The sequence below is a fragment of the Novosphingobium sp. FW305-C-111 genome (assembly GCF_058783565.1).
The window spans coordinates 169,913-226,769 of record NZ_JBYSYP010000005.1; the positions used below are offsets into that span (position 1 = coordinate 169,913).

Sequence of the window (56,857 nt, forward strand, 5' to 3'; positions counted from 1 at the left end):
GGGTACAGCCGCGGGACGGTTTCGAGGTTGTGATTATAGACGTCCGGCCCGGCCGCGACGATCGCCTCGACCGCCGCGCGCATCTTTCCGCGGAAGTCCGGGGTGAGAATCTCGATGGTGGTCTGGGGGGTATTGCGCCGCAGCTCCTCGATCACCTTGACGAATTGGCCGGCCCCGCCGTCCGGCAGGTCGTCACGGTCGACCGAGGTGATGACGATGTGTTCCAGGCCCAGCTTGGCGGCAGCTTCGGCGACGTGCGCCGGCTCGTCCGCATCGACCTTGCGCGGCATCCCGGTCTTGACGTTGCAGAACGCGCAGGCGCGAGTGCAGACGTCGCCGAGGATCATCACGGTGGCGTGCTTCTTGGTCCAGCATTCGCCGATGTTCGGACAGGCCGCTTCCTCGCAGACGGTGTTGAGGCCCAGCCCGCGCATCAGGTCACGCGTCTCACCATAACCCTTGGTGGTGGGCGCGCGGACACGGATCCAGTCGGGCTTGCGCTGGCGTTCGGGACGAAGGACGGGAGCAGGATCGTTCATTGCGCCCAGATAGGCGGAACTTGACCGCCTTGCCACCCCTAACGCGCTCGGCCAAGAGGCTCCCCCATGAGCGACTCGCAAAGCCCCGAACTGGATCATCTTGTCGCCGGTTACCGGCGTTTCCGAGAGCAGGGCTGGACGCCCAAGCTCGAACGCTGGAAGCATCTGCGCGAGGGCCAGCAGCCCGAAGTGATGATCATCGCCTGTTCGGACAGCCGGGTCGATCCCGCGCAGATCTTCGACAGCGATCCGGGCGAGATGTTCGTCGTCCGCAACGTCGCGGCGATGGTGCCGCCGTTCGAGCAGACGCCCGGCCACCACGGCGTCTCCGCCGCACTCGAATTCGCGGTGCAGGTGCTCAAGGTGAAGGAAATCGTGGTGATGGGCCACGGCATGTGCGGCGGCTGCCGCGCGGCGCTGACCCAGGAGCTGCACGGTGCCGAACCCGGCGAAGGCGGCTTCATCGCCGACTGGATCAAGATGCTGGACGGCGTGCGCGAACCGATCGCGCGTGAACTCGGGACGACCGGCCGGGTGGCGGAGCGGGCGATGGAACAGGCCGGCGTCAAGGTCAGCCTTCAGAACCTGCGCACCTTTCCGTGCATCCGTCGCAAGGAACGGGACGGCGAGCTCAAGCTACGCGGCGCGTTCTTCGCGATTTCGGACGGAGTGCTTCACCTGCTCGACGAGCAGACCGGCGATTTCGCCCCGGTCGATTGAGCGCTGCGCTTCGCAATCCAAAAAAAGGGCGGCCCGGGAGCCGCCCTTTTCGTTTGTCAGTCGAAGCGACGGCTCAGTTGCCGGCGGCCTTCGCATCGGCAAGCGCTGCGAACAGCTTGCCGAGGTCCGTGCGCATGCCGCCCACCTGGGCAAACGTCGCCTTCGCGTCGGCATATTTGCCCTGGTCGAGCTGGGCGATGCCAAGCCGGGTCATGACGCGGTCCTTGTCGATCCCGCCCTTCTCGACGGCCAGCTTGAACAGTTCTTCGGCCTTCGCGGCGTCGCCGAACGACAGGTACGAGTCGCCCGTCGAAGCAGCCCGCTTCCCGTCGGGAGCGGTGCGTGCGGTCTTCTCGTCGTTGGCGAGCGCGGCCTTGTCCTTGGCGGCGGCAGCCGTGCCTTCGCGCAGCGCGTCGTTCACGAACGGATCGGACTTCTGCAGCACGCCGGCCGTGAGGCCCGCTTGCGCCATCGTCGCGACCTCGTTGGAAATGCCGGTCTTGCTCGCCGCCTCGATGTACTCGACGTACTCGCGCGCGGTGAACTTGGGATCGGCATTGAAGGCGCCCGAGCGGGCCATGAACCGGCCGAGATCGAGCGATTCCTGGTTGGTGAACTGGCTGGCCTCGCGGGTCAACTGTGCCGCGGCGAGCCAGTTCATCGCAGTCGGATACGCCAGGGCGGCCTCACGTGACCACGAAGTCGCCTCGGCGCCGAGCTTGGCGTTGTAGGCGATCGAACTGGCGCGGCTGTACCAGTCCTGCGGAACGGTACCGTTCGCCGCCTTGCGCGCCGCGATCGCCGACTGCAGAGCGGCGAGGCCCTGCTGCGGCTGGCCCGTCTTGTTGTAAGCCTCGGCCAGCTGCTCCGCCGCGATGTCGTCGGGGTAATTGGCCGCGATCACATCGGGCATCACCTTCACCGTCGTGGCGTAGTCGTTGTTGTTGTAGGCCAGGTTCCCGAGGAAGAACTTGTAGTCGTTGAGGCTGGCGGCGGGGATCTGCCCGCTGTCGAGCATGCTCTGAATGCCGCGCTGCTGCATCTTGCTGTCGCCAACGGCCGAACCGATCGAAAGCGCCCAGTTGCCGATGGTGAACTTGTCCTGTGGCGTGGTGGCGGCCGCTTCGGCAGCCGCGACCTGGGGAACGGCGGCCGCCGCGGCGGCCTTCAGCTGCGCCTGCGCCGCCTTCTTGGCTTCGCCGGTCGATTCCTTCGCGGCCTTCTGCAACGGCTCGAGCGAAGTCAGGGTCGTCTGGAGCGGCATCGCCGCGGTCTTGAACCCGGCCGAATACTCGCCCGCCTTGGGCGCCTTTTCCTTCTTGTCCTTGGCGACGGCGGCGGTGGCGCCGAGCGTCATCGAACCGGCGGCAACGCCGGTGGCAAGCGCAACGGCAAGCGCGCCGCGAGCAATCGCCGACCCGGCGAAGGAACCGAAAATACCCCGCATCTGCATAATCTCCTGTTCGACCCAATGGCCCGGCGTCACGCTCACAAGTCTTGCGTTCGCCAGCAGTCCTCTCAGCCCCGGGCGCTCCCGCAAATGCAGCGAAAATGCCCCTTTGGCAACTGTCAGGCGCATCTATGGGCCGGCGGGTGAACCGCGTTTGAATGCGTTTCGTCGCATTCGTTCAGCATTGCCGGGCCAGGCGCGGCGCAAGTGTGGAAAACTGCCGGGTTTGCTGGCCTTTGTGGCCCTCATCGCCTAGGGCCGAAGCCATTCCCGACAACAGAGCGAAGCAGCCAGCGCAGTGAGTGACGAAACCGACAACCTCGATCCGGTGAACCCTTCCGGCGAACCGGAATTCCAGCGGGTCGACATCGTCGACGAGATGAAGACCAGCTACCTCGATTACGCGATGAGCGTGATCGTCAGCCGCGCGCTGCCCGACGTGCGCGACGGCCTGAAGCCGGTCCACCGCCGCATCCTCTTTGCCAGCCAGGAAGGCGGATTCGTCGCCGGCCGGCCCTATCGCAAGTCGGCCAAGATCGTCGGCGACACGATGGGCAACTATCACCCGCACGGCGACAGCTCGATCTACGACGCGCTGGCCCGGATGACCCAGCCCTGGTCGATGCGCGTGCCGCTGATCGACGGCCAGGGCAACTTCGGCTCGATGGACCCCGATCCGCCGGCGTCGATGCGCTATACCGAAGCGCGCCTCGCCCGGGTCGCCAACTTCCTGCTTGATGATCTCGACAAGGACACGGTCGACTTCACCGACAACTACGACGGGTCGCGGCAGGAGCCGACCGTGCTGCCCGCGCGCTTCCCCAACCTGCTCGTCAACGGCGCCGGCGGCATCGCCGTTGGCATGGCGACCAACATCCCGCCGCACAACCTTGGCGAAGTGATCGACGGCTGCCTTGCTTGGATCGAGAACCCGCTGATCAGCCTCGAAGAGCTGATGGAGATCATCCCCGGGCCGGACTTTCCCACCGGGCCGCTGATCCTCGGCCAGTCGGGTGCGCGCAAGGCCTATGCCGAAGGGCGCGGCTCGATCATCATGCGCGCGCGGCACGAGGTCGAGGAAGGCCGCGGCGATCGGCGTTCGATCGTGCTCACCAGCATTCCCTACCAGGTCGGCAAGTCGGGCCTCGTCGAAAAGATCGCCGAGGCCGCAAAGGACAAGCGGATCGAGGGCATCTCCGACATCCGCGACGAATCGAACCGCGAAGGCGTGCGCGTGGTCATCGACCTCAAGCGCGACGCGACGCCGGACGTCGTCCTCAACCAGCTGTGGCGCAACACCCCGGCGCAGTCGAACTTCCCCGCCAACATGCTGGCCATCCGCGGCGGGCGGCCGGAGACCCTCGCCCTCAAGGACATCATCGAAAGCTTTGTCCGCTTCCGCGAGGAGGTGATTACCCGGCGGACCAAGTTCGAGCTGAACAAGGCGCGTGACCGCGCCCACATCCTGCTCGGGCTCGTTGTGGCAGTGACCAACCTCGACGAGGTCGTGGTGATCATCCGCGGCTCGGCCAACCCCGCCATCGCGCGCGAAAAGCTGCTCGCCCGCGAATGGCCGATCGGCGACATCGCGCCATACATCCGCCTGGTCGAGGCGATCGAACCGAACGCGGAGCAGGAAGGCGGCACGTATCGCCTCTCCGAAGTCCAGGTCCGCGCGATCCTCGACCTGCGCCTCCACCGCCTGACCGCGCTGGGCCGCGACGAGATCGGCGACGAGCTCAAGGAACTGGCGGCGGCGATCGAGGAATACCTCGCGATCCTCGCCGACCGGCAGAAGCTTTACGAAGTGCTCAAGGGCGAACTGGCCGAAGTCCGCGCCGCCTATGCCACCCCGCGCATGTCGCCCATCGCGCCCGCTGCCGACGGGATCGAGGACGAGGACCTGATCGAGCGCGAGGACATGGTCGTGACCGTGACGCTCGACGGCTACATCAAGCGCACCACGCTCTCCACCTTCCGCGCCCAGGGGCGCGGCGGCAAGGGCCGCGCCGGGATGGCGACCAAGGACGAGGATGCGGTCGCGACCATGTTCGTCGCCAGCACCCACACCCCGGTGCTGTTCTTCTCGACCGCCGGCAAGGTCTACCGCCTCAAGGTCTGGCGCCTGCCCGAAGGCGGCGCGGCGACCCGCGGGCGCCCGGTGGTCAACATGCTGCCCGCGCTCGACAAGGACGAGACCATCGCCGCGGTGCTCCCCCTGCCGGAGGACGAGGCCGAGTGGGGCAAGCTCCATGTCGTGTTCGCGACCGCCAAGGGCAACATTCGCCGCAACTCGATGGACCTGTTCACCAACGTGCCGTCGAACGGCAAGTTCGCGATGCGCTTCGAGGAAGGCTCGGAAGACCGCCTGATCGGCGTCGCGCTGCTCGAGCCGACCGACGACGTCCTGCTTGCCTCGAAGTGCGGCAAGGCGATCCGCTTTGCCGGCGACGACGTCCGTGAATTCCAGAGCCGCACGTCGACCGGCGTGCGCGGGATGATGCTCAAGGGCGACGACGAGGTGATCTCGCTGTCGATCCTCCACCGGGTTGGCACGACCAGCGAGGAGCGCGAGGAATACGTCCGCTTTGCGCCGTGGAAGGGCGAGAAGGACGGCGAACCGGCGATGAGCGCCGACCGCTATGCCGAACTCCAGGCGCGCGAGCAGTTCATCCTCACCGTCTGCGCCAACGGCTATGGCAAGCTGTCCTCGGCCTACGAGTATCGCCGTACCGGGCGCGGCGGCCAGGGCATCACCAACATCGACAACATCGGCCGCAACGGCCCGGTGGTGGCGAGCTTCCCGGCGTCGCAGGCCGACCAGCTCATGCTCGTCACCGACCAGGCCAAGCTGATCCGCCTGCCGCTCGAATCGCTGCGGGTGATCGGCCGCGGGTCCGCCGGCGTGCGCCTCTTCAACGTCGCCGATGAGGAACACGTGGTCAGTGCGGTGCGTTTGGCCGAAAGCGAAGGCGAGGAAGAAGCGAGCGAGGCGTGAGCGAGAACCCGACGACGGCGTACAAGGTCCTGACCGGTCCTCAGATGGCCGCGCTGGAACGCGACGGGACCTTCGCCGGGGCACCGGTGGATCTCGCAGATGGTTACATTCACCTGTCGACCGAGGCGCAGCTGACCGAGACGGTCGACAAGCACTTTGCAGGGCAGGATGACCTTCACGTCGCGGCGGTCGACCTCGCCGCGTTGGGCGATGCGGTGAAGTGGGAACCCTCGCGCGGCGGGCAGCTGTTCCCCCACCTCTACGCGCCGCTGCCGCTCTCGGCAGTGTTCGCCTATAGCCCGCTCGGGCGCTGCGCTGATGGCCGCGTGGCGCTGCCGGTGGCGGGGTAGCTCGTTAGAGGTCCCGCTCGCGGAGCGTCCCCAGCACGCCGACGCAGATCAGGAACTGGCCAAAGTAGTACGTGGGCCAGACAAGCCAGTGCGCCACCTCGTTGCCCGCCAGCGGCCCCATCCGGGCAAAGATGAGCAGGTCCGAAAGCATGAACAGCAGGGCCCCCGTGCCCACGCGGAAGCGCGGAAAGCTGCTGATCCACGCCATCCCTGCCATCGACCCAAGACCCAGCGCATAGAGCGCGATGCCCGGCGCGGCCGAGCGGTCGTCGGGCAGGGTCCACGCGATCAGCGGGACCAACACCGCGAGTGCTATGCCGAGCAGCCGCTGGCTGGCGGCCGCGTCCTTGCGCCGATGCTGCCAGTAGAGGACGATCGCGACCACATGCCCGGTCAGGAACGCCAGCGCGCCCCAGATCAGCTCCACCTCCAGCAGCACGTCCCCCAGCGCGCCAAGCCCGAGAACGACCGCCAGCAGCTTTGCATCGCGCGAGCCATGGCGCAGCGCGGCGTAGACCGCGAGCAGGCCCACCGCCGCGCCCTTCCAGGCGATCTGGTACAGCTCCGGCATCCGCCCGCCATGGATCGCCATGTAGCCGATCCCGACGACGAGGCTCGCCAGCAGCCACGGCCGCTTCTCCACCAGTGCGCGTTCCGGCATGCGTCCCCCTGTCTTTCGCAGCACCTTGGGGTTGTGCGCGGGCCCATGCAATCCCTATGGCGCGCTGCATGACATACGATGTCCACATCATCGGCGGCGGCATGGCCGGGAGCGAGGCGGCGTGGCAACTCGCCCGGCGCGGGCTGAAGGTGCGCCTGTCGGAGATGCGCGGCGGCGGTGATACCACGCCGGCGCATCAGGGCACCGGGCTCGCCGAGCTGGTCTGCTCGAATTCGTTCCGCTCCGACGACCACGAGAAGAACGCGGTCGGCCTCCTCCACCACGAGATGCGCGGGATGGGCTCGCTGCTGATGGCGGCGGCGGAGAAGGCGCGGGTGCCGGCGGGATCGGCGCTGGCCGTGGACCGCGATGTGTTCTCGGCAGAGGTCGAGGCGCAGCTTTCTGCCCTCCCCAACCTCGAGATCGTCCGTGAGCGGATCGACGTGCTGCCTTCCGCCGGACTGACCATCGTCGCCACCGGCCCGCTGACGGCCGAGGCGCTGGCGAAGAGCATCGGCGCGGCGACCGGCGCCGACAGCCTCGCCTTCTTCGATGCGATCGCCCCGATCGTCTACCGCGACAGCATCGACATGTCGGTCGCGTGGATGGCGAGCCGGTGGGACAAGGGCGCGGAGGCCAGCCTCGCCTTGGGCGGCGACGGGCGCGACTACATCAACTGCCCGATGAACAAGGAGCAGTACCTCGCCTTCCGCCAGGGCCTCCTCGACGGGGACAAGACCGAATTCCGCGAGTGGGAGGCGAACACCCCCTATTTCGACGGCTGCATGCCGATCGAGGTCATGGCCGAGCGCGGGGTGGAGACGCTGCGCTTCGGACCGATGAAGCCGGTCGGGCTCGACAACCCGCACTGGGCGACGCCGGAGCATCCCAACGGGCGCTGGCCCTATGCCGTGGTCCAGCTTCGCCAGGACAACAAGCTCGGCACGCTGTGGAACATGGTCGGCTTCCAGACCAAGCTCAAGCACGCCGAACAGGTGCGCCTGTTCCGGACGATCCCGGGGCTGGAGAAAGCCGAGTTCGCGCGGCTCGGCGGCCTGCACCGCAACACCTTCCTCAATTCCCCGCGCCTGCTCGACCGGCAGCTCCGGCTGAAAAGCGCGCCGCATGTGCGCTTCGCGGGGCAGATCACCGGCTGCGAAGGCTATGTCGAAAGCGCCGCGGTGGGACTGCTCGCCGGGCTGATGACCGCCTGCGAGATGGCCGGGCGCTACTATGCCCCGCCCCCGCGCACGACGGCGCTGGGCGCGCTGCTGAGCCACATCACCGGCGATGCCGAGGCGGACAGCTACCAGCCGATGAACGTCAACTTCGGGCTGTTCCCGCCGGTGGACGAGAGCGTGAAGAAGAAGCAGCGCAAGGAAGCCTATACCGAGCGGGCAAAGGCGGATTTTGCACCGTGGGCGGCTGCATTCAGCTGATTTAGCTGATTGCTTCCCCGCGCAGGCGGGGACGCGGCCGGGATTTAGACTAACACCGGCACTTCTGCTTCTTCTCCTGCTTCGGCTTGGTCGTCGCGAACTCGGCCGGGGTGAGGAACAGGTTGCCGTCCCTGTCCGCCGCACGGAATCGGTTGCCGGTGGCGACGGCCCATTCCTCGAAAGTCAGCAGGTTGTTGTGGTCGGTGTCGAGCTTGCGGAAATCGCGGGTGCGCGAGGACAGTAATTCGTTGCGACTGATCAGGCGGTCGCCATCGCGGTCGAAGCGGGCGAAGCGGCGTTGCTCGCGGGTGGCCTCGCTGGCTTCGGGCGGCGCGGGGCCGATCAGGCCGTCGATATCGCCGCTGGGCAGGTCATCGGGATCGACCTCTTCGCTGGGCGCCATCTCCGGCGGCGGCGCGCCGCGCTCCACCGCCGCGCGGCCCTGCCACCAGAACACCCCCGCCGCGGCGAGCAGCAGCGCGGCCAGTGCCCCGACAACCATCCGGTTCATGCCCGCAACTCTCCCGCCGATAGGGGTTTTCCCTTAGCGGACGCGGCGCTGCGGCCTAAGCCGAACTGCCTCCATTTCCGTGAGGTCAGCGCCCGACCAGACCGATCCTGATCGCCGAGAGCAGGCGCGGCAGCGGGGCCGCGTCCTCTCCCTTGAGCGACAGGCCGCGCAGCACGGCCAGCGGGCGCATCGCGCGCGTCAGCCGCGGCGCCGCTCCTCCCGCTTCACCGTCGAGCCAGTCGAGCGTCGCCCGGCGGACCGCCTCCGGCTCATCGCGGCCACCCGCCAGCCGGGCCAGCGCCAGCATCGCCTCGACCCGCGCGGCGCGCAGGCGCACGCCTTCGTCCTCGCCGACGGCATCGGCCTCCCAGCCGTCGACCAGCTCGACCAGCACGCCGCGTTCCCCGTCCCAGTCGCCCAAGGCCGCGAGCAACGGTTCACGCGCGCTGTCCCGCCCCTCCCCGCCGAGCTGCTCGCGCCACCAGGCGAGCTTGATCTGCGCCAGCACCGGCTCCGCCCCCACCCGCGCGGCCCGCGCCAGCCGCGATTCGAGCGCAAAGTAGCCACGCCACAGCGGGCGAATCCTTGCCGGCGCGTAAACCAGCGCCAGCCGCTCCACCGGAGACAGCAATTCACCAAGACTTTCCGCCATTTGGGCGACCATCGGCAAATCCTCGGAAAATCGGGAGCGTAACGGCTCGTTAACCACACTCGTCGAGGGAGTGCTTACCACGCGTCGCTAATGCGAGGTGGACTGCATTCGTCAATGCCGCAAACGGGGTCTCGCATAATGCTGAAAGGGCTGCAAAGGCTCCTCTCGAGCCTCCGCAAGAACACGAGCGGAAACGCGACGCTCCTGATGGCGCTCGGCATGCCCGTGCTCGTCGGCGGTTCGGGCCTCGCTGTCGATACGGCCATGTGGTACATGTGGAAGCGCGAACTCCAGTTCGCGACCGACCAGGCGGCTCTCGCCGGCGCATGGGCCCGCACCCAGACCGCGACCAAGGACAATTACTCGACCCGCGCCCAGCAGGAGTTCACCTCCTCGCTGCAGACCACCGACGACATCCAGGTCGGGCCGCTGGTCGTGCAACTTGCGAACTATGCCGGCGGCACCAACAACTCGGTGCGGACCGAAGCGACCGTCAGCAAGGAACTGCCCTTCTCCGGCTTCATCACCGGGCAGGGCGTGACGATCACCGTCTATTCGCAGGCGGCATTCACGCAGGGCGCGAGCTTCACCAGCTGCATCGTCGCGCTCGACGAGGACGAGAGCGGCGCGGTCACCATCGGCGGTACTTCTGTGCTGACCGCGAAGTGCGGGATCGCTTCGCTCTCGACCTCGGCGCAATCGATCATCGTCAACGGCACGCCCGAGATCGACGCCGGTTACGTGCTCGCCCGCGGCGGCATCGACGACTGGTTCAACGTCTACACCGACGACGAGGTGCACGAGTACATGGAGGGGCTCTATGACCCCTTCGCCAGCCTCAGCCCGCCGAACCCCACCGAAAGCCAGGTCGCGCGCAGCTATTACTGCGTGAAGGGGCAGACCACGACCCGCGCCAACAAGAGCACCAAGACGACCGTCACCTATACGTACTGGAAGGGCAGCAGCCCGACTTCGACCCTGACCCAGGTGACCAACCAGAAGAACGCGGCGAAGAATTACGAGCTGAACACTGCGGAAACCTACGTGATCGTGGAAAACACGGTGGTTGCCGGCACGACCTATCAGACGACTGTGACCTGGACCCAGACCAACAACGGTTCCGGCAGCAATACGGTCTGGCAGAAGGAAGAGAAGGTCGTCGCCCTGACCTACTCCGATATCCAGGCCAACACCTCGCCCGACCTCGCCTCGCCCACACCCGGCACCTATACCGGCGGGATCAAGGTGAGCTGCACGACCAACTTCGCCAAGGGCGTTTACATCATCGATGGCGGCGGGCTGGAGATCGACGGGCAGTACACCACGGTCGGCAACGGCGTCATGTTCATCCTCAAGAACGGCGCCTACGTGAAAATCAATGGCGGGTCGAATATCAACCTGACCGCGATGGAAGCGTCCGACCTGATCTCCAAGGGCATATCCACCACCGAGGCCAACAAACTCGCCGGCATGTTGGTGTTCGAGGACCGTGCATCGGCCGGTACGCTCAAGAACAACATCAACGGCAATGCGTCGACGATCCTCAACGGCACGATCTACCTGCCCAAGAGCGGGCTCGATTTCACCGGAACCGCCACCGTCACCAGCCAGTGCCTGATGATTGCGGCCAACACGATCAAGATCAGCGGCAGCGCCAACATGAAGACGTTCTGTCCCGCGAACATGAGCGAGGACACCGTAGTCGCCACCGAGATCAGCAAGGTGAAGCTCGTGGTATGACCGCCCTTGCGCGCCTTTTCCGCGGCCTGGCCGCCGATACGACCGGCGGAATGCTGATCGAAACGGCGATCGTCGCCCCGGTGCTCATCCTGATGAGCCTGGGCGCGTTCCAGGTCAGCGAGCTGGTCGCGCGCCAGAACGAACTGCAGAGCGCGATGTCGGTCGCCCAGTCGATCGCGCTGGTTTCGGATCCCGACGATTCGACCAAGCGCACGCAGCTCCAGCAGATCATTACCGCGACCACCGGGCTGACCTCGGACAAGGTGATCATCAGCGCAGCCTACAAGTGCTCGACCGGCGGCAGCACCTATCTCACCTCGAACAGCACCTGCACGACGGGGCAGCCCTATTCGAGCTACGTCAAGATCGAGCTGAAGGACACCTACACCCCGGTGTGGAACGACTACGGCATCGGCAAGCCGATCGCGCTCGATCTCGTCCGCTACGTCATGTACCGCCAGAAGACGAAATCATGATCCGCAACCTCGCTCACCGCCTGTTTAGCCAGACCGACGGTTCGGTCGCCATCGAGTTCGCGCTGATCGGCCCCGCCCTGATCGGGATGATGTTCGCCGTGCTCCAGGTCGGCGTCGGCATGCAGAACTACAACGCGCTGCGTTCGGTCGCGACCGATGTCGCGCGGTACACGGTGGTCAACTACCAGTCGGACAACAAGGTCACCGCCGACACCATCAAGACCTTTGGCCGCGCCCTGGCGATCAAGGCGCCATATGGCCTCGATTCCGACCGTCTGGCGATCAACGTCGTCACCCAGACGACCTCGCGGGTCACCGGGACCAAGGAAATGACCCTGACGCTGTCCTATTCGGTGCCGACGTTCCTTTCGGTCATCGGCGTCGGCGAGATTCCGATCAGCTACAGCCAGCCGGTCTTCGTCAGCGCCACCTGAGAGCGCGCGGAGTCGGTCCGCTCCGGACTGGTATCCGGCGCGTTAACCCTGTTCGCAAACCATCCTGCTACGCAGTTTCCCGTAGGACGCCTCTACACGGAGACGTCCTGCCTTGTTCTTTCGCCGCGCCCATCACCATGCCACGCGCCCCGCAGCGCCGGGCTTTCTGGCGCGCCTGCTCCGCGACCCCGGCGGCAACACCCTGATGATGGTCGCCGCGGCGATCGTCCCGATCATGGCGATGATCGGCGGCGGGGTCGACATGGGCCGCAACTACCTGGCCGAAAGCCGCCTCCAGCAGGCCTGCGACGCCGGCGTCCTCGCCGCCCGCAAGGCGCTGGGCAGCGCGACGACGGTGGATACGGCGACCGAGGCCAAGGTCTCGAGCGCCGGCTCCCGGTTCTTCAACGTGAACTTCTCTGAAGGTGCCTATGGCAGCGAGAACCGCCACTTCGCGATGGTCCTCAACAACGACCTGACCATCGACGGCACCGCGACGGCGGACATGCCGACGACGATCATGCAGATGTTCGGCTATGACAACACGCCGCTCGAAGCGCATTGCACCGCCAAGCTTTCGGTCGCCAACACCGACGTGATGATGGCGCTCGACGTGACGGGTTCGATGAACGAGACCCCGTCGGGCGACAGCCAGTCGAAGATCGTCACGCTCAAGCAGGTGGTGAAGTCGTTCTACACCCAGCTCGAGGCGAACAAGGTAGTCGGTTCGCGCACCCGGTATGGGTTCGTGCCCTATTCGACCAACGTCAATGTCGGCCACCTGCTCGACGACGACTGGGTCGTCTCGGAATGGACTTACCAGTCGCGCGAGGTCCAGGGCTCGCTGACCGCATCGGGCGTCTATGGCTATTACACCGGGGCCTCGCCGGTTTCGGGCACCTACGTCACGACGACCAGTTCGACCTATGCCGCGACGGCCGGCGGGGGCGGGACCTACAGCTGTCCGACCAAGCCCGCCAATACCGTCACCCAATCGGCAACGCTGACCGGGACCAGCAGCCAGACCGTGACAGACCCCCTGCCCGGCACCCGCACGATAAAGACCTATGACCGCACGACCAACGGCGACCGCTATGCGGTGACGCTCAGCGGCACGACCTGCACGGTCACCAAGACGACCTACACCAGCTATGTCGATCGCTATGCCTACATCACCGAGCCGGCGCTCGCCTCGGGCAACAAGTGGCAATACAAGCCGATCACCCGGGACGTTTCGAACTGGCGCGACGAAAGCAACGGCTGCATCGAGGAACGCGCGACGTACGATATTGCCGACTATGACGACGTCGACCTGACCAGGGCGCTCGACCTCGATCTCGATTTCGTGCCGGTTGCCGGCGACGAGGACACGCAGTGGCGCCCGCAATACCCGTCGATCATCTATGACCGCGCGATCCCGTGGAGCGGCAGCGGCAGCTGGACCCTCGGTCATGTGACGACCTCGACCGAATACGTCGCACCCTGGATCGGTGGCTTCGCCGCTTGTCCGGCCAAGGCGCAGAAGCTCAAGGCGATGACGGTCGACGAGATCGACGCCTATATCGGCGGGCTTTCCGCAGCGGGCAGCACCTATCACGACATCGGGATGATCTGGGCGGGACGGCTGATCTCGCCGACCGGCTTGTTCTCCGGCGAAAACGCCGACGTCGGGGGCCTGCCGACCAGCCGCAACCTGATCTTCCTCACCGATGGCCAGACCTCGTCGCTCGACCTGTCCTATGGCGCCTATGGCGTCGAGCCGCTCGACAAGCGGCGCTGGAACCCGAGCAGCTCGAGCCTGACCCTCACCCAGACAGTGGAGAAGCGCTTCTCCTTCGCCTGCGAGGAGGTGAAGAAGAAGAACGTGACGGTGTGGTTCATCGCGTTCGGCACCGATCTCAACCCGATCATGACCGAATGCGCGGGACCGGGGCACTACTTTTCCGCCTCCAATGCCGAGGAACTGGACGAGGTCTTCTCCAAGATCGCCAAGTCGATCGGCCAGCTGAGGTTGTCGCTGTGAGCCCGCGGCCTAAGCATTTGTCCGTATATCCTCGCCGATCGAAGGTTGACCGCGCGCGGTCTAACCGGTTGCAATGGTTTGCATCCGTGAGTTCCTGTGCCGGCTTGTCCGCGACCGCGGGGGCAACACGCTTGTCCTCGTCGCCGCAGCGATGGTCCCGTTGCTCGGCATCATCGGCGGGGGCGTCGACATGAGCCGGAACTACCTGACGTCGTCTCGCCTCCAGCAGGCCTGCGACGCGGGCGTCCTCGCGGCCCGCAAAGCCTTGGGTTCGGTGCAGTCGGTCGACTCCACGACAGCCGACCGGATGAAAGCAAGTGCAACCCGCTTCTTCGACGTCAACTTTGGCGACGGTGCCTATGGCAGCCGCGACCGGCACTTCGCGGTGACGCTGAACAGCGACCTGTCGATCGACGCCAAGGCTACGGCCACCGTGCCGACGACGCTGATGGGCCTGTTCGGGATCGATCAGACCCTGATCGAGGTCGACTGTTCGGCACGGCTCAACGTGACCAACACCGACGTGGTCATGGCGCTCGACGTGACAGGATCGATGAACGAAAACACGCCGGGTGACAGCGTTGCCAAGATCGACGCGCTGAAGTTGGTGGTAAAGCAGTTTCACGCCCAGCTCGAGGCCGGCAAGGTCGCGGGCAGCCGCATCCGCTATGGCTTCGTGCCCTACTCGACCAACGTGAACGTCGGGCACCTGCTCAAGGACGAGTGGGTCGTGCCGGAGTGGACCTACCAGTCAAGGGTCGTGAAGGGCACGCTCTCGGCGCTGGGCTCTTACAGCTATTACACCGGGACAAGCACCGTCTCGGGATACGTCACCACATCGCAGAGCACTTATGCGGCAAGCTACAACAGCCTGACCAGGACCTACTCTTGCCCCACGAAGCCCAGCGATACGGCGACGCAGACGACGACGCTCAAGTCGACGGTGACCGAAACCATCACCTCGCCGCTTCCTGGAACGAGGACCACCAAGACCTACAACCGCGCCACCAACGGCAACACCTTTGCCGTCGCCTTGTCCGGTACGACCTGCACAGTGACCAAGACAAGCTATGTGGCCTATGTCGATACCTACGCCCTCATCACCGAGCCTGCGCTGACACTGCTCAGCAAATGGGAGTACCGCCCGGTCAAGGTCTCGACATCGGGATGGCGAACCAAATCGAACGGCTGCATCGAAGAGCGCGCAACCTATGCGATCGACGATTACACCGCGGTGGACCTGGCCCGGGCGCTCGATCTCGATATCGACCTGGTTCCGGATAGCACCAACCCGAGCACGCAGTGGCGCCCCCAGCTTTCCAGCATGATCTACGACCGGGCGATCAAGTGGGACGGGACAGGCGCATTCAACAGCAACACAGTCACCACCAACACCGAGTACATCGCGCCGTGGATCGGCGGATTCGCCGCCTGCCCCGCCAAGGCAAGCAAGCTGGCTGCCATGACCACCGACGAGGTCGCGACTTATGTCAACGGATTGAAGGCAGGCGGTAGCACCTATCACGACATCGGGATGATCTGGGCCGGGCGGTTGCTCTCCCCGACCGGCCCGTTTGCCGAGGACACCGGCGACGTGCTCGGCCACAAGATCAGCCGTCACCTCATCTTCCTGACCGACGGCCAGACTTCGGCGCTGGACCTTTCCTACGGTGCATACGGCGTGGAGCCGCTCGACAAGCGACGGTGGGATCCGTCCTCGAAGCTTACGCTGAACCAGACGGTCGAGAAGCGGTTCACCATCGCCTGCGAAGAGGTGAAGAAGAAGAATATCACCGTGTGGTTCATCGCGTTCGGCACCGGCCTCAACTCGGTCATGACCGAGTGCGCTGGCGAAGGCCATTATTTCGCGGCCGCCAACTCGGATGAACTCGACGCGGCATTCGCCAAGATCGCCCGCTCGATCGGCGAGTTGAGGCTGACCCATTGACCCGCCTGCTCGCCTCGATCCTCCGCGACGAACGCGGCGTGACCATCGTCGAGTTCGCGCTGATCTCGCCGGCGTTGCTGCTCACGGTGATGGGCATCTTCGAGCTCGGCTACGAGATCTATGCCCAGACCATGCTCCAGGGCTCGATCCAGCAGGCCGCGCGCAATTCGACGATCGAGGGTGCGAGCAGCTCCGTCTCCAGCATCGACGCGCTGGTAACCACCGCGGTCCACAAGATCGTCCCCGACGCGACGATCACCTTCGAGCGCAAGGCCTATTCCAACTTCGGCGACGTCGGCCAGCCCGAAGACTACACCGACAGCAACAAGAACGGCGCCTGCGACAACGGCGAACCGTTCGAGGACGCCAACGGCAACGACAGCTGGGATACCGACCGCGGCCTTGCCGGAATGGGCGGCGCGCGGGATGCGGTGCTCTACACCGTCACCGTCCGCTATGACCGCCCGTTTCCGCTGGCGCGGATGGTCCCGGGCATGTCGGAAGAGCTGACCACGGTCGCCAAGACCGTCCTGCGCAACCAGCCATACGACGAGCAGCACAGCGTCGCCAAGGTGGGGTACTGCACATGACCGGCCTGCTTCGCCGCCTCTGCCGCCACACCTCTGGCGTCGCCGCGACCGAGTTCGCGCTGGCCTTGCCCCTGCTGATGATCGCGGGGACCTGGGGGATCGAGACGGCCAATCTGGCAATCACCAACATGCGGGTGAGCCAGCTCGCCATGCAGATCGCCGACAACGCCTCGCGGATCGGCGACACCTCGACGCTGACCGACCACAAGATCTACGAAAGCGACGTCAACGACCTGCTGCTGGGCGCCAATGTGATGGGCGGCGACAGCATCGACCTGTTCGAGCATGGCCGGGTGGTCATCTCCAGCCTCGAGGTCGTCCCCGGCACCGACGACCAGCAATACATCCACTGGCAGCGCTGCAAGGGAAAGAAGTCGTTCTCCTCGACCTATGGCGCCGAGGGCAAGGGGCTCGACGGTTCACTGGTCGGGATGGGTCCGGCGGGCGAGGAAATCACCGCGATGCAGGACGACGCGGTGATCTTCGTCGAGGTCAGCTATGATTACCAGCCGCTGATCGCCAGCGCCTTCGCGAGCAACCGCGTCATCACCGCCACCGCCGCCTTCAACGTCCGCGACGACCGCGACCTGACCGAAATCTACCAGCGCGACACGGGCAAGCCGGATGCGGTGGCCGGGTGTTCGACGTTTGACGGGTACAGCTGACACACTCGCATCCCCGCGCAGGCGGGGACCTCGTGCCGATGGCGGACCGCTCGATGAACGGAGGTCCCGCCCTCGCGGGGACTCGCTTACCGATAACAGACCTTCTTCGCCGCCGCGACGATGCGCGGGGCGTCGATGATTGCGGCCTTTTCGAGGTTTGCCGCATAAGGCAGCGGCACGTCTTCGTCGCACACGCGCAGGACCGGGGCGTCAAGGTGGTCGAAGCCTTCCTCCATGCAGATCGCGCTGATTTCCGAGGCGATCGAGCAGGTCGGCCAGCCTTCTTCCGCCACGATCAGGCGGTTGGTCTTGGCGAGGCTCTTGAGCACTGTCTCCTTGTCAAGCGGGCGCAGGGTGCGCAGGTCGATGACCTCGGCGCTGATCCCCTCGCCCGCCAGCGTCTCCGCCGCGTCGAGCGCGAGGCCGACGCCGATCGAGTAGGTGACGATGGTCACGTCGCTGCCCTCGCGCACGATCCGCGCCTTGCCGATCGGCAGGACGTGGTCGGGACCGAGGTCGGGCACGTCGAAGGTGCGGCCATAGACCAGCTCGTTCTCGAGGAACACGACCGGATCCTCGCTGCGGATTGCCGCCTTGAGCAGGCCCTTGGCGTCGGCGCTGTCGTATGGCGCGATCACGATCAGGCCGGGGACGCTGGCGTACCACGGGCCATAGTTCTGGCTGTGCTGCGCGCCGACCCGGCTCGCTGCGCCGTTGGGGCCGCGGAACACGATCGGGCAGCGCATCTGCCCGCCCGACATGTAGTTGGTCTTGGCCGCCGAGTTGATGATGTGGTCGATCGCCTGCATGGCGAAGTTGAACGTCATGAATTCGATGACCGGGCGCAGGCCGCCCATCGCCGCACCGGTGCCGATGCCGGCAAAGCCGTATTCGGTGATCGGCGTGTCGATCACCCGGCGCGCGCCGAATTCGTCGAGCAGGCCCTGGGTCACCTTGTAGGCGCCCTGGTACTCGGCCACTTCCTCGCCCATCACGAAAATGCGGTCGTCGCGGCGCATTTCCTCGGCCATCGCGTCGCGCAGCGCTTCGCGGACCGTGGTCGGGACCATCGCGGTCCCGGCCGGAACGTCGGGATCGGCCGGGCGGGCTGAAGCTGCGGGCTGAGCCGCCGCGGCGGCGGGCGCCGGTTTGGGAGCCTCGGACTCGGCGGCCTTTTGTTCCACTGCCGGGGCAGACGCGGCAGCGGCAGGAGCGGCATCGCCGCCCTCACCGGCCATGGTCGCGATGACTGTGCCGACCTTGACCCCTTCGGTGCCTTCGGCGACCAGCAGCTTGCCGACGGTGCCTTCGTCGACCGCCTCGAACTCCATTGTCGCCTTGTCGGTCTCGATCTCGGCGAGGATGTCGCCGCTCTTCACTTCGTCGCCTTCCTTGACCAGCCACTTGGCCAGGGTCCCCTCCTCCATCGTCGGGGAGAGCGCGGGCATCTTGATCTCGATCGCCATCAGTACTTCTCCACCAGCACGTCGGTATAAAGCTCTGCCATGTCAGGCTCGGGCGAGCTTTCCGCGAAGTCGGCGGACTGGGTGACGATCGTGCGGATCTTCTTGTCGATTTCCTTGATCCGGTCTTCGCTGACGCCGCGCTTGAGCAGCTCGGCCTTGGCGCCGTCGATCGGATCGTGCTTCTCGCGCATTTCCTGCACTTCCTCGCGGGTGCGGTACTTGGCCGGGTCCGACATCGAGTGGCCGCGGTAGCGGTAAGTGCGGACCTCCATCAGCACCGGACCGTTGCCGGCGCGGACATAATCGAGCGCGACGTTTGCAGCCTGGCGGACTTCGAGAACGTCCATCCCGTTGACGTCCATGCCGGGGATGCGGAACGCGGTGCCGCGGCGGTAGAAATGGGTCTCGGCCGAACCGCGCTTGACAGCGGTGCCCATCGCATAGCCGTTGTTCTCGATCACGAAGATGATCGGCAGCTTCCACAGCGAGGCCATGTTCATTGCCTCGTAGACCTGGCCCTGGTTGGAGGCGCCGTCCCCGAAGTACGCGAGGCATACGCCGCCGTCGTTCGAATACTTGTGGCCGAACGCCAGACCCGCGCCCAGCGAGACCTGCGCGCCGACGATGCCGTGGCCGCCGTAGAACTTGTGCTCGGTGCTGAACATGTGCATCGAACCGCCCTTGCCGCGGCTGATGCCGGCGCCGCGCCCGGTCAGCTCGGCCATGATCACGTTCGGATCGATGCCGTACGCGAGCATGTGGCCATGGTCGCGGTAGCCGGTGATGACGCTGTCCTTGCCCTCGGTCAGGGCGGACTGCAGACCGACCGCGACCGCCTCCTGGCCGATATAGAGGTGACAGAACCCGCCGATCAGGCCGAGGCCATACAGCTGGCCGGCCTTTTCCTCGAAGCGCCGGATGAGGAGCATCTGCTCGTAGAAGTCGAGCAGTTCCTCGTCGCTCGCGTCGTAGCGCTTGTTGTTCGCGTGGGTCTGCTGGAGGCTGCGCAGGGCAAAGGTTTCCTCGTCCTCCGCCGAAGCGGCGGGCGCGCTCGCTTTAGCAGCGGCCGGCGCGGCCTTCTTCCTGGGAGCGGATTTCGCGGGCGATGGCTTGCTCGTGCGAGCCCCGGCTGGTCTGGCCAAACGACTATCCTCTTGACTGGTGCCCCTGCCGCCCTGGTGCGGCAATGGGCGCGACTATAGCCGCCCTTCGCAAAGGTGCAACGCTACGGAATCAGCCGATCCGGATCGTGCAAACGAATGTGGAGCCTTGACGCGTCAAGAACCCGCCGATGCGGTTACTTGCGCGGCACAACCAGTTCGTCGGGATGCGCGACGTTGAGGTTCTCGCGCAGCAGTTCGCCGACAAGGTCGGGATCGGCATTGGCCGGGTCGAGCAGGTCGACGCGGTTCCTGAGCTTGTCACGGTCGGCGGTGAGCTGGGCGACTTCCTGGTTCCGCTCGTCGAGCAGGCGGGCGTTCTCGCTCCACGCGAGGATTCCGCTGGGACCGGCAATGGCGAGGCCGCCGATCACCAGCAGCGCCGCGAGCGCGGCCGTCTGCGCCAGGCTTTCGCGCTGCATCATCGGCAAGGAACGGCGTTTCACCATGGTCCGTACAGAATCACAGTTACTCCGCCGATTCAAGCTGCAATGCGCCAATATTGCAAAACGATGGCGAATTAGCTCAGGCGAGCATTCCGGCGAGGCGATTGCGGATGATCGCTTCGGCATCGGAGACGATCCGGTCGATCAGCACCTGGCAGGTCGGGATGTCGTGAATCAGGCCCTGGATCATGCCTGCGGTCCAGATCCCGTGGTTGGGATTGCCGTTGTCGAGCCCTTCCTTGCCGCGCGCGCCCTTGACGAGATGGGCGATGGCCTCGAACGGCTTGCCCTCGGCCTCGGCGGCGATGACCTCTTCGGTAATCGCGTTTTTCGCGACGCGGGCAGTGTTACGATAGCTGCGGAAGATCAGCGCGGTCGAACGCTCGTCGTTGTCGACCATGGCCTGCTTGATGTTCTGGTGCATCGGCGCCTCGACCGTGGCGCAGAAGCGGGTGCCCATGTTGATGCCCTCGGCACCCAGCGCGAGCGCCGCGGCAAGCCCGCGTCCGTCACCGAAGCCGCCGCTCGCGAGAAGCGGGATCTTCACCTTGTCGGCGGCGGCCGGGATCAGGATCAGGCCGGGGATGTCGTCCTCGCCCGGGTGACCCGCGCATTCGAAGCCGTCGATCGAGATCACGTCCGCGCCGTTGCGCTCGGCCGAAAGGGCATGGCGCACCGCGGTGCACTTGTGGAGGATGGTCACGCCGTGCGGCTTCACCATCTCCCAGATCTCGCGCACCGCCGGACTCCCCGCGGTCTCGAGGATCTTCACGCCCCCGTCTAGCATCGCCTGGGCATAGGCCTTGTAATCGGGTGCGTTGAGCGATGGCAGGATCGTCATGTTCACGCCGAAGGGCTTGTCGGTCATGCCCTTGCAACGCTCGATCTCATCCCGCAGCGCCTGCGGGCTCGGCTGGGTCAGCGCAGTGATGATACCCAGGCCGCCCGCATTCGAAACGGCCGAAGCCATTTCCGCCGTGCCGACCCACATCATCCCGCCCTGGACGATCGGATGCTCGATTCCCAGCATCTCCGTAATCTTCGTCTTGATCGCCATAACCCTCTCCTGATTCGCCCTAACTGCTAAACGCCATTCAGTAGCTACGTGGCAGACCGAGCACGTGTTCAGCAAGATAGGACAGGATCAGGTTCGTGCTGATGGGCGCGACGGTGTAGAGCCGGGCCTCGCGGAACTTGCGCTCGACGTCATACTCTTCGGCGAACCCGAAGCCGCCATGAGTCTGGACGCACATGTCGGCGGCGGCCCAGCTTGCTTCGGAGGCGAGCAGCTTGGCCATGTTGGCCTCCTCGCCGGGGTTGCCGCCTTCGTCATAGACCGCCGCCGCATGGTGGACCATCAGTTCGGCCGCGCGCATCTGGGCATAGCAGCGCGCGATCGGGAACTGGACGCCCTGGTTCTGTCCGATCGGGCGAGCGAACACGTTGCGGTCGCTGGCATAGGCCTTGGCCTTGTCGATGAACCACTTGGCGTCGCCGATGCACTCGGCGGCGATGAGGATGCGCTCGGCGTTCATGCCGGACAGGATGTAGCGGAACCCCTTCCCCTCCTCGCCGATCAGGGCGGAAGCGGGGATGCGCATGTCATCGAAGAACACCTCGGTGGTCGAGTGGTTCATCATCGTGCGGATCGGCTTGATCGTCATGCCGGTCCCCACGACCTTGCGCATGTCGACGAGGAAGATCGAGAGCCCCTCGGTCTTGCTTTTCACCTGTTCGCGCGGGGTGGTGCGGGCGAGCAGGAGCATCAGGTCGGAATATTCGGCGCGGCTCGTCCAGATCTTCTGGCCGTTGACGACATATTCGTCGCCGTCCCGCACCGCGACCGTCCGCAGCGACAGGGTGTCAGTACCGCTCGTCGGCTCGGACACGCCGAACGCCTGGAGGCGCAGTTCGCCACTGGCGATCTTGGGAAGGTATTCGCTCTTCTGTTCCTCGCTGCCGTACTTGAGCAGCGTGTTCATGATGTACATCTGCGCGTGGCAGGACGCGCCGTTCGCGCCGGAGGACTGGATTTCCTCCATGATCACCGCCGCCGCGTTGAGGCCGAGGCCCGACCCGCCGTAGCTTTCGGGGATCAGCGCAGCGAGGAACCCGGCGCTTGTCAGGGCGTCGACGAACTCGGTCGGGTACGCCCGGTCGCGATCCTTTTCGCGCCAGTACTCGCCGGGAAATTCGGCGCATAGCGCCTGCACGGCGCGGCGGATTTCGACGATGTCTTCGCTTTCGGCGGGCAAGGCTGCCTCCCTCTCGATTTGCCACGTCCGCTAGGAAGCCGCCGGGACCTAGGCAATGGCCGCGTGTTCAGCATTGTGTGATTTCTTGCATACCTGTGAAAACTCGCGATGCGGGATCTGACGGCGGCGGCTGGCGGCGATGCCGGTCAGCGAAGCGCAGGCGAGCTGGCGAATCCTTGGGCCTCTGCCGCGGCGCACTCGGTGGCGCGGGCCGCCTTGAACTGGCGGCGCTCGGTCAGCCGCGCGAGATAGGCGGCGGCGTTCGGGGTCAACCGGTCCGACAATCCGATCCGCGTCGACAGGTACAGCGCATAGCCGATCGCGACGTCGGCCATGGTCATGCGCTCCTCGCAGAGAAATGCGCGGCCATCGAGCCGTTGCTCGACCTTGACCAGCCGCTTCCCGAACCAGTCGGCATAGGCCAGGCCCGCCTCCTCCAGCCTCCGTTCCTTTTCGAACAGGGCGAAGCGCATGAAGACCGTCTGCGGGAAGGTCAGCGTCGCGTCGGCGTGGTGCAGGAAATCGAGATACGCGCCGTAGTCCGCTTCGCGGTGGGTAACGGCGAGCGGGCTGCCCTGCACTTTCGACACGAGGTAATGCGCGATCGCGCTCGACTCGGTCATCCGGACTTCGCCGTCGACCAGCATTGGCACGGTGCCGAGCGGGTTGTCGTCGAGATACTCGCGCGCCAACGCCCGCGGCGGAAACGGCAGCATCCGGTGTTCGAGCGGCAGGTCCAGTTCAGCGGCGGCCCAGCTGGCGCGCAGTCCGCGCGAATCGGTGCAGGTGTACAGAATCACGGTGCCGGAAATCCTCTCGATGTCCGTTTCGGACTAACGGGACACCCACCCGACGGGAAACCATTTCGCCCTCCGCGCGTAATCAGGCTCAGGGAAGGCATGGTTCGCCCCTGGAGTTTGAAATGGCCTGGACTTACCGCATCGTCGATCATGGGCAGCATTATGCCCTCCACAGCGTGGAGGTGGACGAAGGCGGTCGCCCCAAGAGCTGGGTACAGAAGGCTATCGATTTCGCCGTGGATCTCGAACGCGGTCCGGCCGGCGTCGTCGCCGAACTGGAACAGGCACTGAAGGAAGCCCGCGGCCACCCGGTGCTTCGCGCCAACAAGGATCGCCTCGAACTCGCCAGCTAATTGGTGCGCCCGACAGGATTCGAACCTGTGGCCCCCAGATTAGGAATCTGGTGCTCTATCCTGCTGAGCTACGGGCGCACTCGGTGAGCCTTTAGGGGGCGCCAGCGGCAACCGCAAGCCGACAGGATTGTCCTCCGCTTCGCACCGGACGTCTCCGCCACTGCGTGGCTCCGACTCCGAACCTGTGGCCCCCAGATTAGGGAAGCGCAGCTGATCGGAGGTCAATCTGGTGCTCTATCCTGCTGAGCTACGGGCGCACTCCGTGAGCCTTCAGGGGGGCAAGCGGCAACCGCAACCGTGCGCTCAGTTCGCCTGCTCGGGCGGGACGACCGGAATCAGCAGCGGCGCGACCGCGATGCCTTCCTCCAGCAGTTCCATCGCCTCGTCCGGCGTCGCCTGGCCGTGGATCAGGGCCTGGTCCTTCTCGCCGTAGTGCATCGCCCGCGCATCATCGGCGAACTTGTCGCCGACCCAGGTCGAGTTCTTGATCGCCTCCGCCTGCATGGTGGCGATCGTCTTGAGCACCGCGACCGCTTCGGCCGGGAGGCCTGCGGCCATCGGCCGCTTCTCCGCCGGCGCGGCGACGGGGGCGGGCATCTGGTTGCCCTTGCGCCCCACCGCCGGCGCCATGACCGCCTTGCCGACATCGGCCGAACCGCAGGTCGGGCACGACACCAGTCCGCGCTCCTGCTGGCGCGCATAGTCGTCCGAGGAGCCAAACCAGCCCTCGAAACGGTGGCCGGCGGCGCGGCATTCCAGGTCGAACACGATCATCGTGCCGCCGATCTAGGAATTTCCCGCTTGTTGGCAAGGCTTGGCAGCTGGGCGCGCACTTCCGCCGTGCGCGCCGGATCGATCGTGGCGATCCCGAAGCCTGGCTCCGGACCAAGGTCGAGCACCACCCCCCCCCACGGATCGACGACCAGCGAATGGCCGAAGGTCTCCCGTCCGTCCTCGTGTCGCCCGGCCTGCGCCGCGGCGATGACCCACGCGCTCTCCTCGACCGCACGGGCGCGCTGGAGCAGGTGCCAGTGCGCCTTGCCGGTCGGCACGGTGAACGCCGCAGGAATGGCGATGGCGTCGCACCGGCGCTGGCCCAGTTCCTCGTACAGCGCGGGAAAGCGGATGTCATAGCACACGGTCAGGCCAAGCCGGCCGACCGGCGTGTCCGCCGTCACCACCGCCTCGCCCGGCGCGTAGGCGTTCGATTCGCGCCACGACTCCCCGGTGGCGAGGTCGACGTCGAACATGTGGATCTTGTCGTAGCGGGCGACGACCGCGCCCGCCGGATTAACCAGCAGGGACCGGTTCGCCCAGCGCCCGTCTTCGCGCAGGACGGCGAGGGAACCGAGCGCGCACCACACCGCATGCCGCGCGCAAGCCTCCTGCACCGCGCCGAGGACCGGATTCGCCGCCTCCGCCACGATGTGCGCCGCGGCGCGCTGGCGGTTCCGGTCGAGCAGTCCGGTCATTTCGGGCGTGAACAGCATCGCCGCGCCCTCCCCCGCCGCCCGTTCGAGCGCGGCGACGACGGTGGCGGCATTGGCGGCAGGATCGATCCCGCTCGCCATCTGCAGCACGGCGATGCGGGTCACTTCGCTCACAGTCCGAGCAGCGCGTCCAGCTTGCCGGCGGCCTCCAGCGCGTGGAGATCGTCCGACCCGCCGATGTGCCGTCCGTCGATGAAGATCTGCGGCACTGTCGTCCGGCCGGGTGCCCGGTCGACCATTTCCGCTTTCTTCGGACCGCCCATGGTCACATCGTATTCGGTAAAATCGACGTGCTTGGCGCCCAGCAGGCCCTTGGCGCGGGTGCAGTAGGGGCAGCCCCACTTGGTATAGATTTCGACGAACGGCGCGGACTTTTCGGTCATTCGGGGTCCCTGGGATCGAGCGTGAACGAGAAGGTCTTGATTTGCGGCGAAGCTATCACACATCATGCATCGTGTCATGCGCCGGGGGTTTCCGGGCGTGACCACCCTCCCCCCGCCGGGGCGCCGGATTGCCGGGCCGTGGCGAGAGGATGCAACATTGCTCACAAGAGGATATTGCCATGAACCGTTTCGATTTTGCCCCCTATCGCCGCACCACTGTCGGGTTCGACCGGCTGTTCGACCTGCTCGAGCGCCAGGCCCGCGCCAACGGCGGCGACAACTACCCACCCTTCAACATCGAGCGCCGCGGTGAAGATGCCTATCGCATCACCCTGGCCGTCGCCGGATTCAAGCCGGCCGACCTCGACATTACCGCGCAGCAGAACCTGCTGGTGGTCAAGGGCCAGAAGCCGGAGACCGAGGAATCGCAGTTCCTCCACGTCGGCATCGCCAACCGCGGGTTCGAGCGCCGCTTCGAGCTGGCCGACTTCGTCCGCGTCGACGCCGCCGACCTCGCCGACGGCCTGCTGACCATCGACCTGGTCCGCGAAGTGCCCGAGGCGATGAAGCCGAAGAAGGTGCTGATCGGCGACCAGAAGGCGCTCTCGGTCGTCGAGAGTGGCGATAGCGCGGCGGCCTGATCCGCCAACGCTGCACGAGGTCTCCGCATCAGCGGAGGCTCAGGCCGGGCGGGGCTCTCCAGAGGCCCCGCCCGTACTGTTTTCAGGCCGCGAGGCTGACCTTTTCCCGCCCCACCAGCGGCGCAAACACGAACTCGCCCTCGACCCCGGCAAGCGCGGCCAGCGTCGGCGCAACGGCGCGGAGCGAAACGCGATCGGTCAGCCGCTGCGGAGCGATGCCCGGTCCGTGGACCCAGAACACGCCGTCGGGATGGTGCTTGCCGCTTCGCAGCGCCTCGAGCGGGTAGAACAGCTCGAAGAATCCGCGGGCTGCGTTCGATGCGGTGGAGAGCACCTGCGTCTCTTCCGCCGGGATCTGTTCGATCATGCAACCGGCGTCGAGCGTCACCCCGGTGCGCCGCGCCCACATCGGCCGGCGGCCGTCCGACAGGCGCAGCCCCTCGATCTTCGCCGCCGCCGCCTCCGCCGCGTCCTCGCTCGCGAAATGGAGCAGGAACTGCTGCGACATGATCGGCGCATACTCCCAGCCCGGCTCGACCCCGGCAAAGGCGAGCAGCCCGCCGATCTCGCGGTGGCGGAAGATCTGGCGTCCGCCGTCGTCCTCGTGCGTCAGCATCGGCTGCTGGCTCAGCGCGGTGAGCAGAACGAGATTGTGGCTCTTGCCCGCCAGCGCCATCGCCTGCCCGACGATCCGGTCCATGTTGCGATAGCCCTCGCGCACGGTTTCGGCGAAGGCCTTCTGGTCTTCGTCGGACGAGCGCACCTTGAACAGCTTCGGCTCGAACTCGCGCCAGTGGAAGTGCTGGAAGTGCGCGGTGCTGTTGAGGAAGAAGGTCGCAAAATCAGGCTTTTCGCGCTTCCACAGCGAAGCGAACACGTCCCACTGCAGCCGGTCGAGGATCATTGCCCGGCGCCATTTGACGTTGGCCGCGCGTTCCTCCGCCAGCTGCTTGAGGGCGGCAAGGACCGAGCCTGCGGACAGCCCGTGGCGGACCATGAACGCCCCGAACCGGGCGAAGTCCCCCGCCGACACGTCGGGCCGGGCACTGTGTTCCTGCACATAGGCGCGCACGAGGTTGGCGAAGCCGTCGAAATAGCCGGCCGGCAGTGCCGGGCTCTCCGTCGCCCACGGATCGGGCAGATAGTGCCCCTTGAACCCCGGCTGCACCCCGCCGTTCATGCTGCCGCAGATCCAGTTGGATTGCCCGGCCGCGCTGGTCAGGTCCCAGATCCGCGGGGCATCGAGCGCCGCGCCTTCGTTGAGGTTGAAGCAGCCGTGCTCGTTGAAGGACATGCCGGTGTGAACCGTGACCCACTGGATCCACGGTTCTAGGTTAGGTGCCTCTTCCTCGGCATCGGTGACCGCCGAAAACCCGCCGTCCCGCATCCGCGCCATGTTGGGCAGCTCGCCCTCGGCAATGAAGCGGTCGATCAGCGCGGGCGAAAGCTCGTTGAATTCCAGCACGATCGTGGACATCGCGGCCCCCTTGGCGGTCGATTCCTGCTGCATAGCACAATAAATCCGGTCCGGAATGCCGAGTTGCATCCGCTTTGCGCCCAGAGATGAGACACCCTGCCGCGACGAAAATAGAGGGCGGAGCCTTTCAGCCCCGCCCTCACGCCGTTGCCGGCGTCTTGTCCGGAGGAGTGACCGACCGGGTCGCAGAAGCCGGTCACCCCTTCGGCACAAGCCCCTGTTGCCCGTCTATTCGCTACCATGCCTCCGCGATGTCCATCAGCGACTCGCGGTCCAGAACCGTCACCCTTCCGCTCTTGAGCGCGACGATGCCCCCATCGGCCCAAGCTGAAAGCTGGCGGTTGATCTGCTCCCGGCTCATGCCCGCAAAGTTGCCGAGCTCGCCCTGGCTGAGCGGAATCTTCAGTTTGCTGCCGCCGTCGAGGCCATCCTCGTTCATCGTCAGGCGGAGCAGGAAACGGGCAAGGCGCGGGCCGGAGGTATAGGCGCGGTCCGCCTCGATCACCGTGTTGTTCTGGCGCAGGCGGCGGGCCATCGCCTTGAGCAGGCGCATGGCGAGACCCTGGTGCCGGGCGACCACCTCACGGAAGGCTGCGCGGCTGAGGCACAGCGCCTCGACCGGCTCGATCGCATGGACGCTGGCGGTGCGCTCCCCTCCGTCGAGGAACGCGATCTCGCCGAGCACCGCGCCGGGTTCGGCATAGTCGAGGATGATTTCGCGGCCGTTGGCGGCGACCATGCTGACCCGGGCCAGGCCCGACAGGACGATGAACAGGGTGTCGCCCTCGTCCCCCTGCGCCATCAGTTCCTGGTCGCGCTTGAAGGTGCGGAGGTGGCCGCGCAGGATGATGTCCGACAGCTCGTCGGGTTCGCAATCGGCAAACAGGCTCTGGCTGGTAAGCGTCTCGGCGAGTTGCGCGGCATGCATTTCGACTTTTCCCCTGTCGGCGGGGAGGAATATCGAATTATTCAGCGCTGCCAACAGGAATCGCGTTGCTGTGCGGATGTTTGGTTCGAGATGAACTCCCGGCCCGACACCCCCCGTCATCCAGAACTCGTTTCAGGATCCCGCCCGGTTACGCATCGGAGGTTTCGTGGATGAGCAACCTCCCAGCTTGCGCGCGTCACAACCTTTCAGGAGCTGACGAAAGTGGACCCTGGAGCCGAAGGCGTGCGGAGCACAAACAAGTTCAGGGTGACGAAGCACGAGATTTGCCCTGCTTCGTCAGAAAAGCCGCGCCTGCTTGACCGCCGCGGCGATGAACCCGGCGAACAGCGGATGCGGTTCGAACGGGCGGCTCTTGAGCTCGGGGTGGAACTGCACGCCGATGAACCACGGATGGTCGGGCCGCTCGACGATTTCCGGGAGCAGGCCGTCGGGCGACATGCCGGAGAACACCAGCCCGCCCTGCTCCAGCCGGTCCTTGTAGGCGACGTTGACCTCGTAGCGGTGGCGGTGGCGTTCGCTGATCTGCGTGCCGCCATAGATGCCGGAAACGTGGCTGTTGCCCGCCAGCACCGCGTCATAGGCACCGAGCCGCATGGTCCCGCCCAGATCGCCGCCGGCTTCGCGCTTTTCCAGGCCCTCGGCGGTCATCCATTCGGTGATGATGCCGACCACCGGCTCGTCGGTCGCGCCGAATTCGGTGGAGCTGGCACCCGCGATCCCGGCGGTGTTGCGCGCACCCTCGATGCAGGCCATCTGCATGCCGAGGCAGATCCCGAAGAACGGCACCCCGCGCTCGCGGGCGAAACGGACCGAGGCGATCTTGCCCTCCGTCCCGCGCTCGCCGAAGCCGCCAGGCACGAGGATGCCGTGCATCGGTTCGAGGTGGGCGATGATCTCGTCGTCGCCCTTCTCGAACAGCTCGGCGTCGATCCAGTTGATCTTGACCCGCACCCGGTTGGCCATGCCACCGTGGACCAGCGCCTCGTTGAGCGACTTGTAGGCGTCCTGCAGGCCGACATACTTGCCGACCACGCCGATCGTAACTTCGCCTTCGGGGTTCTGGTAGCGATCCACCACGTCGGCCCAGCGCGACAGGTTCGGCTCCGGCGCGGTCAGGCCGAAGTGGCGCAGGACTTCGCGGTCGAGCCCTTCGGCATGGTACTGGAGCGGGACCGAATAGATGCTGCTGGCGTCGAGCGCCGGGATGACCGCCGATTTGCGCACGTTGCAGAACTGCGCGATCTTCGCGCGCTCGCCCTCGGGCAGCGGCTTTTCACAGCGGCAGAGCAGGATGTCGGGCTGTATGCCGAGCCCGGTCAGCTCGCGGACCGAGTGCTGGGTGGGCTTCGTCTTCAGCTCGCCCGCGGCGGCGATATAGGGCACCAGCGTAACGTGGACGAAGCAGGTCTGGTCGCGGTCGAGCTCGTTGTGGAGCTGGCGCAGCGCCTCGATGAACGGCAGGCCCTCGATGTCGCCGACAGTGCCGCCGATCTCGCACAGCACGAAATCGAGGTCGTCGGTCTCCGTCTGGGCGAAGTCCTTGATCGCGTCGGTCACGTGCGGGATCACCTGCACGGTCGCGCCGAGGTAGTCGCCGCGGCGCTCCTTGGCGATGATGTCGCGGTAGATGCGGCCCGAGGTGATGTTGTCCGCCTGGCGCGCGGAGACGCCGGTGAAGCGCTCGTAATGGCCGAGGTCGAGGTCGGTCTCCGCGCCGTCGTCGGTGACGTAGACCTCGCCGTGCTGGTAGGGGCTCATCGTCCCCGGATCAACGTTCAGATAGGGGTCGAACTTGCGGATGCGGACCTTGAACCCGCGCGCCTGAAGCAGCGCCGCGAGGCTCGCCGCCATGAGACCCTTGCCGAGCGAGGAAACCACGCCGCCGGTGATGAAAATATACCGCGCCATGGGAGTTGCGCCCTATCCTTATCGGTATGCCATGGGCAAGCGGCAACACGGCGAAGGGCCGCGCTGTCCACAAGCAAATCTGGTTTCACTCAAAATGCAAACGCGCCCCCGCGCAGGCGGGGGCCTCCATCAATCCGACGGACCGTTTGCGGCACGAGGTCCCCGCCTGCGCGGGGACGCCGTGGGTCGACTAGTTCGCCGCGCCCTTCAGCGGGTCGTTCGCGGGCGCCTGTTGAGCCGGTGCCTGCTGCGCCGGGGCTGCCTGACCGCCCGCCGGAGCCGCCAGCGGATCGGCGGCCGGCTGCTGCTGTTGCTGCTGGTCGACAAGCCCTGCGCCGCTGCTGCGCTCGAGCGAGGTGTCGATCTCGCGGCCCGAGCTGGTCTCGACCGCCAGGGCCGCCAGCGCGATGCTCAGCACTACGAACAGCGTTGCGAGGATCGTGGTCGTGCGGGTCAGGAAGTCGGCCGCGCCGCGCGCACTCATCAGCCCCGACGGGCTGCCGCCGACGCCGAGGCCGCCGCCTTCGGACTTCTGGATGAGAATCACACCGACGAGGGCCGCGGCGACGATCGCCTGGACCACGGTGAGGAAGATGAAGAGGTTCATGGATCTCTGCCTGAAACGATTGCCGGCGCATGTAGGCGGGGATGCGCCGGGGTGCAAGCTTGGTGGCTGCCCTGCCCGCGCTGCTGGAATGGATCGAAGGGCCGCGCTGCTTGCCCACCCCTAACCCCTCCCGCATGCGGGAGGGGGACTACAAAGGCAGCTCTTCTCTCCCCTCCCGCATGCGGGAGGGGTCGGGGGTGGGCCTCTATCTGGCGCTTAGCCCTCCTCGCTGCCCGCCGCGGCTACGATCGGCAGGAACGCGTCCGCGGTCAGGCTCGCGCCGCCGACCAGCGCACCGCCGACGCCCTCGGCGGCCAGCAGGTCCGCCGCGTTGCCGGCGTTGACCGAGCCGCCATAGAGGATGCGCACCTTCCCGCCCGCCTCGCCATAGAGCGACACCAGCACCTCGCGCACCGCACGGTGCATGGCGACGACGTCCTCGACCGCGGCGACGCGGCCGGTGCCGATCGCCCAGACCGGTTCATAAGCGACCGCGATCCGGCCCGGCAGCGCATCGCCGGCCACCTCGGCCGAGGGCATCGAGCCCTTGACCTGCCGGGCGACGACGCCTTCCGCCTTGCCCGCGTCGCGCTCTTCCAGCGTCTCGCCCACACAGACGATCACGCCCAGGCCCGAGCCGACCGCCGCCTCGGCCTTCGCCTTGACGACCGCACTGCTCTCGCCGTGGTCCTTGCGCCGTTCGGAGTGGCCGACGATCACGAAGTCCGCGCCGGCATCGGCCAGCATCGTCGCTGAAACGTCACCGGTGTGCGCGCCCTTGGCCTCGGTGTGGCAGTCCTGCCCGCCGACGCCCATGGCGGAGACTTCCTCGCGCAGCAGCCCGATCAGGGTGAACGGCGGGGCCAGCGCGACCTGGACGCCGGGATAGCGGGCGGCACCGCGTTCGATCGCACGGGCCTCGGCCAGCATGGCGCGGGTCCCGTTCATCTTCCAGTTGCCGACGATGTAGGGGCGATTCGGCATGTGCCGTGATTCCTCGGTATGATTTCAACGGATTCGGTTGGGCCGCTATCAAACCCTGCCCGCTATTGCAAAAGCGCAACGCGTCCCTGTGGATGCAGTTATCCACCGTTGGGCGTTGCGCTTGAAGCCGCGCCCCCGCCGCTCTAAAGGCCCCGTTCACATCAGCGAGAGAAAAACCCCGCCCATGCTCGGCTTCTTCCGTTCGTTCTTCCAGTCGCGCCTGGGCGTGATCTTCACCCTCGGCTTCCTCGCCCTGATCGCGCTCGCCTTCGCCAGCGCCGACGTCACCGGCAACATGTTCGGCGGCGTCACCGGCAGCGACCGGGTGGCGACCGTCGGCAAGGCGCGGATCAACGCCGCCGATCTCAAGCTGACCACGACCAACGCCTTCGAGCAGCAGCGCCAGCAGAACCCGACGCTGACGATGAAGCAGTTCCTCGCCGGCGAAATGCTCGACAGCCTGCTCGACGACATGATCGCGCGCGAAGCGGTGATGCAGTTCGGCAAGGCGCACGGCATGCTGGTGTCGGACCGCCTGGTCGACAGCGAGCTGGTCAAGATCGACGCCTTCTTCGGCCCCGACGGAAAGTTCAGCGAGAAGCAGTACCGTTCGCTGATCGCCCAGCGCGGGCTGACCGACGCCGCCGTGCGCGCCGACCTCGCCAACGGCCTGATGGCGCAGCAGCTGCTGGTGCCCGCCAGCTACGGCGCGGTCATGCCGCAGACCGCGGTCAACCAGTACGTCTCGCTGCTGAAGGAGCGCCGCCAGGGCGCCATCGCGCTCATCCCCTCCGCAGCGTTCGCGCCCAAAAAGGCGCCAAGCGACGCCGTCCTGCAGGGCTTCTACAAGCAGAACCAGAAGCGCTACATGCAGCCCGAACGCCGCACGATCCGCTACATCGTGTTCGACGAGTCTGCGCTGAAGAACGTCCCCGCCCCGACCGAGGCCGAGATCCAGAACGCCTACAAGGCGAACGCCGCGCAGTTCTCCGCGTCGGAAACCCGCACCCTGACCCAGGTGATCGTCCCGACCGAAGCCGCCGCCAAGGCGCTCGCCGGCGAAGTCGCGGGTGGCAAGGCGCTCGAAGCCGCCGCCACTTCGAAAGGCCTCGCCCCGACCAAGCTCGACAAGCTGACGAAGAACGCGCTCGCCTCGCAGGCCTCGCAGCCCATCGCCGACGCGGTGTTCGCCGCCGCGCAGGGCGCGCTCGCCGCACCCGGCCGCTCGCCGCTGGGCTGGCACGTGATCCGCGTCGACGCCATCGAGAAGAACACCGGCAAGACCCTCGACCAGGCCCGCCCGGAACTCGTCACCCAGCTCACCGAAGCGAAGCGCAAGGCCGCATTGTCCGACACGTCCGCGAAGATCGAGGAGCAGATCGACAAGGGGGCCAGCCTCGCCGACGTCGCCAAGCAGCTCGGCCTGACCGTCGCCACGACGGTTCCGGTCACGCAGAGCGGCCAGATTTTCGGCAAGCCGCAGGAAAAGGCACCCGACGCGGTTCTGCCGGTCGTCAACGCCGCGTTCGGGATGGAACGCGAGGGCGAGCCGCAGCTCGCCGAAGTCGTCGCTGGCAAGACCTTCACCGTCTATGAGGTCGGCCAGATCACCCAGGCCGCCCCTGCCCCGCTCGGCGAAATCCGCGAGGTCGTTGCCCGCGACTATGCCCTCCAGCAGGGTTCGGTCCAGGCCAAGGCGGCAGCCGACAAGGTGCTTGCCCAGCTCGCCAAGGGCGTGCCGCTGAATGCCGCGCTGGCCTCGGTCGGCGTCGCCCTGCCCCCGGTCCAGAACGTCGACATGACCCGCGAGCAGATCAGCCAGTCGCGCGAACGCGTGCCGCCGCCGCTGGCGTTGCTCTTCGCGATGGCCAAGAAGAGCAGCAAGCAGCTCGAAGGTCCGAACAAGATGGGCTTCTACATCGTCACGGTCTCGGACATCATCCCCGGCCAGGTCGACAAGAACGACCCGCTGCTGGCGCAGGCCGCGGCGCAGCTCGGCCAGATCACCGGCCAGGAGTACGCCCGCCAGTTCCGCGCCGCGATCCGCGCCGAAGTCGGCTCGGAAAAGAACCCGACCGGGATCGGCAAGGTTCGCAGCGAACTGGTCGGTTCGGGCCAGTAAGCTGGTGAACGGGGGGTCGATCGCGGGCGCAGGCGCGCCGGAAAACGCCGCGGCTGCGGCCAAGGCCCTCGCCTCCGGCCGCCCGGCGCTGGTCTGGCGAAAGATCGTCGCCGATACCGAAACCCCGGTCGGCGCGGCGCTCAAGCTGTTCGAGCAAGGACGCGGCGACTACCTGCTCGAATCGGTCGAAGGCGGCGAGGTGCGCGGCCGCTACAGCCTGCTCGGCATCGACCCCGACCTTGTCTTCCGCGCAACCGGCGCGGCGGCGGAGGTCAACCGTGCTTGGCAGCACAATCCCGCTGCGTTCGCGCCGCTGCCCGGCAATGCGCTCGCCGAACTGCGCGCGCTCGTCCAGTCCTGCCGGATCGACGTGCCGGCAGAGCTGCCCTCGGCGCTCGCCTGCCTCGTCGGCTACTTCGGCTACGAGACGATCGGCCTCGTCGAGAAGCTTCCCCGCGCCCCGCAGAGCGCGCTGGAACTGCCCGACATGCTGTTCGTGCGCCCCACGCTGGTGCTGGTGTTCGACCGCCTCGGTGACGAACTCTACGTCGTCGCGCCGCTATGGGCCGGCGGCGGCGATCCGGCCGCCCAGATCGAGCGTGCCGGTGAGCGGATCGATGAAGCACTGCGCCGCCTTGCGCTGCCCGCGCCCGCCGACCCGCGCCTGGCCGACGACGGCGAGATCGCTCGCAGCCCGGTGCTCGATGCGGCGCGCTACGCGGAAATGGTCGGCAATGCGAAGGACTACATCGAGGCCGGCGACATCTTCCAGGTCGTGCTCGCCCAGCGCTTCACCGCGCCGTTCCCGCTGCCGCCGATGGCCCTGTACCGGGCGCTGCGCCGGGTGAACCCCTCGCCGTTCCTCTATTTCCTCGACCTCCCCGGCTTCGCGCTGGTCGGATCGAGCCCGGAAATCCTCGTCCGGGTCCGCGACGGCGAAGTCACGATCCGCCCGATCGCCGGAACCCGCCCGCGCGGCAAGTCGCCCGAGGAAGACAAGGCCAACGAGGCCAGCCTGCTAGCCGACCCCAAGGAGCGCGCCGAACACCTCATGTTGCTCGACTTGGGCCGCAACGACGTCGGCCGGGTGGCGAAGGCCGGGACGGTCAAGGTCACCGAGAGCTACACGATCGAGCGCTACAGCCACGTCATGCACATCGTCTCGAACGTGACCGGCGAGCTGGACACGGCCCGCGCCGATGCCGTCGACGCGCTGTTCGCGGGCTTCCCCGCCGGGACGGTCAGCGGCGCGCCGAAGGTCCGCGCGTGCGAGATCATCGCCGAACTCGAACCTGAAACCCGCGGCGCCTATGCCGGCGCGGTCGGCTATTTCGCCCCCGACGGCTCGATCGACAGCTGCATCGTCCTGCGCACCGGGGTGATCAAGGACGGGGTCCTCCACGTCCAGGCCGGCGCCGGCATCGTCGCCGACAGCGTGGCCGAATACGAACAGCGCGAATGCGAAGCCAAGAGCGGCGCACTCTTCGCGGCGGCCCGGGAAGCGCTGCGGGTCGCCGCAGAGCCGGGTTTCGGGCAGTAGCGCCAACCCGCTTGCGGTAAGCCGTGGGTCCGCGCACACTCCCGCCAAACAGGACGGGAGAGAGACAATGGCAAAGCCGATAGCCCTGGTAACCGGCTGCTCAACGGGCGTCGGGCTGCACACGGCGGTGCGGCTCGCGCAGGCCGGGCATCACGTCGTCGCCACGATGCGCGACAACGGCAAGCAGCAGCCCTTGCTCGATGAAGCGGCCAAGGCCGGCGTCTCCTTCGAAGTACGCACTTTGGACGTGACCGAGCAGGCGTCCATCGATGCCTGCGTGGCCGGAATCATCGCCGATCACGGACGGATCGACGTGCTGGTCAACAACGCCGGGGCGGGCTTCCTCGGTTCGCTCGAGCAGACCTCGGACGCCGATCTGCGGCGAACGATGGAGGTGAACTTCTTCGGGGTGTGGAACACGACGAAGGCGGTCGTCCCGCACATGCGGGCGGCGGGAGAGGGCCGGATCATCAGCGTGACCAGCGTCGGCGGGCTGCTCGGCCAGCCTTTCAACGAGGCGTACTGCGCGGCCAAGTTCGCGGTGGAGGGCATGATGGAAGGCTTCGCGCCGCTCGCGCAGGCGATGGGGATCAAGGTCAGCCTGGTCGAGCCCGGGCCGATCAACACCGAATTCGTCGCCTCGGTCCGCAGCAGTTCGGCCAGCGCAATCGCGGGGATGACCGCGCCGTATGACAAAATGGCCGGCAACTACCTTGGCGCAACGTCCGACGTTTTCGCGACCCACGGCCAGACCGGCGACGAGGTCGCGGAGATCATCGTCGCGGTCGCCACCGCCGAGAAGCCTGACTTCCGCAACATCACCTCGCCCTTCGCCAAGACCGCCGTCGCGTCCAAGGTGGTCGACGAGACCGGCAACTCGGTGGTCGAAATCTTCGCCAGGCGTATCGCCGGATAGCGACGCCGCGCTGGAAATGCACCGCGTTCCCGCTTAAGGCGCGCGACCATGATCCTCGTCATCGACAACTACGACAGCTTCACCTGGAACCTCGTCCACTACCTGATGGAGATGGGTGCAGAGGTCGAAGTCGTGCGCAACGACGCGATGAGCGCAGCGCAGGCGGTGTCGAGCGGGGCAAAAGGCTTCCTGCTCTCGCCGGGTCCGTGCACACCCAACGAAGCCGGGATCAGCCTCGACCTCGTCGGCGCGGCGGCGGATGCGGGGGTGCCGCTGCTCGGCGTGTGCCTCGGCCACCAGTCGATCGGGCAGTATTTCGGCGGCAAGGTGGTGCGCGGCGGGCTGATGCACGGCAAGGTCTCGCCGGTCAGCCACGACGGAACCGGGCTGTTCGCAGGGCTGCCCTCCCCGTTCATCGCCACCCGCTATCACTCGCTGATCGTTACCGACATTCCGGAGTGCCTGGTCGTCAACGCCACCAGCGATGACGAGCACACGATGGGCTTCCGCCACGCCGCCTTGCCGATCCACGGCGTCCAGTTCCACCCGGAGAGCATCGCCACCGAGCACGGCCACGCCATGCTCGCCAACTGGCTGCGGCTGTGCGGTATCGACGCCAAGGTGCCCGAGGACATCGCCGCGTGAGCCTTCCTCCTGTCGAACACCCCCTCGCCGAGGACGAGGCTGAGGACGCGTTCGGCCGCATTCTCGATGGCACGGTACCCGACGACGAAATCGTCCGCTTCCTCGTCGCGCTGTCAGACCGTGGCGAGACCGCGAGCGAAATCGCAGGCGCGGCGCGGGCGATGCGGGCGCGGATGATCCCGGTCGAAGCGCCGGCGAATGCCATCGACGTCTGCGGAACTGGCGGCGACGGCCATCACACGCTCAACGTCTCGACCGCGGTGAGCCTCGTCGTCGCGGCCTGCGGGGTGCCCGTCGCCAAGCACGGCAACCGAGCCGCCAGTTCCAAGGCCGGTGCGGCGGATACGCTCGAGGCGCTGGGCCTGAACCTCGACCGCGCGGTGGCGACGGCCGAGGCGACGCTCGCCGACATCGGCATCTGCTTCCTCTTCGCCGGCAAGCACCACCCGGCGATGGGCCGGATAATGCCGATCCGCAAAAGCATCGGTCGTCGGACTATCTTCAACCTGATGGGCCCGCTCGCCAACCCGGCGCGGGTCCGCCGCCAGCTCGTCGGCATCGCCCGCCCGGCCTATGTGCCGATCTATGCCGATGCGCTGGCCCGGCTCGGCACCGACCACGCGATGGTCATCTCGGGCGACGAAGGTCTCGACGAACTGAGCCTCGCCGGCGGCAACGAATTGGCCGAAGTGGTAGGGAGCGAAGTGCTGATGCGGCGCACCGATCCCGCCGACGCGGGCATCCCGCATGCCCCGGTCAGCGCGATCCGGGGCGGCGATCCGGCTTTCAACGCCGAGGCGCTGCGCCGCCTCCTGCTCGGAGAACCCGGCCCCTACCGCGACGCCGTCCTCTACAACGCCGCCGCCGCGCTGATGGTCGCAGGCGAAGCGCAAGGCTGGCGCGAGGGCGTGGAGGAAGCCGCCGAAGCGCTCGATAAGGGACTGGCGAAGGCGCTGCTGGATTGCTGGATTTCGGCGCTGAAGTAGTGAGTTCGCGCAAAGGCGCGAAGGTTGGCAAAGGCGCAAAGAGGTCGCGCATCCGGCGAAGCCGGTTTCCTGTTCATACAGTCCGTTTTCCCGAACGACAAAATCGGCAAGGGCCTTGCGGCCCAGCGCACCATCTTTGCGCCTTCGTTCTTCTTTGCGCCTTTGCGCGAACCACTTCTCCCCCTCGACTCAACCCACCGCCACGGGCAAAGGGCGAACCCGATGACCGACAAGCTCACCGAAATCTGCGACACCAAGCGCGGCGAAGTCGCGCAGCGCAAGGCGGCGACCTCCCTCGCCGATCTCGCTGCCCGCGCTGCCACGCAGACCGCCCCGCGCGGGTTCGAGGCCGCGCTGCGGGCGAAAGCCGCGACCGGCTTTGCCCTGATCGCCGAGATCAAGAAGGCCAGCCCCTCGAAGGGCCTGATCCGCGCCGACTTCGATCCGCCCGCCCACGCCCGCGCCTATCAGGCCGGCGGCGCGGCGTGCCTTTCGGTGCTGACCGACGCGCCCTATTTCCAGGGGCACGAGGACTTCCTGATCGCCGCCCGCGCCGCCTGCGACCTGGCGGTGATCCGCAAGGACTTCATGGTCGATCCCTGGCAATGCGCCGAGGCCCGCGCCATCGGCGCCGACGCGATCCTGATCATCGTCGCCGCGCTGTCAGACGCGCAGATGGCGGAGATCGAGGCCGCCGCCCGCGAGCAGGGCATGGACGTGCTGGTCGAGGTCCACGACGAAGCCGAGATGGAGCGCGCCGCCCGGCTCGCCACCCGCCTGATCGGGGTCAACAACCGCGATCTCAAGCGCTTCGTCACCGACCTCGCCACCACCGAACGCCTCGCCCCGCTGGCGCCGGAAGGCACGTTGCTGGTCGCGGAAAGCGGCATCAACAGCCACGCCGACCTGCTGCGCCTCGAAAAGTGCGGCGCGCGAACGTTCCTGGTCGGCGAAAGCCTGATGCGCGAGGCGGACGTCGCGGAGGCCACCCGCCGCCTGCTGAATGGCTAGGTGCGCCATCATCCTTGTGAATTGATGCCCGCCAGCGCGCCGTATCGGCCCGCCACGCCCCCAATTCCCGCAATTGCAGTGGTCCTCCAACCCGGCGCGCGATAATCCTTCGTGCAGAAAGGCTGGCGACACCTCCGGCCGGACGAGAGGATTTGCCGGATGGCCAGTGTAATCGAGAGGCCCACCGTCCCACGGCCGGAGCACGTGCCGGCCGAGCTTGCGTTCGACTTCGACCTTTACGCCGGCCCCGGTCCCGGCGGCAACAACTCGCCGGATATCCACAGGCTGTGGAAGGCGTTCCAGGACAGCCATCCGCCGGTCTTCTGGACACCCTACAACGGCGGCCACTGGGTGGTCACGCGCGCCGAGCAGATGCGCCAGGCGGCGCTCAACCCCGCCGCGTTCTCGAGCCGCGACATCTTCGTCCCCCAGGGGACGTCGCCTTTCCTGATCCCGACCAACGCCGATGCCCCGCTGCACAGCAAGTACCGCCGCCTGATGGAGCCGTTCTTCGCCCCGGCCGCTCTCCGCCGGGTCACCGACGAGGCGCGCCAGGTCGCGATCGACATGATCGAGGCGATCAAGCCGCACGGGCGCTGCGAATTCATGAGCGAGTTCGCCACGATCATGCCGGTCGTGGCGTTCATGGTGCTGATCAACCTGCCGCGTGAAGACCTGCGCTACCTGCTGTCGGTGGGCCACCGGCTGTCCTCGGTGCATCCCGAGCACGAGGGCGCGTGGGAGGAACTCGGCGCCTATGTCATGCGCCAGCTCGACCTGCGGCGCGCAAACCCGCAGGACGACTTCATGTCGCGCATGCTGGTCGCCGAAGTCGATGGCCGCAAGCTGACCGACGACGAAATCTTCAGCATGTCGCTGCTGGTGGTCTCCGGCGGGCTCGACACGGTGGCCATCTCGATCGGGTTCGCGGCCGCGTTCCTCGCCCAGAACCCCGCGCACCGCCGCGAGCTGATCGAGCACCCCGACCGGATCGACAACGCCGTGAACGAAATGCTCCGCCGCTTTGGCGTCAGCCACATCGCGCGGGTCGCCACCGAGGACGTCGAGTTCGCCGGGGTTCCGATCAAGCGCGGCGAATCCCTGCTGCTGATGTATCCGCTGGCCGGGCTCGACGAGAGCGTCGTCGATGACCCGCTGACGGTCGATTACCAGCGCCGGTACCCGCCGCACATGGTGTTCGGAACCGGCCCGCACACCTGCATCGGCAACCGGCTCGGCAAGCGGGAAATCCGCCTGTTTCTCGAGGAATGGCTCCAGCGGATCCCCGATTTCCGCATCGCAGCGGGAACCGAGCCCAAGGCCGGCTCGGGGGTCACCAACCGGTTGCTGGAGCTGCACCTGGAATGGGACGTGGGCTAGGCCGGGTGGTCCGGTCCTGCGATGCTGAGCGGCGGCTCATCACGCTTCACCCACCCCCGTCCAATATCGCCTGCACCTGCCGGTAGAACGCCTCCCGCTCCGCCCCTTCCGGCCCGGCGCTCGCCCGCGTCCAGTCGCCGTTGGTGGCGATCACCAGGCGGCGCCTGGGGTCGATGAAGATGCCCTGCCCGAAGATCCCCTGCGCGGCAAAGCTGCCGTCGTCGTAGGTCCACCACTGGAAGCCATAGCCCTTGCCGGCTCGTCCGATGTCCTTCTGCTTGACGGTGGCCTGCGCGAACCAGTCGGCGGGAACGACCTGCCGGCCGTCCAGACCCTTGCCGCCGTTCAGCACGAACAGCCCGAAGCGGGCATAGTCGCGGGTCGCGGCCTGGAGGCAGCAGCCACCGATCTCCTGCCCGGTCTTCGAGAGCAGCCAGGTCGCCTGCGCCTCCATCCCGGCGGGCTGCCAGACCTTTTCCTCGAGATAGGCGGCGAGGCTCTTGCCGGTGGCCGAGGTCACCAGCACGCCGATCAGGTTGGTTTCGCCGGTGTTGTAGTGCCAGACCTCGCCCGGCGGATGCGCGCGGGGGAGTTTGCGCATATAGCTGACCGTCGCGTCCATGCCCTGCTCGGGTTCGGCATTGTTGAACTTCGCGACGTCGGCGTTCGGGTCCTCGTAGTCCTCGTTCCAGCGCACTCCGCTGCTCATGGTCAGAAGCTGGCGGACCGAAACGTCGTCATAGGCCGAGCCGCGCAGCCCGGGGATGTACTGGCTGACCTTGTCGTCGAGGCTCCTGATCTTGCCGTCCGCGATCGCCGCGCCGACCAGCGTCGATGTGAACGACTTGGCGACCGAGAAGCTGGTCCAGCGACCCTTGGCGTCGAAATCGAGGCCATACCTCTCGAGCCGCAGCTTGCCGTCCTGGAGGATGACGATCCCGGCGGTGCGCTGGGTCTTCATGTACGCGTCGAGCCCCGGGATGACGAGCGGCTCGCCCGGTGGCAGCGGCAGCGGGTTCGCGGCGGGCTGGATGGTGTTCGCCTTGGCCAGCACCGGCAGGCGATCCATCGCGCGGAACGCCGCATCGCGCTGCGGGATCGACCAGGACAGCACATCGCGGTCGGTCGGCAGGGCCAGCAGCAGGCCGCGGGTCTCCTTGTCCTGCGCGGCGAACCAGCCCCCGCCCGCCAGCAGCACCGCGCCAAGCGCGCTCAGCACGATGTTCCGCTTCTTCATGGCATCCCCCTTTTGTCGTGCGCCGAACTTGCCGTTCGCATCGGGCGAAGTCGACACGCTTTTTCGGCCGGTTTGGGGCTGTCCTACCCGCAATGCGTCTGGCATGTGACGGCCATGTTCGAGCGATCTTCAGACCTTGCCGGCAGCACCTTGCGGCGTCCTTCGGGGAGGCCCCGGAGTTTTCTCCCTGGACACTGTCAACTTCGTCAACTTCGACGCAAATCCGCGGGTTTCGCATGACCGGGCTGACTCACCTCGACTCGGACGGCAACGCCCGGATGGTCGACGTCGGCGGCAAGGCGCAGACCGCGCGGGTGGCGATCGCGGCCGGGCGGATCCGCATGTCGGCCGAGGCGCTCGCGGCGATCCGCGACGGCACGGTGCCCAAGGGCGACGTCCTCGCCGCCGCCCGCATCGCCGGAATCATGGCGGCGAAGAAGACCGGCGAGCTGATCCCGCTGTGCCACCCGCTCGCCCTCGACGCGGTGAGCGTGGCTTTCACCCTCACTGATGACGGCGTGGAAGCCCGGGCGACCGCTTCGCTCATCGGGCGCACCGGGGTGGAGATGGAGGCGCTGACCGCGGTCTCGGTCGCGCTGCTGACGATTTACGACATGGCCAAAGCGGTCGACAAAGGCATGGTCATCGAAAGCGTTCGGCTGATCGAAAAGCGCGGCGGCAAGTCGGGCGACTGGAAGGCGGCGGAGTGAGCGGCAAGGCCCCGCCCCTCCCCTTTGCCGATGCCCAGGCGAAGCTGATGGCGATGGCCCCGGCGCTGCCCGTCGAACACCGCCGCATCACCGAATGCGCGGGCTTCTGGCTCGCCCAGGACCTCCCCGCCCGCCGCGACCAGCCCGCCGCCCCCGTCTCGGCCATGGACGGCTACGCCCTGCGCGGCGCGGACCTCCCCGGGCCGTGGCACGTCATCGGCGAAAGCGCCGCGGGACATACCTTCAGCGGAACGGTGGGTCCGGGCGAGGCGGTGCGGATCTCGACCGGCGCGGTGGTGCCGGAGGGTGCGGACGCCGTCCTCCTCCAGGAAGACTGCCGCCGCGACGGCGATGCGCTGGTGCTGACCGGCGAAGCGCCCGTCCCGCCGGGCAGGCACATCCGCCCGCAGGCCATGGACTTCGCCGCCGGATCGCCGGTCCTCGCTGCGGGAACCCAGCTCGGCCCCGCGCAGCTCGCGCTGGCCATCGCGGCGGGCCACCACCTCCTGCCGGTCCGCCGCGAGGCGCGGATCGCGGTGTTCGACAGCGGCGACGAGCTGGTCGCACCCGGCGCGGGCCGCGACCCGGCGCTGCTTCCGGCGAGCAACGGCCCGATGATCGCCGCGATGCTCGGCGGCCTGCCCGCGCAGGTGACGTGCAGCGGCCCGGTTCCAGACCGGCTCGAGTCGCTGGTCGCCGCGCTCTCCGCCGCGCCGGATGCGGACCTGATTGTCACCACCGGCGGCGCTTCGGTCGGCGACCACGACCTGATCCGTCCGGCGCTCGCCGAGCTCGGAGCCGACCTCGAGTTCTGGCGGGTCGCCATCAAGCCCGGCAAGCCGCTCCTGGTGGCCCGGCGCGGGCGGCAGCTGGTGCTCGGCCTGCCGGGCAATCCCGCCTCGGCGTTCGTCACCGCGTGGTTGTTCCTCCTGCCGCTGGTACGGGCGATGCTCGGTTCGGACGCACCCTGCCCGCGGCCGATTTCCTCGGTTCTGGCGCAAAACATGGCAAAGGGCGGCAGTCGCACCGAGTTTCTTCGCGGCACCTGGGACGGCGAGCGGGTGACGCCCGACTCGCTCCAGGATTCGGGCGCGCTGACCCCGCTGGCCCGCGCCAATGCCCTCATCCTGCGCCAAGCCCACGCGCCCGAGCGCGCCGCCGGCGAAGCGGTGAGCATCTACTTGCTCGAAAATGGCGGAATTGCTTGACGGGTTCTCGCAGGTTGCTTATTCGTTCCGCATTCGTTCGCCTGATGGTCGGGCGCTCGCGGGAGTGAGACTGATGCTGACGCGCAAGCAGCACGAACTGATCACCTTCATCCAGAACAAGCTGGAGGAAACCGGCATCTCCCCGTCGTTCGAAGAGATGAAGGAGGCGCTCGACCTCAAGTCGAAGTCCGGCGTCCACCGCCTGATTTCCGCTCTGGAAGAGCGCGGTTTCATTCGCCGCCTGCCCAACCGCGCCCGTGCGCTGGAAGTGCTCCGCCAGCCCGAGAGCGCGCAGGCGAAGACTCCGGTGAAGGCCGCCGCGAACTCGAATTCCGCGCTGACTCCGCTGAAGAAGCCCGCGGCGCAGCCCGCCGCCGCCAACGACGTGATCGAGCTCCCGCTCCACGGCCGCATTGCGGCAGGCGCGCCGATCGAGGCGCTTGAGGGCCAGTCGACCCTGCCGGTCCCGGCCGCACTGCTCGGCGCGGGCGAGCACTACGCGCTCGAGGTATCGGGCGACTCGATGATGGAAGCCGGAATTCTCGACGGCGACTATGCCCTCGTTCGGCGGACCGAGACCGCGCGCGATGGGGAAATCGTCGTCGCGCTGGTCCGCGGCGAGGAAGCCACGCTCAAGTACCTGCGCCGCGAGAACGGGATGATCCGGCTCGACCCGGCCAACGCCGCTTATGATCCGCAGTATTACAAGCCGGCCGAAGTCCAGGTGCAGGGCAAGCTCGCCGGGCTGCTGCGCCGCTATCACTGATCCGCCGATCCTCCCCCGCCCGGGGAGGTGGCAGCCGCATCGGCGGCTGACGGAGGGGGGCCGGCCTGGCGCGAGCGGTTCCGAGGCTCCGGCCAGCGATACCACCCGTGGTGCCCCTGCGTGTCGGCGACACTGGTGACCTGCCGGGCAGCAAGGTCGAGCGCCAGCCCGCCGCTCGTCGCCAGCATCCGCCGGTCGGCCTTGAGCCAGTGCGGGCGGCAGGTCCACGGCAGGCGGCGGTCGGCGATGACCAGGTCGGCGCGTTCGCAGGCGGCGGCAAGCGGATACTCCTCGACGATGTCGCGGCCCCGCGCGATCAGCAGCCGCGTGCGCCGCCCCTCGCGCGTCAGGACGAGCGAGCAGAAATCGCGGTTGCAGGTCGCGCCCGGCCATGCGTCGAGCGTGCGCACCTCGCCGTCCATCCCGGCAATCTCGAGCAGGCTTTCGCGGACGTAGTCGCCCCGCCCCTCGCGCAGGAGGAGCAATTCTCCGCCTTCCCCCGTGATGCCGACATGGCGACCGTCGCCCGAGATCAGCACATCGGCGGGCCGCACAAGGGACATTCCGGCAACCCCCGCCAGCACCGGCAGCAGCCCCCACAGCCGCACCCGCCCGCTCCACAACGCCAGCCACAGCGCGCCGGCCACGAACAGCAGGAACGGCCCGGCCGGCATCGCCGGCAGCAGCGCCACCGCGCCGGGCTGCGCGGCGGTGACGTGCGCGAGCCACAGCAGCAACTCGAGAGACTTGCCCGCCGCCCACCACGCCGGCGCGCCCAGTCCTGCGATGTCGAGGAGCAGCGCCAGCCCGATCAGCGGCATCGACACGAACGTCGTCAGCGGGATGGCAACGACGTTGGCCAAAGCGCCGTAGATCCCGGCGCGGTGGAAATGGAACAGCCCGATCGGCATCAGCGCCAGCTCGATCACCACGCCGGTCACCAGCAGCATCGCCCCGTGGCGCAGGATTGCCATGACCCACCCCTCCTCGCGCCGGGCAAACCACCGCCGCACCGGCTCGGCCGAATGCAGCGCGACGATGGCGATGACCGCGGAGAAACTCATCTGGAAACTCGGGCCCAGCACCGCCTCGGGCCACAGCAGCATGACGAACAGCGCGGCGATGGCGACCATCCGCATCGATAGCGGATCGCGCCCCAGCGCCAGTGCTCCCAGCACCAGGACCGCACCGATGCACGAGCGGATCGTCGGCACCTCCGCCCCGGTCAGCAGCGTGTAGGCGATCCCGCCGCCGGCCCCGACCGCTGCCGCGACGACCGGCAGCCGCACCCGCAGCGCGAGCCATGGCCACAGTGCGAGCAGCCGGATCGCCAGCGCATAGCCGGCGGCCACCACCGCGCTCACGTGCAGCCCGCTGATCGACAGCAGGTGGGTGAGCCCCGCATCGCGCATCGCTTCCTCGTCGGCCTTGGCGATCTCCCCGCGGTCGCCGCTGGCAAAGGCCATCGCAATCGCGCCGGGCGTGCCGCCGAGTTGCGCGCGGACATGCTCCGACAATGCGTGCCGCCATTCGCGCAGCCGCGCGCCGCCGCTGGCCGGCTCGATCAGCCGGGGCTTTCCTAGCACGCTGCCGGTGGCGGATATCCCGGCGAACCACGCTGCCCGGGCAAAGTCGTAGCTGCCCGGAAGCATCGGCGGAGCGGGCGGCATCAGCCGGGCTCGCATCGCCACCGTCGCCCCTTCGGCAAACGCGGGGTCGTCGTCGGCGTCGTCGAGATTGACCCGGACACGCATCGCTTGGTCCTGCCCGGTCAGCCGCGCCAACAAGGTCAGCCGGACCCGGTCCTCTGCGCCCTGGACCTCGCGTGCCTCGATCCGGCCGGTCAGGCGGACGACCATGGGCCGCTCGATGGTCGGGGCGCCGGCCAGCGCCGACTTGGCCCAGACCGTCAGGCACCCCGCCGCCACCATCAACGTGGTGGAGAGCACTGCAAGCCGCAGCCAGGCAAGGCGCTGCGGAACGGTCAAGGCAGCCGCGCCCGCCATCAGGGCAGCGATTGCCAACAGCGCCAGCCATTGCGCAGGCCCATCGAGGCCCAGCCAGACGACGATGCCTGCTGCGAAGGCCACTGCCAGCCAGTTGCCGCGTTCGAACGGGCGCCCCTCCAGGAATTCGTCGATGCGGCGTAGCGTGGCTGGTCCCGCGCTGGACAAGCCGGCCAAGATGGCCCAAGTGCGCGACCGTTCGCGCGGTTCGTCGGGCGCCGGTGCGCCGGGCGGATCTGCGGCCGCGGACGCCATGGCCTGACAGGAAAGGAAGCCGCCGCCGATGGCAAGCGCCACTGCCACCGATTCCGTGACATCGCCCGCCGGCACCACCGCCGTTGTGACCCGCTTCGCGCCCTCGCCGACCGGGTTCCTTCATATCGGCGGAGCGCGCACTGCGCTGTTCAACTGGCTGTACGCGCGCCACCATGGCGGCACGTACCTTTTGCGGATCGAGGACACCGACCGCGCCCGCTCGACCGAACCGGCGATTGCCGCGATCTTCGACGGGCTCGAATGGCTCGGCCTTGGCGGTGACGAACCGGCGACGTTCCAGTTCGCCCGGTCCGAGCGGCATGCCGAAGTCGCCCACAAACTGCTCGACGCGGGTCACGCCTATCGCTGCTACCTGACCCAGGAAGAACTCGCCGCCCGCCGCGAAAAGGCACAGGCCGAACGTCGCCCGTTCCGGATCGACAGCGAATGGCGCGACGCCGACCCTTCGACCTGGCCGGCCGGGCAGCCGTGGGTCGTCCGGGTCAAGGCTCCGCGCGAAGGCGAGACGGTGATCGAGGACCAGGTCCAGGGCACCGTGACCGTGCAGAACGCCGAGATCGACGACTTCGTGATTCTCCGCGGCGACGGTACGCCGACCTACATGCTGGCGGTGGTCGTCGATGACCACGACATGGGCGTGACCCACGTGATCCGCGGCGACGACCATCTCAACAACGCGTTCCGCCAGCTTGTCATCATCCGCGCGATGCATGCGATCGAGGGTGGCTGGGCCGATCCGGTCTACGCGCACGTGCCGCTGATCCACGGCTCGGACGGGGCGAAGCTGTCCAAGCGCCACGGCGCGCTTGGGGTCGACAGCTACCGCGACGAGATGGGCATCCTGCCCGAGGCGCTGTTCAACTACCTGCTCCGGCTCGGCTGGGGCCACGGCGACGAGGAGATCATCGCCCGCGACCAGGCCATTGCGTGGTTCGACATCGCCCACGTCGGCAAGTCGCCATCGCGCTTCGACCTCAAGAAACTGCAAAGCCTCAACGCGCACTACATCCGCGAGGCCGACGACGCGCGGCTGGCCGGGCTGGTCGCTCCCCGGCTGGCCGGGGCGGTTGCAGGTCTCACCGCTGACACCGGCCTCGACCTGCTGACCCGTGCCATGCCGGTGCTCAAGGTCCGCGCCAACGATCTCGACGAAATCGCGCGCGGTGCCGCCTTCCTGTTCGCCGCCCGGCCCCTGACGCCCGACGCCAAGGCCGAGGCGTTGCTCACGGCTGACGCGCGCGGCGTGCTGGGCCGGATCCTCGCCATGCTGCAGGTGCAAAATGACTGGACATTGGCCAGTCTGGAGGCCAGTCTGAAATCCTTGGCCGAGGAGCTGGGGGTTGGCCTGGGCAAACTAGCCCAGCCGTTGCGCGCCGCGCTGACGGGGCAGACTACCTCGCCGGGAATATTCGATGTGTTGTTCCTGCTTGGGCGGGACGAGTCGCTGGCGCGGATTCGCGATCAGGCGGCCTGACCGGCAGGGCGAACCGGAAATTCAATCGGCCGCCAATCGGCCGCGAAAACGATGTGAAGGAGGGCATTCAGGTGGGTGATACTTCGGCAACTCTCAACGTCGGCGGCAAGACCGTCGACCTGCCCATCACGAGCGGGACCGTGGGCCCCGACGTCATCGATATCCGCAAGCTTTACGGCCAGACGGGGCTTTTCACCTACGATCCCGGCTTCACCTCCACGGCGAGCTGCGACTCGGCGATTACCTACATCGACGGCGATGAAGGCGTGCTGCTGCATCGCGGCTATCCGATCGGGCAGCTGGCCGAGCATTCGAGCTTCATGGAAGTCTGCTACCTGCTGCTGAACGGCGAACTGCCGAGCCAGGATGAGCTTTCGAGCTTCTCGCGCACGATCAGCCGCCACACGATGGTGCACGAACAGCTGAGCACGTTCTTCCGGGGGTTCCGCCGCGACGCGCACCCGATGGCAATCATGTGCGGCGTGGTCGGCGCGCTTTCGGCGTTCTATCACGACTCGACCGACATCGCCGATCCCGAACAGCGCCGGATCAGCGCCCATCGCCTGATCGCCAAGATGCCGACGATCGCGGCGATGGCCTATAAGTACTCGGTCGGCCAGCCGTTCCTCTATCCGAAGAACGACCTGTCCTACGCCGGTAACTTCCTGCGCATGACCTTCGGCGTTCCGGCCGAGGAATACGAGGTCGTGCCCGCAGTCGAAAAGGCGATGGACCGGATCTTCATCCTCCACGCCGACCACGAACAGAACGCCTCGACCTCGACCGTGCGCCTCGCCGGTTCGTCGGGTGCCAATCCGTTCGCGTGCATCGCCGCGGGCATCGCCTGCCTGTGGGGTCCGGCGCATGGCGGCGCCAACGAAGCCGCGCTGAACATGCTCAAGGAAATCGGCACCCCCGACAAGATCCCGGAGTACATCGAGCGCGCCAAGGACAAGAACGACCCGTTCCGCCTGATGGGCTTCGGCCACCGCGTCTACAAGAACTACGATCCGCGCGCGACGGTCATGCAGAAGACCGTGCGCGAGGTGTTTGACGCGCTCAAGGTCAACGACCCGCTATTCGAGACCGCGCTTCGCCTCGAGGAGATCGCGCTCAACGATCCCTACTTCATCGAGAAGAAGCTGTTCCCGAACGTCGATTTCTACTCGGGCATCATCCTCTCGGCGATCGGCTTCCCGACCGAGATGTTCACCGTGCTCTTCGCGCTGGCCCGCACCGTCGGCTGGGTTGCGCAGTGGAACGAGATGATCAGCGATCCCGGCCAGAAGATCGGCCGTCCGCGCCAGCTTTACACGGGTGCGACCGAACGCGACTACGTGCCGCTCAGCCAGCGCTGAGCGCGGCAAAAAGCCCCGGCAAATCGAAGCGCCGGATTCCCTCGGGAGTCCGGCGCTTTCGTGTTAGCATCGCTCCAGCGGGTCGCACCGTGGGAGGAACCTGATGCGCAACGTACTGATGATACTCGGCATTCTGATGGTGCTGATGGGCGGCCTGTGGACCGGTCAGGGCCTCGGCCTGATCATGTGGCCGGCCTCGAGCTTCATGCTCGCGCAAGGGCAATGGGCCATCATCGGTTCGGTCGTTGTGCTGGCAGGGCTCGGCCTGATCTGGTTCGCCCGCCGGAAAGCCTGACCGCTCAGCCGGCCTCGCGCAGCTCGACACGGTCCGCCGGCAGGCGCAGGACGAAGCGCGCCCCTTCACCGGGCGCGCTTTCGACCTCGAGCTCCCCGCCCATCGCGCGGGCGAGCCGGCGCGAGATGTAGAGCCCAAGGCCGCTGCCGCCATCGCCCTTGCGGCCAAGCCGTTCGAACTTGCGGAACACCTTGTCGGCCTGGTCGCGGTCGAGGCCCTGGCCCTGGTCGCGGACGGCGATCCATGCGCCCGCTTCGTCCTCCCCGCACGAGACGGTGACGGTCGTCCCTTCGGGCGAGTAATTGATGGCGTTGCCCAGCAGGTTGAGCAGGATCTGCAGGACGCGCCGGAACTCGCCCACCGCCGGAGCGCGCTCCTCGACGGGCGGGAGCAGCAACGTGATTTGCCTGTCGGCCGCGCGAACCGAAAGGATGCCGCCTGCCTGTCGTCCGACTTCGGCGAGGTCGATCCGGTCCGGCGCCGGCGCAAAGCCGGGTGTCTCGATCGCCTCGAGATCGGCAAGATCCTCGACGAGGTTTAGCAGATGCCGCCCGGCATTGGCGATGTCGGCGGCATAGGCGCTGTACTGGTCGGCCAGCGGCCCGGCGAGCTTGGTGCGGATCGTCTCGGCATTGGCGATGATCCGGTTGATCGGCTGGCGCAGCGCCGGGGCGAGTTCGCGGCCAAGGAGACTGCCGTAATCGCCCGCAGGTTCGGGCTCGGCCGCCGAGACCTCAGGAACCGTCTCGACCGCCAGCGGAACGAGGCACAGTTCGAACCCGCCCAGCGCCGCGCCTGCCTGCGGAAGGATATGGGCGCGGAACGTCCGGGCCGAGCCGGGCACGCGGATGCTCGCCCCGTCGAGCAGGCGCCAGTGCAACGGCTGGCGGTGCCCACCGTCCTCCACGATCACGAAATCGGTCCACCGGTGGCCCTGCCCCGCGGCGAACAGCTGCTGCAGTTCAGCCAGGTCGGCGCTGCGCATTTCGGAAGCGAGCACGCGCTGATCCGCGTCGAGCCGCGCAGTGCCATCGGCGAGATGGCGCAACAGGTCCTGCGCATCGGGCACATCGGAACCCGCAGGCCACATCGCAGGACCGGCGCGCCATTGGCTCAGTTCGATGGTCGCCCCGTCTTCGCCGGGCTCCACCGCAGCCCAGGCCGCGATCTCGTTGCCGTCGTCGAGCGCGTGGATGGTCCGGGCGAGGCGAATGCGGTGCCGCCGGGCCTTGCGAACCAGCGCCAGCAGCGTCGGGATCGCGATTGGCCCGGGCAAGGCCCCGCCGGCGCGCAGCTGCAGGCCGGCCAACGGCTCGTCGGCTTCGACCAGCCGATCGCTGCCGTCGCTTCGCGCCCGGATGATCGCGAGCGCGGTCATCCTAGCGGCCGTGGCCTCCGGCGGACAGCGACAGGATCGCGGCCGCACGGTCAGGGCGCAGGGTGCCGAAGCCGTCGGGCAAGCTGACCTCGGGATGAAGCGCGAGGAACTGCGCCGCCACCGCGTCGGGCTTCAATCCGCAGGCCGCCAAGGCCAGCGCCAGCCGCGCCGCCTGACTTTCGCTGGTGGTCAGGACGACGAGATCGCGGTCTTGCCCGGAACCGATCGACAGCGCGGTCAGGAACATCGCCACGCCGGCGTGTTCGACGGACAGGGCCTGCGCAGCCTCCCCGCGCAGCGCGGTGATGAGCCGTTCGATCAGGCCGAGCCGCGATCGGCGCTCCTCATGGCGCTGGCGCAGGGTTTCCTCGGCCTTCGCCGCGTTGCGGTCGGCCTCGGGGTGGTCGGCGACATAGGCCCGCATCGTGACCAGCGCGAGGTGGAACAGGTCGCCGGGCAGCTCGGTCAGCGGCAATTCCATGCGGCGCTGGCTCTGGCCGAAGCGCGCCTGCGCGGCGAGCGCGGCCATGGCTGTGGCAGAGGTGGCCGGGTCGCTCGAGGCGATCAGCGACTGGACCAGCGGCGACAGCACCGGATCGAGCGAGAGGCGCGTCTGCAGTCGCTCCGTCAGCTGCCATTCCACTGCCAGAGCATGGGCGTGGGCCAGCAGCACCGGGCTGTCGCTGAATGCGTTGGCGAGCTCGTCGCAGGCCTCGGACGACACGACCCGGATATCGCTGTGCCCGCCCGCTTCCGCCATCGCCGTGACAAGCTGCCTGGCGAGGTCGCGCAGCATCCCGCGCACCCTTGCGACGATCGCGTCGCTGAAGATCGAATGATCATCGTTGCCCAGCAGATGGCGCAGGATCGGCCGCGCGTTGGCGAGCGCAAGATCGGCCTGCTGCAGGTCCTCCTGCAACAGCGCCTCGATATCGGGCGCAGCGCCGGCGCCATGCAATGCAGTCTCGACCATCGTGCGCGGTCTAATCGCTCTTGGTTAAGGGCGGGTTAGCCGGTCTATGCCGCGAAATGCGTGGAAGGAACAGCCCCGCGGCAAGGAGAACGACGCTCGCTCCCATCAGGACGGAGTCGAACGCGGCGAACGCGCTGGCTGCGGCGAGACCGACGGCAAGCAGCAGCCGATCGGTCAGCGCCATCGCCCAGCCCTCGCCCGGCGCGAGGGCCGGAACCAGCCTGAGTAATCCGACGAACACCGCCGCTGCGAAATAGCTGCTTCCCAGCGGCACGCCGGGGAGGTCGGGAATCTCGCTGCGCCATCCGGAAACCAGCACGAAGCCGAGGTCGAGGGCCCAGGCGAAAACCAGCTCGGGCTGGAACCAGCCTTCGGCAAGGACCAGCGAGTCCCGCTCGATCCGCGCGAGCAGGGCGGCGCAGCGCCGGATCAGCCACGACACGCCGAGGAAGCAGAAGCCCGTGGTTGGCGAGCCGAGCCAGGCGGCGCCGAGGCCCAGCAGCCCGGCCACCCAGGCCCCCACGGTCACGGCAAACGACCGGGTGCCGGCGTGCAGCACCGCGGGGCCGAAGCCGTGGACGATCCCTGCTGCCAGCGCCTCGCCGGGACTGCGCCGGCCCTTCACCGCGGTATGCAGGCGCAGCCAGCGCGGCTCGGCGCGGTGCGCGTCGTCCTCGCTCCGGACCAGCGACCAGCGCCCGGTTTCGACCAGCGTAGAAGGCAAGGGCAGCTGCCGCACCCCGCCCTGCATGGCGAGGCGCAGCAGCGCGGACGGCGCGTTCCAGTCACCGGGGAGATCCCCCAGTTGAGCCACCACGCGTCCCGGCAAGCGCATCGCGCCGGCCTCGGCATGGTTGAGGTCGATCCGCTCGAACCCGGCGGCAAGCCCGGTCTCGACCGGCATCACCAGCACGCCCTGCCCGCTGCCGAGCAGGTTCATGGCGTCCTCCGGCATCGCCAAGAGGCCGGGCGAGAGAACGATCAGCTCGTCCTCCGGCGCGACCAGCGGCACGAGCGCGCGCGGTGCGGCCACCACGTGGAACTGCGCGCCGTGATCCTCCGCGACGTGCTGAAGTGAGACGAGTTCGCCGCTCAGCGACTCGGCCAGAAACACGATCCGCGAACAGCCGAGCGCGAGGGCCAGCGCCAGCTGGCGGCGGGCGATCGACTGCCCGCCGATGCGCAGGTAACCGTTCGGCCCCACGGGCTCGCCGCCTGACGGCTCAAGAAGTGATAGCAGTGCGACCCGCAAGGAATTCTCCTGTCCGCGCCTATCGTAGGCCGCGGCAGGCCCTGTGCCAAGCACCGCGCGGCGAGCCGCGTCGCGCTACGCTCAGACGGTAATGGCGAGATCGTCGAGGCAGCGGCGGATGCGGCGCAGGACGCCGGGTTCGCCGGGGACCGCATCGACCGCTTCGTCCGCCAGCGCCATCAGCGGCGCGACGTGGAAGCTCGCGGCAAGGCCCTTCAGGCGCAGCGCGGAAACCTGCCAGTTGCCGTCGCAGCGGGCGCGGCCGAGCAGGTCGAGCTGGCGCTCGGCGCTCTCCACGAAGGCACGGCGCAGCTCGATGAACAGGGCCGGGTCGTTGCCCGCAGCCACCGCCAGCGTCGCGTCCAGGGTCTCACCTTCATAAGCCATGCGACGGACACTGGCAGGAGAAGGTTAAGCCGGGGTTTATCCACAACCCCAAGCCGTGGTATGTCAAAGCCATGACAGGGGGACCTCGGATCATTCCGATCGAACACGACCAGGCGGCAAGCCCGCCGGTCGAGACCGTGCTCGAGCTGGAGGAGGCGGTCGAGGCCCCTGCCCCGGCGTGGGATGCCGAGGACGAAGCCCCGCCGCCACGCAGTGAATGGCTCGCCAGTTTCCTCGTCGGCCTCGCCATTGCCGGGTGGTCGGGGTTCTTCGTCTGGGCGAGCCTGCCGCGCTTCATGTCCGGCCTCACTCCGGCCGAAGGTGCCGAGTGGATCGTCCAGTGGTCGATCCCTGTCCTGCTCGCACTGGTCGTGCTGCTGGTGACGATGCGCACGAGCCGCCGCGAGGGTGCCCGCTTCGGCGATATCGCGCGCAGCCTCAACACCGAATCGCGGCTGCTGGAAGAGCGGCTGAAGGTCGTGAACGGCGAGCTTTCGCTGGCGCGTGACTTCATCGCATCGCAGGCCCGCGACCTCGAAGCGCTCGGCCGGATCGCCGCCGAGCGCTTGTCGGGCAGCGCCAGCCAGCTTGCCGGGCTCGTTTCCGACAATGGACAGAAGGTCGATACGATCGCAACTGTTGCCCAGAATGCTCTGGAAAACATGGAGAAGCTCCGCGGGCAATTACCCGTGATCGCCAATGCCGCGAAGGACGTCACCAACAACATCGCCAGCGCCGGCCGTACTGCACACGTCCAACTGGAGGACATGGTCACAGGTTTCCAGCGCCTCAACGAATTCGGCGTCGCCAGCGAACGACAGGTCAAGACGATCCGCGAGGGCGTGGGCACCGCGCTCGAGGAACTCGCGGCCCAGGCAGACCGGCTTGCCACGCTTGCCGACGAGCGCCTCGCCAGGATTTCCGCCGAGGGCGAAGCGATCCGCCAGCGGCTCGACCAGGACGAGATTGCGGCGCTGGCCGCGATCCGGGCGCGGGCTTCGGCACTGGGCGAGGAACTGGCGACCCATCGCACGGCCGCCGAGGCGACCGAAAGCGAGGCGCTCGATGCGATCCGCGGCCGGCTTTCGGCGCTGCGCGACGAAGCGGCGCGCGTTGCCGGGGAAATCGCCACGGGCGAGGCAAATGCCCTTGCGACATGGACGGACCGTGCAGCGGCCCACGCCGCGACCTTGCGCGAGGCGCTGGCATCGCTCGACACCGATCATCGGGCAACGATCGAGGCGGGAAGCGCCCGGCTCGCCCGGTTCACGGAGGACGCGTCTGCTCTGTCCGCGCGGGTCCGCGAGGAAATGGGCCGGCTCGAAAGCGAAGCAGCCGAACATCGCGCCGCGGCCGATGCCGCCGCGGAAGCCGCAGCGGAAGCCCTCGCCCAGCGGCTCGAGCAGCTCGAAACGGTCGTCGCCGAGCACCAGGAACGCCAGTTCCTCCGCGCCAAGGAAGTGGCCGAGCACTGCGCCACCATCGGGGAGCGGGTCAAGGCGTTTACCGCCATGGTCGGATCGGCCGGCGCGCAGGGTGAACAGACCGGCCGCGCGGTCGAATCGGCGATGGTCATGCTCAACGCCAAGCTCGCCGAGAGCCGCGAGGCGCTGGCCGGAACCGACAGCCAGGTCGCGGCGCTGACCGACGCGTCGGTGCGCCTGCTCGAACTCATCCAGGCGAGCAGCGACCATTCGCGCACCCACATCCCTCAGGCGCTGTCGGCGGCCGAGAGCGGGCTGCGCGGGATCGAGGACCGCGTCTTCACCCTGCGCGACACCCTCTCGCAGGCCGGTGACAGCGGGCGTTGCCTTTCCGACTACGTGATCCAGACGCGGCACGAGGTCGGCGCGGCGATGGGCGACGTCGCGCGCCTGCAGGACGAGCTGGGCGAGCGCACCGCCGCGCAGGAACAGCGCATCGCCGCGCTGCGCGAAACGCTCGGCCATGTCCGCCAGGAAAGCGAGGCGCTGTCGGCCCAGGTCGACGCCGCGCTCACCGGGACCATCGCCCGCCTGCGCGACGCGGCCCGCCAGGCCGGCGAGGACATCGACGCGCCCGCCCGCGACCGGATCGAGGCGCTCGCCGGCAAGCTGCGCGAGGACGGCAGCGCGGCGATCGCACGGCTGCTGGAAGATCAGGTCAAGGCGCTCGCCGACGGGATCGACAGCGCTGTGTCACGCGCCGCCGCCTCGAGCCGCGACGCGGCCGTCCTGCTGCGCGACCAGCTCGCCAAGGTCGACGAGCTCGCCGGCAACCTCGAAAGCCGCGTCGACCGGGCCCGCGAGCGCGCCCAGGAACAGGTCGACAGCGACTTCGCCCGGCGCGTGGCGCTCATCACCGAATCGCTCAATTCGACCGCGATCGATGTCGCCAAGGTCCTGTCGAGCGAGGTCACCGACACCGCTTGGGCGGCCTACCTGCGCGGCGATCGCGGGATCTTCACCCGTCGCGCGGTCAACCTGCTCGACAGCGCCGAAAGCAAGGTCGTGCTCCAGCACTACGAGCGCGATGCCGAGTTCCGCGATCATGTGAACCACTACATCCACGATTTCGAGGCGATGCTTCGCCAGCTGCTGTCCACCCGCGACGGCAACGCGCTGGGGGTGACGCTGCTGTCGTCGGACATGGGCAAGCTCTACGTCGCGCTGGCCCAGGCGATCGAGCGGCTGCGGGCGTAGCTTTCTGCCCACCCCGCTGCGACTAAGCTGCGCCTGCGGCTCAGCAAGTCTCGCTCCCCTCCCGCATGCAGGGAGCCGCAGGCGTTCGCGAAGCGAACAGCGGTTAGGGAGTGGGCATGCTCACTCAATGAAAATCCCGTG

53 protein-coding genes and 1 tRNA gene (2 of these 54 cut by a window edge) are annotated in these 56,857 nt (G+C 67.5%); 27 read left to right on the forward strand and 27 right to left on the reverse strand.

Going from position 1 to position 56,857, the window contains the following annotated elements:
- Positions 1-539: the 5' portion of a lipoyl synthase gene (gene lipA / locus AC3WLD_RS07930; protein ID WP_492556403.1), read on the reverse strand. Its footprint begins 394 nt before the window's first position; 539 of the gene's 933 nt are visible here — the first part of the coding sequence; the start codon lies at positions 537-539; its stop codon lies off the left edge, out of view.
- 66 nt (positions 540-605) lie between these two features.
- Between lipA and AC3WLD_RS07935 the strand changes: the two genes are divergently transcribed.
- On the forward strand, positions 606-1,259 hold the full coding sequence (locus AC3WLD_RS07935; RefSeq protein ID WP_492556404.1) for a carbonic anhydrase: 654 nt from the start codon (positions 606-608) through the stop codon (positions 1,257-1,259).
- A gap of 73 nt (positions 1,260-1,332) precedes the next feature.
- On the opposite strand, the gene AC3WLD_RS07940 is transcribed toward AC3WLD_RS07935, so the two are convergent.
- Positions 1,333-2,706, reverse strand: a complete 1,374-nt coding sequence (locus AC3WLD_RS07940; protein ID WP_492556405.1) for a hypothetical protein — start codon at positions 2,704-2,706, stop codon at positions 1,333-1,335.
- Positions 2,707-3,007: 301 nt separating this feature from the next.
- On the opposite strand from AC3WLD_RS07940, the gene gyrA reads away from it, so the two are divergent.
- Entirely contained in the window at positions 3,008-5,707 is a 2,700-nt protein-coding gene (gene gyrA / locus AC3WLD_RS07945) for a DNA gyrase subunit A (protein WP_492556406.1), read from the forward strand.
- Positions 5,704-6,057 (forward strand): DUF952 domain-containing protein, encoded by a 354-nt coding sequence (locus AC3WLD_RS07950; protein WP_492556407.1) that lies wholly within the window; start codon positions 5,704-5,706, stop codon positions 6,055-6,057. Before gyrA ends, AC3WLD_RS07950 begins: the two co-directional genes overlap by 4 nt.
- A 4-nt stretch (positions 6,058-6,061) precedes the next feature.
- Here AC3WLD_RS07950 and AC3WLD_RS07955 read toward each other — a convergent pair whose 3' ends face one another.
- Positions 6,062-6,718, reverse strand: a complete 657-nt coding sequence (locus AC3WLD_RS07955) for a lysoplasmalogenase (protein ID WP_492556408.1) — start codon at positions 6,716-6,718, stop codon at positions 6,062-6,064.
- Between the two features lie 68 nt (positions 6,719-6,786).
- Between AC3WLD_RS07955 and trmFO the strand changes: the two genes are divergently transcribed.
- Entirely contained in the window at positions 6,787-8,157 is a 1,371-nt protein-coding gene (gene trmFO / locus AC3WLD_RS07960; protein WP_492556409.1) for a methylenetetrahydrofolate--tRNA-(uracil(54)-C(5))-methyltransferase (FADH(2)-oxidizing) TrmFO, read from the forward strand.
- Positions 8,158-8,206: 49 nt separating this feature from the next.
- Here the strand turns inward: trmFO and AC3WLD_RS07965 are convergent, their stop codons facing one another.
- Positions 8,207-8,668, reverse strand: a complete 462-nt coding sequence (locus tag AC3WLD_RS07965; RefSeq protein ID WP_492556410.1) for an EF-hand domain-containing protein — start codon at positions 8,666-8,668, stop codon at positions 8,207-8,209.
- Between the two features lie 85 nt (positions 8,669-8,753).
- Positions 8,754-9,332, reverse strand: coding sequence for a hypothetical protein (locus AC3WLD_RS07970; RefSeq protein WP_492556411.1), 579 nt, complete (start codon positions 9,330-9,332; stop codon positions 8,754-8,756).
- Between the two features lie 126 nt (positions 9,333-9,458).
- Here AC3WLD_RS07970 and AC3WLD_RS07975 point away from each other — a divergent pair, with 126 nt between their 5' ends.
- The 7 genes from AC3WLD_RS07975 (at position 9,459) to AC3WLD_RS08005 (ending at position 17,196) form a co-directional block, all read left to right on the forward strand.
- Positions 9,459-11,060, forward strand: a complete 1,602-nt coding sequence (locus AC3WLD_RS07975) for a pilus assembly protein TadG-related protein (RefSeq protein ID WP_492556412.1) — start codon at positions 9,459-9,461, stop codon at positions 11,058-11,060.
- Positions 11,057-11,536 (forward strand): TadE/TadG family type IV pilus assembly protein, encoded by a 480-nt coding sequence (locus AC3WLD_RS07980; RefSeq protein ID WP_492556413.1) that lies wholly within the window; start codon positions 11,057-11,059, stop codon positions 11,534-11,536. The genes AC3WLD_RS07975 and AC3WLD_RS07980 overlap by 4 nt, the downstream gene beginning before the upstream one ends.
- Positions 11,533-11,970: a TadE/TadG family type IV pilus assembly protein gene (locus AC3WLD_RS07985; protein ID WP_492556414.1), complete on the forward strand. Its 438-nt coding sequence runs from the start codon at positions 11,533-11,535 to the stop codon at positions 11,968-11,970. Before AC3WLD_RS07980 ends, AC3WLD_RS07985 begins: the two co-directional genes overlap by 4 nt.
- A 112-nt stretch (positions 11,971-12,082) precedes the next feature.
- Positions 12,083-13,993: a pilus assembly protein TadG-related protein gene (locus AC3WLD_RS07990; protein ID WP_492556415.1), complete on the forward strand. Its 1,911-nt coding sequence runs from the start codon at positions 12,083-12,085 to the stop codon at positions 13,991-13,993.
- Positions 13,994-14,066: 73 nt separating this feature from the next.
- The gene (locus tag AC3WLD_RS07995) at positions 14,067-15,941 is read left to right on the forward strand and encodes a pilus assembly protein TadG-related protein (RefSeq protein ID WP_492556416.1); all 1,875 of its coding nucleotides are present in this window, start codon (positions 14,067-14,069) and stop codon (positions 15,939-15,941) included.
- Positions 15,938-16,531 carry a TadE/TadG family type IV pilus assembly protein gene (locus AC3WLD_RS08000; RefSeq protein ID WP_492556417.1) on the forward strand — a complete coding sequence of 198 codons (594 nt, stop codon included), beginning with the start codon at positions 15,938-15,940 and terminating at the stop codon, positions 16,529-16,531. Before AC3WLD_RS07995 ends, AC3WLD_RS08000 begins: the two co-directional genes overlap by 4 nt.
- Entirely contained in the window at positions 16,528-17,196 is a 669-nt protein-coding gene (locus tag AC3WLD_RS08005) for a TadE/TadG family type IV pilus assembly protein (protein WP_492556418.1), read from the forward strand. Before AC3WLD_RS08000 ends, AC3WLD_RS08005 begins: the two co-directional genes overlap by 4 nt.
- 86 nt (positions 17,197-17,282) lie before the next feature.
- Here AC3WLD_RS08005 and AC3WLD_RS08010 read toward each other — a convergent pair whose 3' ends face one another.
- From AC3WLD_RS08010 to AC3WLD_RS08035, 6 genes are all read right to left on the reverse strand, one after another.
- Positions 17,283-18,662: a pyruvate dehydrogenase complex E1 component subunit beta gene (locus tag AC3WLD_RS08010; protein ID WP_492556419.1), complete on the reverse strand. Its 1,380-nt coding sequence runs from the start codon at positions 18,660-18,662 to the stop codon at positions 17,283-17,285.
- The gene (pdhA, locus tag AC3WLD_RS08015) at positions 18,662-19,804 is read right to left on the reverse strand and encodes a pyruvate dehydrogenase (acetyl-transferring) E1 component subunit alpha (protein ID WP_492556420.1); all 1,143 of its coding nucleotides are present in this window, start codon (positions 19,802-19,804) and stop codon (positions 18,662-18,664) included. The genes AC3WLD_RS08010 and pdhA overlap by 1 nt, the downstream gene beginning before the upstream one ends.
- Positions 19,805-19,959: 155 nt before the next feature.
- Entirely contained in the window at positions 19,960-20,271 is a 312-nt protein-coding gene (locus tag AC3WLD_RS08020; protein WP_492556421.1) for an FtsB family cell division protein, read from the reverse strand.
- Positions 20,272-20,347: 76 nt separating this feature from the next.
- A complete protein-coding gene (locus AC3WLD_RS08025) occupies positions 20,348-21,325 on the reverse strand; it encodes an NAD(P)H-dependent flavin oxidoreductase (protein WP_492556422.1) in 978 nt (325 codons plus the stop codon).
- Positions 21,326-21,362: 37 nt separating this feature from the next.
- Positions 21,363-22,523, reverse strand: coding sequence for an acyl-CoA dehydrogenase family protein (locus tag AC3WLD_RS08030; RefSeq protein WP_492556423.1), 1,161 nt, complete (start codon positions 22,521-22,523; stop codon positions 21,363-21,365).
- A 146-nt stretch (positions 22,524-22,669) separates the two neighbouring features.
- A complete protein-coding gene (locus AC3WLD_RS08035; protein ID WP_492556424.1) occupies positions 22,670-23,323 on the reverse strand; it encodes a glutathione S-transferase family protein in 654 nt (217 codons plus the stop codon).
- Between the two features lie 122 nt (positions 23,324-23,445).
- On the opposite strand from AC3WLD_RS08035, the gene AC3WLD_RS08040 reads away from it, so the two are divergent.
- Entirely contained in the window at positions 23,446-23,676 is a 231-nt protein-coding gene (locus AC3WLD_RS08040) for a hypothetical protein (RefSeq protein ID WP_492556425.1), read from the forward strand.
- Between the two features lies 1 nt (position 23,677).
- On the opposite strand, the gene AC3WLD_RS08045 is transcribed toward AC3WLD_RS08040, so the two are convergent.
- From AC3WLD_RS08045 to grxC, 4 genes are all read right to left on the reverse strand, one after another.
- Positions 23,678-23,754 (reverse strand) — tRNA-Arg (locus AC3WLD_RS08045).
- 225 nt (positions 23,755-23,979) lie between these two features.
- The gene (locus tag AC3WLD_RS08050) at positions 23,980-24,450 is read right to left on the reverse strand and encodes a DUF1178 family protein (RefSeq protein ID WP_492556426.1); all 471 of its coding nucleotides are present in this window, start codon (positions 24,448-24,450) and stop codon (positions 23,980-23,982) included.
- Positions 24,447-25,271: a carbon-nitrogen hydrolase family protein gene (locus AC3WLD_RS08055; RefSeq protein ID WP_492556501.1), complete on the reverse strand. Its 825-nt coding sequence runs from the start codon at positions 25,269-25,271 to the stop codon at positions 24,447-24,449. The genes AC3WLD_RS08050 and AC3WLD_RS08055 overlap by 4 nt, the downstream gene beginning before the upstream one ends.
- Positions 25,272-25,276: 5 nt before the next feature.
- On the reverse strand, positions 25,277-25,549 hold the full coding sequence (grxC, locus tag AC3WLD_RS08060; protein WP_492556427.1) for a glutaredoxin 3: 273 nt from the start codon (positions 25,547-25,549) through the stop codon (positions 25,277-25,279).
- A gap of 179 nt (positions 25,550-25,728) precedes the next feature.
- Here grxC and AC3WLD_RS08065 point away from each other — a divergent pair, with 179 nt between their 5' ends.
- On the forward strand, positions 25,729-26,190 hold the full coding sequence (locus AC3WLD_RS08065) for an Hsp20 family protein (protein WP_492556428.1): 462 nt from the start codon (positions 25,729-25,731) through the stop codon (positions 26,188-26,190).
- 82 nt (positions 26,191-26,272) lie between these two features.
- Here the strand turns inward: AC3WLD_RS08065 and AC3WLD_RS08070 are convergent, their stop codons facing one another.
- The 5 genes from AC3WLD_RS08070 to tpiA form a co-directional block, all read right to left on the reverse strand.
- A complete protein-coding gene (locus tag AC3WLD_RS08070) occupies positions 26,273-27,667 on the reverse strand; it encodes an alkaline phosphatase family protein (protein WP_492556429.1) in 1,395 nt (464 codons plus the stop codon).
- 235 nt (positions 27,668-27,902) lie between these two features.
- The gene (locus AC3WLD_RS08075) at positions 27,903-28,595 is read right to left on the reverse strand and encodes a Crp/Fnr family transcriptional regulator (protein ID WP_492556430.1); all 693 of its coding nucleotides are present in this window, start codon (positions 28,593-28,595) and stop codon (positions 27,903-27,905) included.
- Between the two features lie 297 nt (positions 28,596-28,892).
- Entirely contained in the window at positions 28,893-30,524 is a 1,632-nt protein-coding gene (gene pyrG, locus AC3WLD_RS08080; protein ID WP_492556431.1) for a CTP synthase, read from the reverse strand.
- 190 nt (positions 30,525-30,714) lie between these two features.
- Positions 30,715-31,131: a preprotein translocase subunit SecG gene (gene secG, locus AC3WLD_RS08085; RefSeq protein WP_492556432.1), complete on the reverse strand. Its 417-nt coding sequence runs from the start codon at positions 31,129-31,131 to the stop codon at positions 30,715-30,717.
- 216 nt (positions 31,132-31,347) lie between these two features.
- Entirely contained in the window at positions 31,348-32,115 is a 768-nt protein-coding gene (tpiA, locus tag AC3WLD_RS08090; protein WP_492556433.1) for a triose-phosphate isomerase, read from the reverse strand.
- Positions 32,116-32,299: 184 nt separating this feature from the next.
- Between tpiA and AC3WLD_RS08095 the strand changes: the two genes are divergently transcribed.
- The 7 genes from AC3WLD_RS08095 to AC3WLD_RS08125 all read left to right on the forward strand — a co-directional run bounded on the left by AC3WLD_RS08095 (position 32,300) and on the right by AC3WLD_RS08125 (position 40,715).
- A complete protein-coding gene (locus AC3WLD_RS08095) occupies positions 32,300-34,237 on the forward strand; it encodes a peptidylprolyl isomerase (RefSeq protein WP_492556434.1) in 1,938 nt (645 codons plus the stop codon).
- Between the two features lie 4 nt (positions 34,238-34,241).
- The gene (locus tag AC3WLD_RS08100; RefSeq protein WP_492556435.1) at positions 34,242-35,777 is read left to right on the forward strand and encodes an anthranilate synthase component I family protein; all 1,536 of its coding nucleotides are present in this window, start codon (positions 34,242-34,244) and stop codon (positions 35,775-35,777) included.
- A gap of 67 nt (positions 35,778-35,844) precedes the next feature.
- Positions 35,845-36,693, forward strand: a complete 849-nt coding sequence (locus tag AC3WLD_RS08105; RefSeq protein ID WP_492556436.1) for an SDR family oxidoreductase — start codon at positions 35,845-35,847, stop codon at positions 36,691-36,693.
- 48 nt (positions 36,694-36,741) lie between these two features.
- Positions 36,742-37,338, forward strand: coding sequence for an anthranilate synthase component II (locus tag AC3WLD_RS08110; protein WP_492556437.1), 597 nt, complete (start codon positions 36,742-36,744; stop codon positions 37,336-37,338).
- Positions 37,335-38,324 carry an anthranilate phosphoribosyltransferase gene (gene trpD / locus AC3WLD_RS08115; protein WP_492556438.1) on the forward strand — a complete coding sequence of 330 codons (990 nt, stop codon included), beginning with the start codon at positions 37,335-37,337 and terminating at the stop codon, positions 38,322-38,324. Before AC3WLD_RS08110 ends, trpD begins: the two co-directional genes overlap by 4 nt.
- A gap of 222 nt (positions 38,325-38,546) precedes the next feature.
- On the forward strand, positions 38,547-39,335 hold the full coding sequence (gene trpC / locus AC3WLD_RS08120) for an indole-3-glycerol phosphate synthase TrpC (RefSeq protein ID WP_492556439.1): 789 nt from the start codon (positions 38,547-38,549) through the stop codon (positions 39,333-39,335).
- 159 nt (positions 39,336-39,494) lie between these two features.
- Complete coding sequence (locus tag AC3WLD_RS08125) at positions 39,495-40,715, forward strand: cytochrome P450 (RefSeq protein WP_492556440.1); 1,221 nt, start codon at positions 39,495-39,497, stop codon at positions 40,713-40,715.
- A gap of 46 nt (positions 40,716-40,761) precedes the next feature.
- Here the strand turns inward: AC3WLD_RS08125 and AC3WLD_RS08130 are convergent, their stop codons facing one another.
- A complete protein-coding gene (locus tag AC3WLD_RS08130; protein WP_492556441.1) occupies positions 40,762-41,952 on the reverse strand; it encodes a serine hydrolase domain-containing protein in 1,191 nt (396 codons plus the stop codon).
- Between the two features lie 236 nt (positions 41,953-42,188).
- On the opposite strand from AC3WLD_RS08130, the gene moaC reads away from it, so the two are divergent.
- The 3 genes from moaC to lexA all read left to right on the forward strand — a co-directional run bounded on the left by moaC (position 42,189) and on the right by lexA (position 44,636).
- Positions 42,189-42,662, forward strand: coding sequence for a cyclic pyranopterin monophosphate synthase MoaC (gene moaC, locus AC3WLD_RS08135; RefSeq protein WP_492556442.1), 474 nt, complete (start codon positions 42,189-42,191; stop codon positions 42,660-42,662).
- Positions 42,659-43,870, forward strand: coding sequence for a molybdopterin molybdotransferase MoeA (locus AC3WLD_RS08140; protein WP_492556443.1), 1,212 nt, complete (start codon positions 42,659-42,661; stop codon positions 43,868-43,870). The genes moaC and AC3WLD_RS08140 overlap by 4 nt, the downstream gene beginning before the upstream one ends.
- 73 nt (positions 43,871-43,943) lie before the next feature.
- Complete coding sequence (gene lexA / locus AC3WLD_RS08145) at positions 43,944-44,636, forward strand: transcriptional repressor LexA (protein WP_492556444.1); 693 nt, start codon at positions 43,944-43,946, stop codon at positions 44,634-44,636.
- Here the strand turns inward: lexA and AC3WLD_RS08150 are convergent.
- Positions 44,630-46,897 (reverse strand): ComEC/Rec2 family competence protein, encoded by a 2,268-nt coding sequence (locus AC3WLD_RS08150; RefSeq protein WP_492556445.1) that lies wholly within the window; start codon positions 46,895-46,897, stop codon positions 44,630-44,632. The genes lexA and AC3WLD_RS08150 overlap by 7 nt on opposite strands.
- A 28-nt stretch (positions 46,898-46,925) precedes the next feature.
- Between AC3WLD_RS08150 and gltX the strand changes: the two genes are divergently transcribed.
- From gltX to AC3WLD_RS08165, 3 genes are all read left to right on the forward strand, one after another.
- Positions 46,926-48,392, forward strand: a complete 1,467-nt coding sequence (gltX, locus tag AC3WLD_RS08155) for a glutamate--tRNA ligase (protein WP_492556446.1) — start codon at positions 46,926-46,928, stop codon at positions 48,390-48,392.
- Positions 48,393-48,463: 71 nt separating this feature from the next.
- Positions 48,464-49,750, forward strand: coding sequence for a citrate synthase (locus tag AC3WLD_RS08160; protein WP_492556447.1), 1,287 nt, complete (start codon positions 48,464-48,466; stop codon positions 49,748-49,750).
- A 103-nt stretch (positions 49,751-49,853) separates the two neighbouring features.
- A complete protein-coding gene (locus tag AC3WLD_RS08165) occupies positions 49,854-50,045 on the forward strand; it encodes a hypothetical protein (RefSeq protein ID WP_492556448.1) in 192 nt (63 codons plus the stop codon).
- A 4-nt stretch (positions 50,046-50,049) separates the two neighbouring features.
- Here the strand turns inward: AC3WLD_RS08165 and AC3WLD_RS08170 are convergent, their stop codons facing one another.
- The 4 genes from AC3WLD_RS08170 to AC3WLD_RS08185 form a co-directional block, all read right to left on the reverse strand.
- A complete protein-coding gene (locus tag AC3WLD_RS08170; protein ID WP_492556449.1) occupies positions 50,050-51,423 on the reverse strand; it encodes a sensor histidine kinase in 1,374 nt (457 codons plus the stop codon).
- Between the two features lies 1 nt (position 51,424).
- Complete coding sequence (locus AC3WLD_RS08175) at positions 51,425-52,396, reverse strand: hypothetical protein (protein WP_492556450.1); 972 nt, start codon at positions 52,394-52,396, stop codon at positions 51,425-51,427.
- 10 nt (positions 52,397-52,406) lie between these two features.
- The gene (locus AC3WLD_RS08180; RefSeq protein WP_492556451.1) at positions 52,407-53,600 is read right to left on the reverse strand and encodes a hypothetical protein; all 1,194 of its coding nucleotides are present in this window, start codon (positions 53,598-53,600) and stop codon (positions 52,407-52,409) included.
- 129 nt (positions 53,601-53,729) lie between these two features.
- A complete protein-coding gene (locus AC3WLD_RS08185) occupies positions 53,730-54,035 on the reverse strand; it encodes an Hpt domain-containing protein (RefSeq protein ID WP_492556452.1) in 306 nt (101 codons plus the stop codon).
- 71 nt (positions 54,036-54,106) lie between these two features.
- Between AC3WLD_RS08185 and AC3WLD_RS08190 the strand changes: the two genes are divergently transcribed.
- A complete protein-coding gene (locus tag AC3WLD_RS08190) occupies positions 54,107-56,716 on the forward strand; it encodes a coiled-coil domain-containing protein (protein WP_492556453.1) in 2,610 nt (869 codons plus the stop codon).
- 124 nt (positions 56,717-56,840) lie between these two features.
- On the opposite strand, the gene AC3WLD_RS08195 is transcribed toward AC3WLD_RS08190, so the two are convergent.
- A protein-coding gene (locus AC3WLD_RS08195; protein WP_492556454.1) for an error-prone DNA polymerase crosses the window boundary here: on the reverse strand, positions 56,841-56,857 show its 3' end. It continues 3,658 nt past the right edge of the window; only the last 17 of its 3,675 coding nucleotides appear in the window; its start codon lies off the right edge, out of view; the stop codon is at positions 56,841-56,843.

Excerpts from the sequence above, each read along its gene's own strand:
- AC3WLD_RS07935 (WP_492556404.1), top strand. The coding sequence starts at position 606 with ATGAGCGACTCGCAAAGCCCCGAACTGGATCATCTTGTCGCCGGTTAC.
- AC3WLD_RS07940 (WP_492556405.1), bottom strand. The coding sequence starts at position 2,706 with ATGCGGGGTATTTTCGGTTCCTTCGCCGGGTCGGCGATTGCTCGCGGC.
- AC3WLD_RS07955 (WP_492556408.1), bottom strand. The coding sequence starts at position 6,718 with ATGCCGGAACGCGCACTGGTGGAGAAGCGGCCGTGGCTGCTGGCGAGC.
- trmFO (WP_492556409.1), top strand. The coding sequence starts at position 6,787 with ATGACATACGATGTCCACATCATCGGCGGCGGCATGGCCGGGAGCGAG.
- AC3WLD_RS07965 (WP_492556410.1), bottom strand. The coding sequence starts at position 8,668 with ATGAACCGGATGGTTGTCGGGGCACTGGCCGCGCTGCTGCTCGCCGCG.
- AC3WLD_RS07970 (WP_492556411.1), bottom strand. The coding sequence starts at position 9,332 with ATGGTCGCCCAAATGGCGGAAAGTCTTGGTGAATTGCTGTCTCCGGTG.
- AC3WLD_RS07975 (WP_492556412.1), top strand. The coding sequence starts at position 9,459 with ATGCTGAAAGGGCTGCAAAGGCTCCTCTCGAGCCTCCGCAAGAACACG.
- AC3WLD_RS07980 (WP_492556413.1), top strand. The coding sequence starts at position 11,057 with ATGACCGCCCTTGCGCGCCTTTTCCGCGGCCTGGCCGCCGATACGACC.
- AC3WLD_RS07985 (WP_492556414.1), top strand. The coding sequence starts at position 11,533 with ATGATCCGCAACCTCGCTCACCGCCTGTTTAGCCAGACCGACGGTTCG.
- AC3WLD_RS07995 (WP_492556416.1), top strand. The coding sequence starts at position 14,067 with ATGGTTTGCATCCGTGAGTTCCTGTGCCGGCTTGTCCGCGACCGCGGG.
- AC3WLD_RS08005 (WP_492556418.1), top strand. The coding sequence starts at position 16,528 with ATGACCGGCCTGCTTCGCCGCCTCTGCCGCCACACCTCTGGCGTCGCC.
- AC3WLD_RS08010 (WP_492556419.1), bottom strand. The coding sequence starts at position 18,662 with ATGGCGATCGAGATCAAGATGCCCGCGCTCTCCCCGACGATGGAGGAG.
- AC3WLD_RS08020 (WP_492556421.1), bottom strand. The coding sequence starts at position 20,271 with ATGGTGAAACGCCGTTCCTTGCCGATGATGCAGCGCGAAAGCCTGGCG.
- AC3WLD_RS08025 (WP_492556422.1), bottom strand. The coding sequence starts at position 21,325 with ATGGCGATCAAGACGAAGATTACGGAGATGCTGGGAATCGAGCATCCG.
- AC3WLD_RS08040 (WP_492556425.1), top strand. The coding sequence starts at position 23,446 with ATGGCCTGGACTTACCGCATCGTCGATCATGGGCAGCATTATGCCCTC.
- AC3WLD_RS08050 (WP_492556426.1), bottom strand. The coding sequence starts at position 24,450 with ATGATCGTGTTCGACCTGGAATGCCGCGCCGCCGGCCACCGTTTCGAG.
- grxC (WP_492556427.1), bottom strand. The coding sequence starts at position 25,549 with ATGACCGAAAAGTCCGCGCCGTTCGTCGAAATCTATACCAAGTGGGGC.
- AC3WLD_RS08065 (WP_492556428.1), top strand. The coding sequence starts at position 25,729 with ATGAACCGTTTCGATTTTGCCCCCTATCGCCGCACCACTGTCGGGTTC.
- AC3WLD_RS08070 (WP_492556429.1), bottom strand. The coding sequence starts at position 27,667 with ATGTCCACGATCGTGCTGGAATTCAACGAGCTTTCGCCCGCGCTGATC.
- AC3WLD_RS08075 (WP_492556430.1), bottom strand. The coding sequence starts at position 28,595 with ATGCATGCCGCGCAACTCGCCGAGACGCTTACCAGCCAGAGCCTGTTT.
- pyrG (WP_492556431.1), bottom strand. The coding sequence starts at position 30,524 with ATGGCGCGGTATATTTTCATCACCGGCGGCGTGGTTTCCTCGCTCGGC.
- secG (WP_492556432.1), bottom strand. The coding sequence starts at position 31,131 with ATGAACCTCTTCATCTTCCTCACCGTGGTCCAGGCGATCGTCGCCGCG.
- tpiA (WP_492556433.1), bottom strand. The coding sequence starts at position 32,115 with ATGCCGAATCGCCCCTACATCGTCGGCAACTGGAAGATGAACGGGACC.
- AC3WLD_RS08095 (WP_492556434.1), top strand. The coding sequence starts at position 32,300 with ATGCTCGGCTTCTTCCGTTCGTTCTTCCAGTCGCGCCTGGGCGTGATC.
- AC3WLD_RS08105 (WP_492556436.1), top strand. The coding sequence starts at position 35,845 with ATGGCAAAGCCGATAGCCCTGGTAACCGGCTGCTCAACGGGCGTCGGG.
- AC3WLD_RS08110 (WP_492556437.1), top strand. The coding sequence starts at position 36,742 with ATGATCCTCGTCATCGACAACTACGACAGCTTCACCTGGAACCTCGTC.
- trpC (WP_492556439.1), top strand. The coding sequence starts at position 38,547 with ATGACCGACAAGCTCACCGAAATCTGCGACACCAAGCGCGGCGAAGTC.
- AC3WLD_RS08125 (WP_492556440.1), top strand. The coding sequence starts at position 39,495 with ATGGCCAGTGTAATCGAGAGGCCCACCGTCCCACGGCCGGAGCACGTG.
- AC3WLD_RS08130 (WP_492556441.1), bottom strand. The coding sequence starts at position 41,952 with ATGAAGAAGCGGAACATCGTGCTGAGCGCGCTTGGCGCGGTGCTGCTG.
- moaC (WP_492556442.1), top strand. The coding sequence starts at position 42,189 with ATGACCGGGCTGACTCACCTCGACTCGGACGGCAACGCCCGGATGGTC.
- lexA (WP_492556444.1), top strand. The coding sequence starts at position 43,944 with ATGCTGACGCGCAAGCAGCACGAACTGATCACCTTCATCCAGAACAAG.
- AC3WLD_RS08150 (WP_492556445.1), bottom strand. The coding sequence starts at position 46,897 with ATGGCGTCCGCGGCCGCAGATCCGCCCGGCGCACCGGCGCCCGACGAA.
- gltX (WP_492556446.1), top strand. The coding sequence starts at position 46,926 with ATGGCAAGCGCCACTGCCACCGATTCCGTGACATCGCCCGCCGGCACC.
- AC3WLD_RS08165 (WP_492556448.1), top strand. The coding sequence starts at position 49,854 with ATGCGCAACGTACTGATGATACTCGGCATTCTGATGGTGCTGATGGGC.
- AC3WLD_RS08170 (WP_492556449.1), bottom strand. The coding sequence starts at position 51,423 with ATGACCGCGCTCGCGATCATCCGGGCGCGAAGCGACGGCAGCGATCGG.
- AC3WLD_RS08175 (WP_492556450.1), bottom strand. The coding sequence starts at position 52,396 with ATGGTCGAGACTGCATTGCATGGCGCCGGCGCTGCGCCCGATATCGAG.
- AC3WLD_RS08185 (WP_492556452.1), bottom strand. The coding sequence starts at position 54,035 with ATGGCTTATGAAGGTGAGACCCTGGACGCGACGCTGGCGGTGGCTGCG.
- AC3WLD_RS08190 (WP_492556453.1), top strand. The coding sequence starts at position 54,107 with ATGACAGGGGGACCTCGGATCATTCCGATCGAACACGACCAGGCGGCA.